The following is a 57671-nucleotide window of genomic DNA, read 5'->3' as shown; positions in this document are numbered from 1 at the left end:
TTCGCCGTGAGCTCTCGACAGCCGAGATGCTGCGCATTCTGGACGAAATGGCCGATGCCGGCACATTGGAACTATGTTTGACCGGCGGCGAACCCCTCAGCAGGCCCGATTTCTTCTTGATTTACGAACAGGCGGTTCAGCGGGGATTCCTGGTCACCATCTTCACGAACGGGACCCTGATCACGGACTCTGAAGCCGATCGATTTGCAGCCCTGCCGCCTCACCGTATTGAGATCAGCCTTCACGGGTCCACCGCCCTGACCTTTGAACGAATTACTCAAAGCCAAGGTTCTTATCAGCGCTGCCTGAGAGCCATCCACTTGCTGCTCGACCGCCACCTCCCGTTGACGCTTAAGACCACCGCGCTCTCGCTGAACCAACATGAAATCCTTTCCATCAAACAGTACGCTGCTTCGCTAGGTTCCGTCCGATTCAAACTCGGCCAGGAACTTCGGTCCGAACTGGACGGAGGGGCCGGCCCTTTCCGGTATGCACTGTCCGAAAGAGAGTTGCAGGAGCTGAACCGGAAGGATCCCCTGCTGTGGGAAGAGGCCTGCCGGCGATCCCAGGCCGACCGTCCCCCCTGCACAAGCGGAATGCAGAAATTTCACATCGATGCGTATGGTGGCCTGCAACTCTGCTCAGGCAATCGTCGCCAAAGCTACGACCTGCGGAACGGATCCTTCAGAGAAGGTTTTTTTGAGGCCTTGCCGGCGTTCGCTTGTGAACACAAGAAGCCGGAACTCTCGTCATTGCTCCAACTGATGACGCACCGTGGGTAAGCCACGAGCCATACCGACCGTCCCGTATGGCGCCTTCAGCCGGAAAGTTCACGACTGGTCCACGCAACACCATCAGGTGGTGAAAGCCCAGCTCGAACTCACCTATCGCTGCAATCTTCGTTGCCGTCACTGCTATACCGATCCCTACAATGACCCTCAGTTTTTTCCGCGCGAACTGACCCTCGACGAACTCTACCGTCTCGTGGAAGAATTGCGAGACCTCGGCGTCATCTGGCTGAACCTCTCCGGTGGCGACATCTTCATGCATCCGCGTTTTTATGAGATCTATGAGCACGCGCACGGCAAAGGATTCCTTCTCCAGCTCTACACCAACGGGACGCTGTTTACTCGTGCAATGATCCAGCGTTTGGAAGCCATGCCCCCCTTCACCATCGATGTCTCTTGTCATACGCTGAATGAGGCGCGCTTCGACTGGTTTACGCAGGTCCCGGGCTCCTATCAAGCCTTCATGCGCGGCGTCGCGTTGCTCCGGGAGAGCAATCTGCCCTTCACGCTCAAGACCAAGCTGATGAACTGGAACAGGGATGAGCTGCACGATCTTCAGACGTTCACGGAGTCACTCGGCCGGCCGTTCGGATACACCACCTCGCTTTCGCCGAGACTTGATGGCGATTGCTCTTCGCTCGCTTACAGAATCTCGCCTGAAGACCTGCGCGTGATCGGTCGAAGCGAACTCGGCGCCGAAGATAGCCGACCCTGTGATGGGGATTCACTCGGCGGGCCAGATCACGACCGGCTTTTTCGTTGCGGCTGCGGCACCAATACCGTCCATATCAATGCCTGGGGCGAGCTCAGTACCTGCACATTCCAGTACGAAACTCGCCTTTCGCTCAGACAGTTTTCCCTGCGAGAAGCCGTTGACCGAGTCTTTTCCGAAGTACGCGGACTGCGCTATCAGCGTGATACGCCGTGCAGCTCCTGTGCGGTACATCAATTCTGCGACAAACAGCCGACACATGCCCGATGGGAAACCGGCAGCTCGGATGCGCCGATCCCTTATGCATGCGATATCGCCCATGCAAGAGCACAGACGGCCGGACACCATGCCTTGCTGCATCCGTTACGCAGTGGGCAGACAGAGCGCGACAGTGGCGAACGCAGGCCGGCGTCGCCGCCCAGTTCAGTCAGTACGTAGGACGCGGGAACGGGAATTCCAATCCGCGAGCTTCCTGCAAGAAAGGGATCGGTATGAGCAACAAAAAGCCTTACGAACCTCCGCAACTGTTCGAAGTCGCGCTTGATCATGAGCAGGCCATTTTGTCGTCGTGCAGCATTCTGACCTCTAACGTCAGCGCGGGTGGAATGAACGGATGCCGACCACCGGCCGGCTGCATGAATTACCCAAGCGCAAGCCCCACAGGATGCAAACGATCGACCATCCCGGTGGTCTATATGGGTCAGACCTGCCACGATTCCGGCGTCCGAGCCTCATAGCCGGCGATGGACATTTCGATCTCCATCGGCGGTTTCATCATCAGGATGAGCGAGGCCGGGGACTATCCGACTTTGGCCTGGCCACTGCGCCCTTTTGAATCATTTGTCGCTCCGTCCGGCGTTCCCGCGGATATCCATGTGGACGTCTCGGTGGTCTCCCCCTTGCCCGACTTCGACTCTCCCCGGCTTCGATTCGATGCCGGAGCAGGACTCTGGAAATTGTTCGACACCGATGCCGGATTGGGAATCGAAAGCCTGCATACCTTCACATATCAGCCACGAGTTCGGGCCGTGATCCTGGACGACTATCAACGGATCCATGCGTGGGTACTCCCGGAATATGTAGGAGGACAGGTCGGTTGGTGCCCAATGTACCTGTTCAATCCGGTCATCGAGGTGTGCTTTCTCGCACGCCTTGCGAGGGAAGGCGGAATCCTCCTCCATGCAGCCGGCCTGGTTTCTCAGCAGGAAGGATTCATTTTCACCGGACCTTCCGGAGCCGGTAAATCCACCATTGCCCGAATGTTTGCAGATCGCCAAGCTCACGTGCTCAGCGACGAACGTGTCGTCCTCCGAATTGAAAAAAGCAGCGTCACCGTCTACGGCTCCCCTTGGGTCGGCTCCGGTGAGTATGCGGCCAACTCGTCGACCCCTCTGACCGCTCTATACACCATCGACCATGCGCAGGACCGTCACCGTATCGCCCGGATGCCTGCCTCAATCGCCGTCTCTCGACTGCTGCAACAGTCCTTTCTGCCTCACTGGGATCGCGACTGTATTGAGCGGTCTCTAGACTTTCTGATTTCAGTCGTCTCATCGGTGCCATGTCGAAGCCTGGCCTTTCTTAAACAAACCGATCTGATTGACCTCGTTCAACGGCAATCCTCTGTAAGCGCGACGGTACCGCTATGAAGCAGCTCAACACAGACACGTTTCTCTCGACCGTCTCGCTTCAAGCACGCCACACGCGGCATCCCGACGGAGTGACGTTCGAGCTCACGTATGGCTGCAATCTCCGCTGTGTCCATTGTTTCAATCCGACCCACCGCGCGTTACCCCGAGAACTCGCCACATCGGAAGTCCTACGCCTCCTCGACGAACTGGCCGCGTTCGGGGTCCTGACCGTGACGTTCACCGGGGGCGAGCCGGTCGTTCGACCGGATATCCATACGATCCTGTTGCATGCTCGCAGCAAGGGGCTGTTGATACGCCTGCTCACGAATGCCACACGAGTCAACGCCGCCCTGGTTTCTGTCCTGCAAGAATGCGGCGCTGAACAAGTGTGTGTCTCCATCTACGGAGCTACGGCAGCGACGTACGAGCGAATGACCGGCATCACGGGTTCCTACACCGCATTTCTTCACGGGCTGACGATGCTGGCCGAGGCGGATCTCCCGGTCGTCGTGCGCATGCCCGTGACCAGCCTCAACGATCATGAAGTGGAAGCCTGCCGCCGCCTAGTGGAGAATCTTGGCCGAAAGTTTCAGTATTCCCTCGACGTGACCTCCACGGTGACCGGCGACCTAAGCCCATTGGAATACCGGTTACCGCCCCACAGAAAGATGACCATCGATCGGCAGATGCTCTCAGATTGGGGATCGGCGCCGATGGAGGAAGCCGCTTGCTCAACATCCCGGTTCATCGAATGCGCCTGCGGCCACACGCGCTTTGCGATCACACCCTACGGGGAGATGAACCTGTGCACGGCGTTCCCCATTCCCCGGTACGATCTCAGAACGGGCACGGTGCAGGAAGGCTGGGAGGCACTCAAACGGGTCGTTGATGAAGCGCGCCCAACCACGCGATATGAATGCCCGACCTGTGAACTTCGTTCCTACTGCCGTCAGGGACGCAGTGATGCGTGGCTCGAAACCGGCGATATGAGTACCTGTCTTCCGCACTTCAAAGAATGGGCTCAATTGGAGCATCGAACCCATGCCCTCCTCAACCCTCGACGACCTGGCTGATGCCTACGCTCGGGTGAGCGGCAGAAACCGGCTGATGCTGAATGCGTTCGCATTGATCGCACAGCAACTTCAACAACAAGGAATCGCGTCCATCGTCCTGAAGGGCGCAGATGTGATCTCCCGGCTCTACGGCGTGCGAGGCTCGCGGCCTATTGCGGATGTAGATCTGTTGGTCCATGAATCGGATTTGCCGGCCATCGACCGTCTGCTCGGCAATCTCGGCTTCAGGCAACAGATCGACGGCAATCCTTCGTATGCGTCTTCTGAACAAGGCCTTTCGCTGGATCTGATCACATCCTTCTGGTACCTCGACGATCGAGAACTGGGTAATCTCTGGACGCGAGCACATACACGACCATTCGACCACACAACCATCTCCTGCCTCGATACAGCCGACCTATTGATTTATTTGACCGCCTACGCCGTCATCCACCGGGGGCACTTGTCTGCAGCCTTTGCTCAGGACCTGAAACTGCTCATCGAGAAAGAACCGCCTGATTGGCCTGCGGTGATTGCACGGACCAAGCGCGCCGGACTGGAGATGCCACTCTTGCACGGCCTCTCCCATGTTCGAAAGCTCTTCGCCTCGATCGTAATTCCTGATAGCGTGCTCGTGGCGCTATCCCCGGAGAATAGGAAGGAACAGAGGCTGGCTTGGCTGCTCCGAAAACTGGTGACCACCGAGCCGCTTCCGGAAGTCGGCCATCTTCTCTTGTTCCTCACGCAGCCCGGCAGAAACAAATTGGGTTGGCTCATGCAACGCCTCTATCCTTCAACTGCGTTTCTTTCCTACCGGTACGGTTCGGATGGACTACGCGCGCCGTGGAAGGCAAGAGTGTCGCGCATGTATCACCTGACTGAAGCCGGACTCCTCCTCAGTGGGCGGGTGCTTCGGCGACTCACGGCAGCATCGGTGGAGTCTCCTCCATGATCGCTCGACTCCTCAGCCCATCTGCTCCCTCAACCCGCTTCTCGGCCGACCAGTTGCCAGAAGCTGTTCACGGATCGCTCTTTCAAGAAATCATAAATCCGATCGTGAATTCCGAGAGCATGACTCCGACGCTTCAGAAAGGTGATGTACTCAGACTGCAAAATGCAGAGGATCTTCAGGTCGGCGACGTCGTCGTATACCGGCATGGCCGGTTGTTCGTCTGCCATCGCGTTCACCGGATCCAAGGCCTTCGCCTGTTTCTGCGGGGAGACGCAAATACCGGTCCCTTTGAAGAAATCGAGCTCCGACAGGTCGTCGGTCGAGTAGAGACACTGCTTCGCCATGGGGCACACATCCCGGTTCGTCATGATCTCCCTGAGCTTTTGCATATACAGAGAGATTCGATGTGGGCTCGAACTGCGACATGGACTCTAGCGCTGGGAAGAGTCCACGCCTTTCGATTCGTGAATTGGGTCACGGATCGGCCGGTTATCCGGAAGATTCTTAGACATATTCTGAAAAGGCTCATGACCATCGATCTTCTGACGCGAGGGTCGTTGCATTCACTCCAAGGATATATCGCTCGACACCATGTCCATCTCGATCAGACCGATGATCTTCAGCGGCATCTGTCGACGTTGAATGGTGAGGACATCATGCTTGTCATTCGTGCAGGCCCTATTTATTTCGGAACCTGTACGCTCAATCCATGGGATTTATACATGCGCCCGCTTCTTCAAGATCTGACCACTGTAGTTCTGTATGAATCGATCAGTCCTTTCCTACCGCCTCATATTTCATCTCTTCCTGTCCTCACTTCTACACCTAGCCGCGGAAAGCAATAACATTTCCCTTTTCGACCGAGCGGAGAAGTACGCATCCTTTCCGCGATTTCTTCGTGGGGTACATGGAGAGTGCTATAGTTGTGATCTGTTGCCTGATCGTCTGCTCGATCGCCACATATTTTCTATGGACATCTCTTCTCCGCACGCGGCATCGGCCATCGACCCCAAACTCGTCACTCGAACCGTGAAAGGCGAACAGCTCGCCTTCCACCAGCTTTACGATCAATCGAGTCCTATCCTATACAGCATGGCGCTACGAATCCTCGGCAACCGTGACGAAGCGGAAGAAATACTCCAAGGGATCTACCTTGATATCTGGAAAAAGGTGGTTCGCTACGATGTCGGCCGCGGGACCCCGATTGCCTGGCTCATTATGTTAACCCGCAGTCGAGCCATCGACCGATTGCGGACACGTGGCCCTCGTGTTCGCCGTCAGAATGCTCCGATCGATGAGACACAGACTGCACAGAGTGTGGAGCGGAGCGCCGGACAGTTCGAGTCACCCGCCGACCAAGCGCTGCAGAATCTGATCCGAGAGGCATTCGCGACCTTGCCGCAGCCGCAACAGCAGGCGATCGAGTTGTCATACTATGAAGGATTATCTCCCCTGGAGATTGCGACAAGGCTCGATCAACAGGTCGATGCGGTCAAGACCCACATCGGGCGCGGCATGTTGAAACTGCGGGAATCGTTGCAACTGTATTGGCAGCAAGATGAATCGGCATGACGCATGAAGCATTAGAAAAAGCCGTTCCTTTGTACGTGGTGGGAGCGCTGGAGCGGGCTGAACGGCAGACTCTCGAAGCCCATCTTCTTGCCGGGTGTGCCCCCTGTCACACGGCATTCAAGGAATATCAGTCGGTTGCAGTCGCGTTACCGTTCGGTCTTGTCATTACGCCTCCTCCACGAGCCTTGAAGGGAAAGATCCTAGCAGCCCGTATGCCGGTCTCCGCCATAGAACCGACGGCCCAATCACCTGCCAAACCGAGCCTCGAACCAGGCGAATGGATGAAGCACCTCTTCCCTCCCTCTTCCCCCTCTGCGATATCGTTCGACTGGGTGTTGGGAATGGTCTTTCTCGCCGTCTTGATCATTTTGGCAGCTCTGAGTTGGAATGCCTCCACGCAAGGGAACGGAGACACCGAGAAGCTGGCTGAGCTGCAGGCTCAAGCGGAGACTGCCGGCACGAAGCTGACAACCCTCCAGAAACAGCTCAGCGAGCGTGAAGAATCACTCACACAGACCCGAGAGGAGCTGCAACGCCGCATGGCGGAGCTGGCAGAGGTAAGAGATCAATTGATTCAGCGAGAAGCCGAAGTAGATGATCTGAAAGCGCAACTTGCTCAACGAGGCGGCCGATCGGTACGAGTGCCCTAGGACAAACCGGCAACTCGCCCATGACGCGCCTGCCATTCAGAGCGCAACACACCTGATCTTCCCCGTCTCCGGTTCCCATGCTAGCATGCGTCGCAACCTTAGACTTGGCGGTATTGTCTTCGATGCAGCAAGACGATCTTGATTCCTCCTACATGGAACTGGCCCTTCAGCAGGCGAGACTTGCCCCGCTGATCGGAGAAGTGCCCATCGGCGCCGTTCTCGTCTACAAAGACGACGTGCTCGCCGTTGCCCACAACTACCGAGAGGTTTCGCAGGACCCCACGGCCCATGCTGAGATGCTCGTAATCCGGAAGGCCGCGGAGAAGTTGCGGAGCTGGCGTCTCATTGACACAACACTTTATGTGACGTTGGAGCCCTGCCCCATGTGTGCCGGAGCCATCGTACAATCTCGCATTGCACGCCTTGTATTCGGCGCCTCGGACCCTAAAGCCGGCGCGTGCGGATCGATCCTTGACATCCCGGGCGACCGCCGGTTTAATCATCAAGTCGACGTCGCGGGCGGCTTGCTTGAGGAGAAGAGCCAGGCACTCTTGCAGGAGTTTTTTCAAAACCTACGGGCCAAGGCACCGGGCAACAATACCGGTCATACACCTCGACAAAAGAATTGTTGACGGCGGTGTATACATTGTCTTGACTTTACTCCTGTAAGACCGTAAAAGGACTCTATCGAAGGGGAAACTAGGGTTCCGGCTGCCTTTACTGGGAGCGTCTGGTCCGAGAGTTTCCGGTCTCGCATAACGAGGCTCCACGGAGGGATAAAAGCCCGGGAGATCATGTACTGAGGTACATGGCCTTCTCGGAACTTAACCCGCTCGGCAAGGAGGCTTCGTTATGCATCTCCACTCCATAGTTCTTTCCATACCGGATCAGGCAGGCCTGCTGACAAGCAGTGAGGTCTGTCATGCTGACTGAAGAAAGTCCAGATACGATTATTCCCGCTCGCGCTACGAGTGCGCCCGAGACACTCAACCGCAGCCTCAGCCTCTGGAACAGCCTCACCATCGGTTTCGCAACCGTGTCGCCGGTTGCCGGGCTGTACGCCATCATCGGCGTACAGACGGTAGTAACGGGCGGTGGTTGGTTTTCAGCGCTGGCGCTCTGTCTGGTGATGCAGCTGCTGGTGGCAACCGTGTATGCGGAGCTGTCCTCTCAGATTCCGATCGCGGGTGGAGCGTACAAATGGGCGAGGCAGCTGGGAGGCCCCACCACAGGGACATATGCCGGAGCCATCTATGTCAGCTCCACGATTGCGATGCTCACCACCACCGCCTACACCGGCGGCGTCTGGCTGGCCATTTTTTTCGGATCAGGAGGTGGAACAGGAGTCAGCCTCGTGATATGGGGCGCGGTGTTCATGCTGGTGTGCACCATCCTCAACCTGGTCCACGTCTCGATATTCAAGTTCCTTATTTCCCTGGGTGTCTATGCGGAAATCGTCGGCTCGTTCGGTGTCGCGCTGCTGCTGTTTTTCTTTTTCCGGCAACATGAATTCTCAGAACTGTTCGCGCATCTCGGGACGGGAACCGCCCCCAGCCAGACCGCCGCGTTTCTGGCGGCACTTGCCATTTCCGGCTGGGCGTTCATCGGCTTCGATGCCTGCTCAACCATTGCCGAAGAAACCCACGATCCCAAACGAATGGTGCCGCGCGCGATCTTTTTGTCTCTCTGCATGGTGGGAAGCGTGGTGCTCTTCAACTCTTCCGCGCTCACCCTCAGCTTCAGTCGTGACACATTGGTCCATACGAGCGCCGCGTCCGATCCCGTCACCCCCGTGATCGTCGACAACTTCGGAGCGTGGGCCGAAACCCCTTTCCTGACGATTGTCATGATTGCCTTTCTGGCTTGCGGGTCATCCATGGTGCAATACACATCCCGTATTGTATTTTCCATGGCGCGTGAGGGGAGTATGCCGGCCCTCCTGAGTCGGGTCACCGCTGCCGGAGCTCCGCATAACGCCGTGATGTTCACGGTTCTGCTCGCGACGCTCGGATTGCTCTTCGGACTCAACGACGAAGCAGTTGCGACGGTGCTGGCGTTCGGCACGGGCGGGTTGTACGCCATGTTTGCGATGACGACGGGCGTTGGACTCTTTACCCGTCTCACAGGCCGTTGGGATCCCTCATTGGGTCAGCTGAAACTAGGCGCCTGGGGGTTGCTCATCAATACGGTCGCCTTCGTCTGGTCAGTATTCGAATTCATCAATATTGCATGGCCGCGCCCCTATGCAACCTCGCCCGATGCTCCCTGGTGGCAACTCTGGGCTGTCCCGCTGGTCCTCGGAAGCATCCTGGGAGTGACGACGCTGTACGTGCTGACCAACCGTCTCCGCAAGAATTAATCAATCGCCTTACGTTATGGAGGAGTCACACATGAATCACGCTCATTCCTTGCTCTGGGAAGAAACCGTCCCCGGAGGTTGTCATTGGTCCGGTATTGTGCGCCGTGGCACGACCCTGCGGCTGGAAGACGTCGAAGGCAGAGCCAACGCCGCCGTGCTGTTGTTTAACCGTGAAGAGAAATTGGAACGGTACAACATGGCGGATACGCTGAAGTGTCAACATACCTTCCGATTGACCAAAGGACACGCCTGCTATTCCGATATGGGGCGCATTTTCTGTTTCATTACCGCAGACACGACCGGTTGGCATGACACCGCATGCGGACTGAGTGATGCCGAGCAGATAGAGAAGCAATACGGTGTCGCCCGATATCAGGAGCATCGGAATCAGATGTATCGGAGCGGGCTGGACGGAATGCTCATCGAGCTGGGCAAATGGGGGTTAGGGAAGCGGGATGTCGTCTCCAACATTAATTTTTTCAGTAAGATCACCGCTGATTCATCCGGAGAACTGTCTTTTAAGGAAGATCACAGAAGACCCGGCGACTCCGTCGATCTGAGCTTCGAAATGGATACGCTGGTTGTGCTGTCCGCCGCCCCGCACCCGCTCGACCCATCCAAAGTCTACCGTCCAGGTGCAGTCCGCTTAGCCCTGTTCCCTACACCGGCTGGATCCACCGCAGAATGTATGGGTTTGGCTGAGAATATGCGAGGTCTCCAACACACTCAACGATTGTATGCCTGTAAGGGAGGTGTCGAATGAGCGTGCACAACCTGATCGAAAGCCGGCTTGATCCAGAGCATGCCGTCGTCGATGAGATCTGCCCCGCAGGCGAACCGTGGGTCAAGCTGGTAAAAAAAGGAGCGACGTTTCGCATTGTCGATCTGGAAGGAAACCAGGCGGTCGATACCCTGTTCTTCAACCCGGCTCATACACCGGAACGCTATAGCGCCACCGACACGATCAGCCGGCAAAGAAGCCTGTATTTGACTACCGGCACCAAGCTCTATTCCAATTTCGGCAACGTCATGCTCACGATCGTCGCCGACACGTGCGGGCGTCATGATACGCTGGGCGGGGCCTGCGCGTCGGAAAGCAACAGAGTTCGTTATGCACTGGACAAGCATGCGATGCATAGCTGCCGAGATAGTTTTCTCCATGCCTTGGCACACGATCCGCTTTGTGAACAACTCGGCCTAACCAAACGCGATCTCCCCAGCAATATCAACTTTTTCATGAACGTTCCGGTGACGGACGCCGGCGGGCTTGAATTTGTCGACGGAGTATCGGCGCCCGGCAAATATGTCGAAATGTGCGCTGAAATGGACGTCGTCGTGATGATCTCGAATTGCCCGCAGCTCAATAACCCCTGTAATGCCTTCAATCCCACGCCGATTCGCTTGTTGGTATGGGAGGCGGCCGGAAAAGGGATTGCGCATGTTTGAGAAGGTACTGATTGCCAACCGCGGCACCATTGCTTGCCGTATCATCCGTACCCTGCGCCGTATCGGGGTGGAAAGCGTCGCTGTGTATACAGACGCCGATCTCTTGTCTCGGCACGTGGTAGAGGCTGATGAAGCTCATTGGATCGGCAGCGGAGTCGCAGCGGACAGCTATCTCCGCGCCGACAAGATTTTGGATGTTGCCAGACGAACCGGCGCACAGGCCATTCATCCCGGCTATGGTTTTCTCAGCGAGCAGGCACATTTCGCCGAGCAGTGCGCAGGCCAAGGCATTTCCTTTATCGGCCCCAGCCCGGAGCAGATGCGCGCCTTCGGTCTCAAACACACGGCGCGCGCCCTGGCTATGCAGAATCAAGTTCCGCTGCTTCCGGGGACCGGTCTGCTGGATAGCATCGACCACGCCGTATCCGAGGCGGCAAAGATCGGTTATCCCGTCATGCTGAAAAGCACAGCCGGCGGCGGCGGGATCGGCATGCGTCTGTGCCGGAACAAAGAGGAACTGAACGAGGCGTACGAGTCGGTGAAATACCTGGCACAGAACAACTTTAAGGATGCCGGCTTGTTTCTCGAAAAATACGTCGAAGACGCCCGCCACATTGAGGTTCAGATTTTCGGCGACGGGAAGGGCAAAGTGATCGCGCTAGGGGAACGTGACTGCTCAGTCCAACGGCGCAACCAGAAGGTCATAGAAGAGACCCCCGCTCCTAATCTGACTCCGCCCTTGCGCCAAGCCCTGCTGGACGCGGCCGCGCGCCTGGGGAAAGCGGTCAATTATCAGTCGGCCGGCACGGTGGAATACATTGTCGATGCCTCCAGCAGCGAGTTCTATTTCCTCGAGGTCAACACGCGTCTGCAGGTCGAGCACGGTGTGACCGAAGAAGTGACCGGCATTGATCTGGTGGAATGGATGGTACGGCAGGCTGCCGGGAATCTCCCACCGCTGGATTCACTCAACATCCAACCGCGAGGGGTCGCCATTCAAGCACGGGTGTACGCCGAGAGTCCGGCGAAAGATTTTCAACCGTCCTGCGGCACACTCACGGCCGCAGACTTTCCATCGGAAGCACGTGTCGAGACCTGGGTGGAGCGTGGTGTCGAAGTCTCTCCGTACTATGACCCGATGCTGGCCAAGATTATCATCCGTGAGCCGGAGCGTGAACAAGCCATTGCAAGCCTGACGACAGCCCTCCATAAGACCGCCCTGCACGGCATTGAAACGAATTTGAATTATCTCAAGCAAGTCTTACACGGTGCAGCGTTCCGTAGCGGTCGGTACACGACGGGCGTGCTCAAAGGATTTGGATACCACGCAGAGACCATCGAGGTGCTCACCCCTGGAATGCAGACGACGGTGCAGGACTATCCAGGACGTCTGGGGTATTGGCAAGTCGGCGTGCCGCCGTCAGGCCCGATGGATGATCTGGCATTCCGTCTGGCCAATCGCCTGGTCAACAACCGACAGGATGAGGCCGGACTCGAGATCACTGTTATCGGCCCGACCCTTCGTTTCAACTGCGACAGCGTCATTGCCGCAACCGGCGCATCGATCGAGATGCATCTGGACGGCAAACCATTGGCGCAATGGCAATCGCATGCGGTCAAAGCAGGGGCATTGCTGCAGTTCGGGCGAATCAGCAATCACGGCTGCCGGGCTTATCTGGCCGTGCAAGGCGGCTTTCAGGTGCCTGCCTATCTTGGCAGCAAGGCCACCTTCACCCTCGGCCAGTTCGGTGGACATGCCGGACGCGTTCTGCGCAGTGGCGACCTACTGCACATTGCGGCCACGCACGACCACACCCCCCACACTCTGCCGCAGGAATTGATTCCGAACTATACCGATAACTGGCAAATCCGCGTGCTGTACGGCCCACACGGAGCGCCGGAGTTTTTCTCTGATGACGATATCCGCATGTTTTTTGAGACCGAGTGGGCAATCCACCACAACTCCAGCCGCACCGGCGTACGTCTGATCGGTCCCAAGCCCGAATGGTCGCGCCACGACGGAGGCGAAGCAGGTCTACACCCATCCAATATCCACGACAATGCCTATGCCCTTGGCGCGGTGATTTTCACCGGCGATATGCCGGTGATATTGGGACCTGATGGTCCCAGTCTCGGCGGTTTCGTCTGCCCCGCCTCGATCGTCCGCGCCGATCTCTGGAAGATAGGTCAGCTCAAGCCGGGTGATCACGTACGCTTCTGCCGGATTTCAGCAGAACACGCATTGGCGCTTGATCACTCACAGGGCGTAATGATCCAAAGTCTTCGGCAGCCAGACATCACCCCGAAGCCATCCGAAGCCGACCTGCTGGACCAGCCTATTTTGGATCATATTCCTGAAGGTCCTCGGCACATGCAGGTCGTGTATCGCCAGTCCGGGGACGAAAATCTGTTGATCGAGTATGGGCCGCCGATACTCGACCTCAATCTTCGCTTTCATGCGCACGCCCTGATGGAATGGCTCCAACAAACAATCGACAGGGAGCATCTGAAAGGAATCGTGGATCTGACGCCCGGCATCCGGTCTCTGCAGATTCATTTTCAGCCGCGAGTATTGCCTCGTGCCAGATTGCTCAACATCCTCGTGGGTGCCGAGAAGAATCTCCCCCCTGTCGATGAAATGGAGGTGCCGACGCGCATCGTGCATCTTCCGCTTTCATGGGACGATGAGGCCACACAGGTCGCCATCGACAAATATATGCAGTCCGTACGCAACGATGCGCCGTGGTGTCCGAGCAATATCGAGTTTATCCGTCGTATCAACGGGCTGGACAGCGTCGAAGACGTGCAACGTATCGTATTTGAGGCAAGCTATCTGGTATTGGGGCTGGGGGACGTATATCTGGGTGCGCCGGTCGCGACTCCGCTGGATCCCCGCCACCGCCTTGTGACCACGAAGTATAACCCGGCGCGCACCTGGACTCCTGAGAACGCGGTGGGAATAGGTGGCGCGTACCTGTGCATCTACGGCATGGAAGGCCCCGGCGGATATCAGTTCGTCGGACGCACCGTGCAAATGTGGAATCGCTATCGCCAAACCGCCGATTTCAAGCAGGGCAACCCGTGGCTGCTGCGCTTTTTCGATCAGATTCGCTTCTATCCTGTGAGCGGGAGCGAACTGCACGAGCTGCGCAAGGACTTCACAGCTGGACGATTTAAGTTGAAGGTAGAAGAAACGACCTTCAGCCTGAAACAGTACAATACGTTCCTGCAACAGAATGCCGCCTCGATCAGCGCGTTCAAAACCAAGCAGCAAGCTGCATTTGAAGCCGAGCGGGAGCGCTGGAGGAACAGTGGTCAGGCGGAGTACATCAGTGACACCGACTCCGGCCCGGCAGAACCATCAGCTGAGATCGATCTTCCCGAAGGGGCTCACGCCATCACTGCGCACGTAACGGGTACTGTGTGGAAATTGCTCGTGGCGAGCGGACAGCGCGTCACTGCGGGAAGCCCGGTAGTTATTCTTGAATCGATGAAAATGGAGCTCACGGTCCAATCTCCGGTGAATGGGACTGTGCAACAGCTATATTGCCAGGAGCGAGAGCATGTTCCCGCCGGAAAGCTGTTGCTCGTGATTCAGGAAGAGTGAGCCACCGATACCGGCTCGCATTCCAGGAATGCGAGCCGGTATGCGCATCACAATCGCATTAGGCAGAAGCGACTGGAGAAGACTGTAGAATAATCCGGTCGATTTCCGACCCATCCAGCGACTCTTTTTCCAAGAGTGCTGCCGCCAGCGCCTTCAAGCTCACCATCTGTTCGGTGAGGACTTGCTTGGCCCTCTCGTAACTTTCTGTAACAAGACGCTTGATCTCCAGATCGATTTCCAGCGCCATTTCACTACTGACATCACGCCTGCCCCCAAAGGAGCGTCCCAGAAACATCGATTCCTCTTTCTGCCCGAACGTCAGCGGCCCCAGCTTTTCGCTCATGCCCCATTCGCAGACCATCTTGCGCGCGAGATCAGTTGCACGCTCCAGATCGTTGCCGGCTCCGGTTGTGACGTGTTTGAATACCAGTTCTTCCGCGACTCGACCGCCCATGAGAATCGCCAGCCTATCGCGCAAAAACTCTTTGGAGTAATTGTGGCGATCGTCGGTCGGCAACTGCATGGTCACACCCAATGCGCGGCCTCTTGGAATGATGGACACTTTGTGAACTGGATCGGTGCCCGGCAGCAGTTTGGCCATCAAGGCATGGCCCGCCTCGTGATAGGCGGTGACTCGTTTTTCCTCGTCTGTAAGCATCATGCTCTTGCGCTCTGCGCCCATCATGATCTTGTCTTTCGCCGTTTCGAAGTCTACGGCCCCGACTTCGTTCTTGTTCTGACGAGCAGCCCAAAGCGCAGCCTCGTTGACCAAGTTTTCCAAGTCGGCGCCTGAGAAACCGGGAGTTCCTCGAGCGATCTTCTCCAGTTCTACATCGGCTGCAACCGGCACTTTCTTCGTGTGCACGTTCAGAATCTGCGCACGGCCTCGGAGGTCAGGCTGATTCACCACCACTTGCCTGTCGAACCGACCTGGCCTCAGCAAGGCCGGGTCGAGCACATCCGGCCGATTGGTGGCTGCGACCAGGATGACACCTTCCGTCGTATCGAATCCGTCCATTTCGACCAGCAACTGATTGAGCGTTTGCTCACGTTCATCGTTTCCGCCGCCAAGCCCCGCCCCCCGTGACCGTCCGACGGCGTCGATCTCGTCGATAAAAATGATACAGGGGGCATGCTTTTTCGCTTGTTCGAACATGTCCCGAACGCGAGAGGCCCCGACCCCCACGAACATTTCCACAAAATCCGAACCGCTGATGCTGAAGAAGGGGACTCCCGCCTCACCGGCAATCGCTTTAGCCAACAATGTTTTCCCGGTTCCCGGCGGGCCTACGACCAACACACCCTTAGGAATGCGTCCGCCGAGTTTCTGGAATCTTCGAGGGTCTTTCAGAAATTCAACCGTTTCCTGTACTTCTTCTTTCGCTTCATCAATTCCCGCCACATCGGAAAACGTCACCTTTTTCCGCTCATCCGTCTGCATGCGGGCTTTGCTTTTCCCGAGGGACAGAGCTTCCTTCCCAACCTGCATCCGGCGCATGAAGAACAACAACAGACCCAGAAAGAGCACGAACGGTCCCCAGGTCATCAGAAATTGGACGTACCACGGGCTTTCGTCGAGCGGTTTGACCTCGATCTGAACATGCTTCTCTCGCAGCACCTGGACGAGATCGGGATAGTCCGCCGCGTAGGTTCGGAGCCGGGAACTATCTTTTAATACGCCGCTGATATGATGTCCCTTGATGATGACCTTCTCGATGTCGCCCTGGTCGAGCTTCGCCATGAAATCGCTAAAAATAATTTCTTCCTCTGACACGCGCGTCGGCATGTTCCATAGGTTGAGAAGAAATACCATGGACAGGCCTACCACCATCCAAAACAGTACGGTTTGTGCTTTGCTTTTCACGAGTAGCCTCTCACAATAGATCTGTCTGAGCAGATAGCCTATCTCCGTGAAGCTCTTATCACCGTTTGAAGGCGTGTTTGGCGTTCATGCTTTCCCTCCGACTTTGGCCTTGTCCTGGTTCGCCAACGTGGCGTACGCGAACACATCGTACACTTTGGTCGTCCGCTGCCGGTCATCCGTCAGGTAGAAGTAGGACGTGCAGAAGAACTTCCCGAACTGCCACCACAGGATGTACATCAACGACGACGCGAAGGCCGCGAAGAACGAGGAGATCATCGTGCTGTGCCCGCCGAACGTCCGCAGCGAGCCCACTTCGATCATCCGAATGTACTCCGGCGTCCCGGTCCGGACATACGCAAAGCCCATGTAGTCCGCCCACGACAGCAAGGTGCCGTCGATGACGAGCGGCGTATGGCTATAGGCGAAGATGGCCCAGTTGGTCGGATAGAACAACGCGGCAAACAGCCACGCCCCGATCACCGCCGTCAACGTCCAGTTCCGGGTCAACAACAAGACGATGTCCAGCACCAGCGCGCTCGGCAGCAGGGTGGACGGCATCACGAAGTTATACGGATAGTTCGACCACCACCACCAGGCGGCCACGATCGTCACCCACTTCCCGGCCAGCAGCGCCAGAATCGTGATCGTCGCCCCAAAGGGCTGCCGATAGTTCACCCAATTGTAATATTGCAGGGCCGCACAAAAGGTAATCGCGGTGACGGGCGTCACGATCGGCCACCACTGCCGATCCTTCCAATCAATCCAGAAATCCCAGTCCCCCGCCAGCAGGTCGAAGTGCATGTGGAACGTGCCCACGATGGTCACAAACAAGATCGGAATGAAATAAATGTAGTCGATGTGCCTGGACATCGCCACGCCTTCCGGCGGCAACTTCGAGGCCTTAATAATCTCATCGGTTCTAAACATAACTGACATCCTCCGTCATTCCAGCCGGCTGGAGCGGCGGATCCGGACTACCCGGTCTGCCGTTCCAGCACAAGCTACGTTTTGGACGTCCCTGATATTGACCGTCACTCCTCAGGACCAGCTCCTGTCAGTACACGGTCTTGTGCCCGGGGCCCACTTGGCTGGGGAACGGATCCAGGATGCTCTTCGGCGCGTTGTTCCAGATCACGTCCGCCAGATTCGACATCCGGCTCACGATCTGCGCCGCCACCCCGCCCGCTGCCCCGAACAACCCGCACCACCCCAACGTCACAAAGCCCCAGTGCAACGGGGCCGAGAACAATTCATCGACGAACCAGAACGCATGCCCCCACTCGTTCAACCCCACGTTCGGCAGGATGAACATCGGCCCCACCACCGCCGCCACGAGCGGGAACGACGTCGCCTGCGCGTACAGCGGCAACCGCGTCTGCGCATACAGGTAGCTCGCCACCCCGCACGTGATGTACAACGGGAACGTCCCGTAGAACGCCACAATGTGGCTCGCCGTGAAGCTCGTGTCCCGGATGATCACTTGGTGCCACGCCGCATCTTGCTCCAGCGTATAGCTGCCCGCGTAGTACACGCCCCAGATGTAGCACACCAGCCACCCCATCCAGTAAAAGTACCGCTTCAGCTCCAGCTTGTGGTCCAGGTTCGCCAGGTTCCGGTCCCGCGTCACCCAAATCCAGCCGATCGTCACGGCAAAGAACACGGCGTTCGCTAAAATGTTAAAGCGCCACAGCCCCATCCACACCGAATCGAACTCCGGGGTCATGGAGTCTAACCCGTGCGAGTACCCGAAGGCCCGTTGATACAGCACCCAAAACACCCCGATCCCCAGGATCGCCAGCCAGCCCAACTTCACCGGCTTCGAGTCATACCACTGCGATATGTCATACCCTTTGTCAGCAGTTGCTTGAGGTGATGCCATGTCTAGACCTCCTTGTTTAGTACGAATGTGCAAGCTTGTATTTTTAGATGGGCATACCGAGAGGAAGAGATCCCGACTCTGGGTATCGACAACAGCCACTGCCCCGGGTCTCTGCCTCCATAAGCCGCCACGAACTCTGCTCCTTTCGTTGAAAGAACGGCGGGTACGTTTAATATTTAGCAGGGCACCGTTTCATGTGCCATTAGGTACTTGCCTAAAGTGCGAGAGGAAATTCCATGGGCAGGAATTCGGGGAAAAATCAAAACGAGCTTCAAGCTATTCGGATGAAGGGGTGAGACCGTGGGCCAGCGCGTACTTTGTCAGTTCAGCCGTCGTATGGAGGCGAAGCTGCTCCATCAGCTTTGCCTTGTGATATTCGACCGTCTTCGGAGAGAGACCGAGCGTTGAAGCGATTTCTTTCAGAGTCAGGCCTTCGGCCACTAGCTGTAAGATTTCCCGCTGGCGCGCCGGCAAGCGATCCTGACTGCCACTATCCGGCTCCGTTTCGGAAATTGCGGATTGAACAAGATCCTTTGCAATCAAAGAAGTGACGTAATAATTGCCCTTCTTCACCGCATCTATCGCCTGTGACAGCTCGGACCCAGCCGACCGTTTCAGCAGGTAGGCTGATGCCCCGGCCTTGAAGGCTTGATTGACATAGTCCGGATCAGCATGGACAGTCACAAAAATCAATCGAGCCTGGGGAACTATTTTTCGCAAGCGGCGCGCCGCATCGAGACCGTTCAGTTGCGGCATCGAAATATCCATCACCACGATATCCGGCCGCAACCGTTTCGCCGCATCCAGCAGAGACCGACCGTCTTCTACGGCGCCCACGACCTGACAATGCTCTTCCAGCAGCTTTTTGAATCCTTCCAATACTAATGCATGATCATCCGCCAAGAGGACACGAGGCTTGCTCATGCACGCTCCTGTTTCAACGGCACCCACGCACAGACACGTGTTCCCTCGCCCGGTGTCGATTGGATATCGAAGGTTCCGGCAACTAAGGATACGCGTTCCCTCATACTCAATAGGCCGAGACTTCCTCGTCGGCCTTCATCACGATTCACGTCAAATCCCACGCCATCATCACTCACCAGAAGCTGAAGGCCGTCTCGCAATCGCCGAAGCTCAACCTGAACATTGTTCGCCCTGGCATGACGGGAAATGTTCGCCAAGGCTTCTTGCGCCAAGCGGTAGAAACAGGTGACAACGTCCTGCGCCAAGTGTTTCGGTATGTCTTTGCAGACGAACCGGGCGTTAAGCCCGGTACGGGCCTGAAAATCATCCACGAGGCGTCGGAGCGCAATGGATAAACCAAGATCGTCAAGAATGGATGGGTGAAACTGATACGCCAGGCGGCGAACATCTTCGGAAAGCTCGACAATGCGGGTCTGAATGGCGTGCACCGTTCTGACGGTCCCGTCGGAAGCGTGCGAGAGCTGCTGTTCCAACATTTCGATGTCGATCGACAAGAGCGCCAACCGTTGATTGATGTCGTCATGCAGATCGCGCGAAATTCGCCGTCGCTCGTCCTCCTGTAGGCGAAGAAGCTGCGAGGCAAGCACGTGAAGGTCCCGCCGGTTGGCTTCGAGCGATTGTTCGGTATCAATTCGCTTCGATACCTCGCTGACAAGGGCGTTGTTGACGGCCATCAGCTCTTCACTGCGCGCGTGCAGGCGCGCCGCCCAGCCTTCATCGCGTCGTTGGAGTTCCTCTTCGCGTTCACGACGTTGTAAAAGGTACCAAATGGGCAGCCCGATCAACGCCATGCTGAAGACTCGAGTCACCAAGGGCTTCCACGACGGTTCATCCAAAGCCTGAGGCGTGAGGGCGGTGGCATTTTCCCGTGCCGCCGACATGAGGTGTTCCATCTCAAACGTTGTCGATATCGGTTGAGGAAATAACGAGAGAAAAGATTTCGCAACTTCGGTGGGAAGATGGAAGATAAGCAATCCAAGGATCAATGCGGCGATACCGGCGGCAAACGCCCCCGTTCTAACGCGCGGGACAGGCATGGACTCATCCTACCTTTCCTGGATTATCCTCCTTCATGGCCGGCCAATCAAGAAGGACGGACATGGAAACACAGAGTTTTTCTCCCCCTCTGCGGGATCATGAACTTTGCTTTGTGCGGATCAATCTCGCTATACTCGTTGCTGATCATACCGCTAGTTTGTCTTCCAGCATCAATACCTTGGAGCCTCGGCTTCATGGACTACCGGGATCACCGTCCACTTCAGCCTCGAAGGTGCAGGTCGTTCATCACGTAGGAGCGCACTCAAATCGGAGGCCGCGATATGAGCGTGCGTATTCGCCGTCGGATTTTGTGGGATCACCTTCGCAGCGCACTCTGGGTCATGCCGACCGTGTCCGTCGTGATTTTTCTGGTTGCGGGAGCGGTGTTGTCTCATGTGTCCATCGGCGACGATTCCCCTTTACGATGGCTGGTCTTCCAGGGTAGGCCTGAAGACGCCCGGCAAATGCTGATCGTCGTGTCGTCCACGATGATCACGGTGACCGGGCTGGTGTTTGCGCTGACGATCATCGCGTTGCAGATCGCCTCGGGGCAGTATTCCCCCCGGTTGCTTCGAAATTTCATGCGCGACCGCGGGACGCAATTCGTCCTGAGCGTCTTCGTGGGGGCCTTCGCCTACAGCACGGCAGGGCTGCATACCGTCGGGGTCCAGAATCCCGACGAGGCGGCGTTCATGCCCCGGCTGGCCGTCTCCGGATCGCTTGGACTTGCATTGGCAAGCTTGGGCGTACTGATCTACTTCATCCATCATCTTTCCTCGTCAATTCAAATCGACACAATCATGAAGATGATCGTGCGCGAGACCTTGGAGGTCATCGACGACCTCTGCCCTGACCAGATCGGCAATCCGGAATCCGAGGAGCGCTGCCCGGATCCACCCGCCTGGGCCATTCCCCTGCCGTCCCACTGCTCCGGATACATTCAAGAGGTCAGCCCTCAAGCGCTCGTCCACACTGCAACGGAGAAGGACCTGATTATTCGGCTTGTCAAATCGGTGGGGCATCACGTGATCGCCGGGACGCCGATTGCTTGGGCTTGGCACCCATCGGCCGATCATCCGTCGCCCGATCCCGAACTTGAAAGGGCCATCCGCGACTCGGTCCAGATCGGGTTCGAGCGGACGATGCTGCAAGATATTCCCTTCGGCATCCGCCGCTTGGTCGATATCGGCAACAGAGCATTGTCCTCGGCAATCAACGACCCCTACACAGCGACCCAGGCCGTGCACCACTTGTCGGAGGTCCTCTGCGTTCTGGCTCGACGACGGTTGGGCGACGGGCTGTACCGTGACGAACAGGGCACGGTGCGCGTGGCGATTCCGTTCCCGGGCTTTGCGGATTACCTGCAGCTCAGCACCGGACAAATCCGTCGGTTCGGGGCGAAGGAGCCGACCGTCGTGCGAAGCCTGATCCAGCTTCTCAAGAACGTGTGTACCAGCACCGCGAGCCAGGATCGGCGCGCAGCCGCCGCCAGACACATCCGGTTGGTGTTGGAAGAAGCCAAGCGTGAGATCAAACAGTCGGCCGACGTGGAGAGCTTGCTGGCGTATGGGGATGAGGTTCTTCGCGCGCTCGCCGCAGGCCATCCAGAGTCAGCCCGCAGCTCCATACACGATTCGATTCTGTAGGGTTCGTGGACCAGAGCTTCCTGGATACTTCATCTCTCTTCCAAAAGTGAGCAATTTTGACCAGCCTGCCAAATTCTCCCCAGGCATACTTCGATTGAATTCTCTTTCGTTTCTCTGAAAAGAGGCTGGAACCGAGGTGCGGGTGACGTGACCCGGCGTTGTCCCGACGACACAGTACACTTCGCAGTGTAGCCCGTAGGAACCATTCCACGTTGGGAGGCCGGTATGCTCGTTTACCTGATCCACGTTCGCGATCCACAGTTCTACGCGCTACCCGCTAAAACACGCGCCACGAACGGCAATATTCGCGTCATGGGGTTTCCTCCCATCGGCATCATGTCGTTGTCGTCCGTCATCAAGCAGGCAGGACACGAATGTGTGATGTTCGATCAGGCCAACCCCGACACCCCGAACCAAGTCATCATCGATCAGATCAATCGAGAGCAACCGGCGCTCGTCGGCCTCAGTTTTCTCAGTACCACGAGCTATCCCTACGCCAAGATGCTTGCACGGGAGATTCGCGCGACCAATAGGGCTGTGAAGCTCGCGTTCGGCGGTGTGTTCGCCAGCCTGAATGCTCCCTTGGTGAAATTGCAATGCCCCGAAGTTGATTATGTATGTCGGGGCGACGGGGAACAGTTGCTGCTCGACCTGCTGGCAAACTTCGAGAACCCGCAAGATGTCGCGGGTCTGACGTGGATGAAGAACGGGCAAGTCGTTCACAATCCCAACCGGTCCATGGAGCGGCAACTGGATCAGTGGCCCTTCCCGGATCGCGAGAGTTTGAAACTCGACTATGTCGAGTCCATGCCGTTGGACGTGCCGGTGGTTCTCTCGATGAGACGGTTCACGACCATGCAAACCTCTCGAGGGTGCCCCTGGCCCTGTATTTTTTGCGACATTCCGATCTTCAACGAAGGGAAATGGCGAGCCCGTAGCCCACAGCATGTGGTCGCGGAACTCAAGTATCTGGAAGAACTGGGCTATGAGTCCGTCGGTTTTGTGGACGACCATTTCCTGCTCCAGCCCAAGCGAATCGAGGCGATTTGCAACGGGATCATGGAAGCAAAGCTGTCGATCCGATGGGGCATTGAGGGGCGTGTGGATTCTGTCGCCCAGCATCTGTTTCCGGCCATGGCAAAGGCCAATTGCGGCGCCATGATGTTCGGCATCGAGAGCGGCAGCCAGAAGATTCTCGATCGCTTGAAAAAGGAACAAACGCTGGACCAAGTCACCACCGCCGTCAAGAATGCGAAAAAGGCCGGCGTGGAGATCGTGCACGGATTTTTCACGGTGGGCAATCCGGACGAGACGATCGAGGATATGGAGGCCACCTTCGATTTCGCATCCGCCCTTCCCCTCGATACCTTCGGGTTTAACCGGCTCTGTGTCTATCGGGGCACGCCCTTGTGGCAGGAATACGTCAAACGCGGGCTGGTCAACGAATCCACGGATTGGTACAAATATTTTAAATGTTCTGAAATCGATCCGACCTGTCTCTCAGGTGAAACCATCAACCGGGTGCGACAAGCGGGAATCAAGAAACTTTTTGTCTATAAACTCATCCATTACCCCGTCCAAACCTTTCAGCTCCTCCGCCGCTTCTTTCGGTACATGCCGGTGCGAGACGTGGTCTATCTTCTCCTCAAGCCCTTCATGGGCCAGAAGAAAGGTGCTACCAAGGCCGAAGTGGTCTCGCGTTTGGTCGAGCACGCCGACATGAAAGATGCCGCGGCGCAGCTGACACAGGTGGCGGATGACATGCTCCACAACGTGTTCGAAGCCTCGCGTCTCGAGCGTCTGCGGATTCAGCAAGCAGCCGAAAGTTCACGTGAGCTTCCGATGGTCCAAACCAGGTAGGACTGACACGGTACTTCGCAACCGCGTTGGAAAACAGAACGCCTTCGGTACAGTTTTTCTATCACAAGCATGTGCGCAGCAACACCGCGAGCGAAGATCGTCGCGTGGCCGCCCGTCGAACACATTCGGCCAAAGGAGCCCTTGACATCAGCCTCTGTGATGTATAATCAGGCCCTCTACTCATAACGCCATATAGGACGCGCGGAGATGAGTGCCAGGCATTCTGGAACAATTGGGAGTTTTCTCAGATCATCTGTCATGGCCTCGGTCTGCCTTCTCCTCCCAGGCTGCTCGCTCGTCGAGCCACCGAAAGAAGCGGGGAACTCCCGATCGCCTGGTGCAACTCAAACAGCGATCTTGGGCGTCACGGTCGAAGGCGATTACATGGAATCCTGCCGTGCGAGAGGTGTGCCGGTCCCACCCGATTGGAAGCAGTCTTCCTCCGAATGGGAAAGCCACGGTAATCTTAAGACCATTCTGCTGACGCCCAATAGTCCGGAGCAGGCACCGGCCGATCAGACAGCATCCGCAAGCGTCTGGTCGTACGCCTCGCCAAACGTGAGAGGCGCCTGCATCGCGATAGGACGAAACGGCGGCTCATTCCAGGTTATCTGTCAAAGCGCCACGACAGGGCATGCCTGTTTTTGGGGAAACGACACGAGTTCATCGCGTACACAGTGGACACCCGAGGCGACCGAGGTACAGCTATCCTCGCTCCGAGACCCCGTCCAAGGATTCGCTCTCGGGACTGTGGCGTGCACCGAATGTCATCGCGGGAACAACGCGTTCTTGGTCGCCCCTGATGATCCCATCTGGGCAACGGTGTTGAGACCTGAGCGCGTACGCCCGACATTTACCACCCGTGTCGAGCAGTCGCCACAACAGGGACGGTTAACGTTCGGCGCAACGACAATATCCTATCCGCGATTTATCCCGGTCGGCGGGAAATCCGTGGCCTTGAACAACCCATTGCCGACCACGACCGGATGTTCAGGATCGTGTCACGAGTCTCATTTTGAGATCTTAGAAAAAAACCATACGGTAGAAGGCTATGTCCGGGCGCCACGGCCCATGGGCCCGAACTGCGCCCACGATTCACCCCCGGATGATCCAACGAGGAATTGCTATCAAAGATGACCAACTCCCTGAGCAGCCGCCGATGAACCGTTTCACTGCGCCCTTCATGTTCTTCGCCTAAGTCGCTACAATGATTTGAGCCTGATTCTGGAGGAATATGCCTTCGGCCCCTGTCCCCTTCTACATCCTCTGCGGTTCCCTTGGCGCGGGTAAGACCACGCTGCTGATGCGTTTGCTCGAATATTGGAAAGCGCAAGGACGGCGGGCCGGTGTCCTGATGAACGAGGCAGGGGCGGTCAGCATCGATGGCCCTCGCGCCGGCACACTTGCCGAGCAGGTCATGAACCTGGCCGGAGGCTGCGTCTGTTGCGACACGAAAGAGGACCTGTCTTGGGGAATCGCGCAACTGGTACGCGATCATGGATCGGATGTTCTGATTCTGGAATGTTCAGGGCTCGCCGATCCCGCCGAAGTCATCGACGCGGTAACTGATGCCTATACGGCACGGCTGGCTGCGCTTGAACGGGTAATTGCTCTCCTCCATCCTGTTTCGACGGAAGAAAGCCACTCCAGCGCCTATGTGACGACCCAAGCGATCCGCTGTGCCGACGACCTGATCTTGAACAAGCGGGACCTCTACGTTCCTGGCCATTGGGAAAGGTTCCGCGACGCCATTCTCGAGCAAAATCCCTATGCCCGCCTGTGGGAAACGTCCCATGCGCGGCTCGATGCCGCAGCCCTTCTGACACCCCATCCATCGGCGAAACAGGCGGTGCCCACCAATGTGCTTTTCAGCAAGTCACGAGCGGGTTCCCCTCAACGGGCGGCCTACCATCCGATCGCCACCACGGTCCCATTGCCAGGTCCACTCATTCGTCGGCGCTTCTTGGCGTGGATTAAAACTATTCCGAAGGAACTGGAACGGGCGAAAGGCTACTTCCGGTTTGCAAATGAACCGGAGCTGCAGGAATTCCAGTATGCGCCGCCTGGGCAGGCGACAATTGCGCCGCTCACCTTGTTGGATGAACCGGATCCGGCCTTGGTATTGATCGGCCGAGGATATGACATCGATCGTCTGCGAGCGGATCTTTTGGCGACGGTGGAGCAGCCGACATCGTCCGCATAATCTCAGGACCTTACGTGCGCTTCCTCAACCGGCGCGGCCACCGATCCTAACTTCTTTCTGAATCGTGGCCAGCGAAGTAGGACAAATGCTGCTCCTGCGCCAAGAAGGCCTCCGAGCGCCCATCCGCCGAGCACATCAGTCACATAATGCGCGCCGATATATACGCGCGCGAATCCGACGAGGCCCACGATCGGCCAGGTGACCCAACCGGATCTCGGATAGAGGGTTTGCAGAAACGCCGCGGCGGCTGCCGTATTGATCGCATGGTTCGACGGAAAACTGAATAACCCTCCGCAGCCACTCGGCTCGATTTTCACCGCCTCGGCGAGCGCTCGGCATGGCCTGACACGCTCAAAGACCCATTTGAGCTGTCCACCGATAAAATCAGCGAATCCGACCGCGCCGGCCAGAACGGGTCCGCCTAACAATGCCTCTCGCCGGTTGCTCCAAATCCAATAGGCGATAGCGCAGGCTCCGGGCACATAAAGCAGGCTCCGGTTTCCCAGTTGGAGGAAGAAGTGATCGGCAGCCGGTGACCGGCCCGCCAAGCCGTTGATCGCAAAGAAAAGAGTCTCGTCTATGCTCATGCACGCGACGATAAAGCGTTACCCATTGGGCGTCAAGCGGCAACCATTCTCCTGCCCATAAGGTAAATGACGATTGTCAGAGAGCCACCCTTCACCGCGTCCGAAAATGGATTCGGACGGTCAGCTCACCGTCAACCGGATCATCCCCACGCATCTGGGGATCGAAGGTCCATCTGCCGAGCGCATTGACTCCGGCAGTCGTGAGTTCCCGATGTTTGCACGGCTCCAACACCACGACCGTCACCTTCGCCTGCTTGGAAACCAACAAGCGTGCCTTCATCCAATCATCGAGTTCTTGGCCGGCGAGTGATGCAGGAATGCCGGGCCATGGCGTTGACTTGGCGACAGGACCCACTTGCTGATCTTTATTGAGCGGCAGCCCATGAACATGGACCTCCGGCAGCTCCAGGACGTCTTCCTCGTGATCGCTTTCATGGGTCGCGTCGTCACCCGCCGCTGCATGTGCAGCGGCGGGCCCCAGGAACACGCACAGCACCCCGGAGAACACAAGCCGTGTACCAGCGCGGCACAGCATCGTCATGATTTCATCCATACGATCCTCTTATATCAGAAGAACCATTGCCCTCGGAAGAAGAAGGACCGCGGCATCCCGGCATGAGAGACCCCGAGGCCGATACTACCTTCCCCTTGATTGATCAAATACTTTTGATCCAGGGCATTCACGATATCGAACCCGAGCAGTAGCTTCTGCCCATCCCAGGGCAACGGAATGACATGAGCGATCGAAAAGTTATAAACGGTGTAGGACGGGCTATGAGTCGAATTGGTCTTTCCACCTTCCTCCGCCGTTCGAAGTCCCGATGCGAACAACACCTGCCCGGTGATCGTCGTTCGCTCGAGCAATCGATAACTCAGCACGCCCGAAGCGGTCAACGTCTGTTGGTGATCACAATGGATTCCACTGGAGGTATTGATATCCGCAATCTCGGCCGCCTCCAATAAGAAATGGCCGGATTGCAGCCCGTACCCTTTACACTGTCCCCAGGCGATGTTCCCGCGGCCCGACAGATTCTCCATGAACCACACCTTGAGCGCCGCATCGGCGCCCCTGGTCCAGCCTCGCTCAAAGGCAAAATAATTCAACAAGGGCGTCGTGCCAAACTGGCCGGCATCCGAAAGGAAGTTGGCCAACTTGTAGTAGCCGGTGAGTTGCAGAGTCGCCCAATCCGTCAAGGCATGGGAGCTGCCGATCTGAAAATAATGGGCGCGCTCGGCGCGAGGCTGATTGTTGGTCGTATCCTCCGGAGCCGCTTTCGTTCCCGCCGTATTCAGCTTGGCGAAGGAAATCGCCTCAAGATTCGGAGGAGTAAAGAGCCGGCCATAGAAGGCATGAAACGCGTGGGCAGGGTTGTATCGATACGTGACGCCGATCCGCGGGCTGATCTGTCCTTCGTCTCGCTGGTACTGCACGGCATCCCCGCGGACGCCCACGTTGAAGGTCCAGTGCTCGTTCGGAGTCCATTGATCCTGAATCCAGAACTCCTGGCGCCAACCGATCAGCCGGTTGTCGGCATTGACATTGATGACACCTCCGATTGGACCGCCCAACCCGTCATCGAGAAACGTAAACAGCCTCGTCTTATTGATCGCCTGCGTGCGATCGATCTGGAATCCAACCTTGATCAAATGCTCCTTGCTATGGACAAAGCTGTAATCGAAGCGCGCACCGCCGGAATAACCGGTGCGATCCTGGCTGCCCGCCGAGAAGGGTTCAGTTTCGTCCGGCACATACGACAAGACATTGAACGGATCGGTCCTGAACGTGGCCCTCGTGCGGCGGAAATACCCGGCCATGCTGAAAAAGTTACGGGTGTTGATGTCGTGTCTCCAGACCACGTGGCCGTACTGATTGTTCTCTTTCTGATTCTCATCCACCATTTCCGACGGCACGGGGGTCAACCCTCCGGGTAGCAGACCGACGATGGTGGGATTCAGCGCCTGGCCCGGCTGCGTGGGAATCTGATACTTGGCGACGGAGTTCAAGAATAGGAACGTGAAGTTATTGTTGTTATCGTGCTGATAATCACCGCGAAACATCGTTTGGTTCCGCTCGCTCTGCCCGTGAAAGATAGAATGACCGAGGGTCGGTGGCTCGATTCCCCGATTCGTCGCCGTATGGCTGTTCAGGAAGTAGTAACGGAACTTCTGACCGATACTTCCTCCATACTCGATGGACGGATTGATGGTGTTGTTCGACCCTCCGAACATTTGAACCGACCCGAATCCCGGCTTCGTCCCGCTCTTGGTTGTGATATCGAGCAGCGCCGTCGCCTTGTTTCCCACATTTGCCTCCATGCCACCCAGCACGATATCCGCCCGCTCCCAGGCTCTGGGCGTAATCACATCCGAAAACGTCGAAGAGACCGTGTCCGGAATCGGTACCCCGTCGATGCGGAATTGAAGATTGGCATGGTCCTGTCGGATATGGACTTGTTTCAAGGATCCATAGGTTGCACTTGGAATCGTCACCAACAGATCCTCCAGATTGATGTTGTTCCCGCGCGGGAGGACATCGATTTCTCTTCGGCTGAGCGAATAGGTCTCACTCGATGCTTTGGCCTGAATGGGGGGCAGCGGCGATACCACTTCAAGCGACACTTCCGTAGTTTGTGAGAGGGTGAGCGTCACAGCTTTTGGTGGCTCGTCACCTAGCGTCAGCACGACATATTCACTTCGATAGGTTTCTTGAACGGCGCTGACGGAATAGGTGCCGCCCGCTATGACAGAGACTTTGAACTCGCCGGCATCGTTCGAGACCCCGGAGGATACCGTGTCCCCCTCTTGATTCTTCACCTCGACCACTGCCTGGGGCACTCGGCGGAGATCCTGATTTTGGACCACTCCCTTAATGACCAAGGACTCATCATGATCCGCCGCATAAATGTCTGAACAGTTACACCAGGCCATTCCTATGGCAAACCCTGCGCACAGTACACATCTCACCACCGGGTACATCATGCCCCTCCTCAGTCACAACGCGACGATCGTGGGAATATGGGACGGAATCAGGCATGCCCCATAGCGAGCAGCCTATTATCCTATCCGGAGACTGACGCGACGGTTACAAACGGGGAGGAGCGCGGGAAGGACCGACTAGCAAAGGGGCTGCCGACAGCAGAATAGTTTCGGACGGAAGCTCCCGCTGTTGGACCGATTCGCAAAGAGCTAACCGAGGAACATCACAATCGACTGAGCCGGCCGTATGGTGCTGAACCCACTGACAAATGTCGGTGTCCGAATGTTCGTGACCATCCGAATCAGCTGCGGCCAGCTCATGATGAACGTCCTGGGCCATGGCAAAAGGCGCCATGCCCAGCATGATGCAGATCATCCCCAGCGCGACTCCCAGACGGAGGAACGGAGAGAAACGTGTAGTTCCAGCTATCATCGCCCGCATGGCCATAGAATAAGAACCCATGCTTGAAATTGCAAGAACTCCTCGCTCCAGGCCCCAATTCTCTCTGATCGGCCGCTTAGTTAGGCAGTATGGACTTTTCTGCTATTATTCGTTAGATTCGTCCCCTTTCAGGGTAGAGTCGACCAAGGGCCAAAACAAGGTGCGTGGAATTCATGAATAGACCGATCGACAACCAGCACGTTATCGAAATCAAGGCACTCCCCTCCCCCCGTGCCGTCAAGACAAAACTGCCCATTACCGATCAAGCAGGAGCCCTGGTCGTCGAAACCCGAGAAGCGATTCGCCGAATTCTCCATGGGCAAGATCGTGATCGGCTGCTGGTCATCGTGGGTCCCTGTTCCATTCATGACCCTGATGCCGCCTATGAATATGCCGCCAAACTAAAGCCCGTTGCCGATGCGCTGCGCGATCGCTTCCTCATCGTCATGCGAACCTATTTTGAAAAGCCCCGGACCACCGTCGGGTGGAAAGGCCTTATCAATGACCCTCACCTCGATGGGACCTGTGACATTGCGACGGGGGTGGAATTGGCGAGAGCGATTCTCCTCAGGATCAATCAGTTGGGCCTCCCCTGCGGGACGGAATTGCTGGATCCCATCAGCCCGCAATACGTCGCCGACTTGATCAGTTGGGCGGCGATCGGCGCCCGCACCACAGAGAGCCAAACCCATCGGGAAATGGCCAGCGGCGTGTCCATGCCGGTCGGGTTTAAGAATGGGACCGAGGGCAGCATGCAAGTCGCCATCAACGCAATGAGTTCCGCCCGTATTCCACATCATTTCGTCGGTATCAACGCCGACGGCCAAACCGCGATCATCAAGACGATGGGTAACCCTGACCGCCACATCGTGTTGCGCGGTGGAGGCGGAAGAACCAATTACGAAGCCGAGCATGTCGCCAAGGCAGAGGCTGCCGTCGCAGAAGAAGGCATCGCCCGCCCGATCATGATCGATTGCTCACACGACAATTCCAAGAAGGACCATACCCGTCAAGGCTTTGTCGCCCATGAGGTGTTGCGGCAATTCCGGGAAGGCCGCCAAAGCATCATGGGGCTGATGCTCGAAAGCAACTTGAACCCCGGTAGACAGGCGTGGAAAGAAGGCGTCGCCCTTCTTCACGGTGTTTCCATTACCGATGCCTGCCTTGGCTGGGGCGAAACAGAACATCTGTTGCATGAGCTCGCGACCGCAATCATTCCTAAGCCGGTCTCCTGATTCCTATCCTCCCGACCATCGAACCCGTACACTTCGACAACGATGACCGTGTGAGTCGGTAACCGGTGAATCATAGGGATGTTGAACCATCGCACCGACCATATCTCTTCGACACGCTCTGGACAAACCGATTGTAGAACACTTGGGTATCCTGGATTTCACTACCATGGTAGGATGCGCCGATGTTGATCGACACACATACACATCTCGACGACGCCCGCTACAACGACGACCGTGAAGCCATGATTGGCCGCGCGCGCGAGGCCGGAGTCGCGATGTTCATCACCATCGGCTGTGATCTCACAACCAGCCAATCTGCCGCCGTACTGGCCGATCGCTTTCCCTTCGTGTATGCCTCAGTCGGGGTTCATCCCCATGAGGTCAAACATATCGAGGACAATTGGTACGATGAATTCCGCCGTTTGGCGCAGAGCGGCAAGGTCGTGGCCTATGGAGAGATCGGGCTCGACTATCACTACAATCATTCTTCTCCCAAGGAACAGCGTGAACGGTTCCGCGAACAGATTCAGCTTGCGCGCGAACTCAAGCTGCCCGTGATCATTCACACGAGAGAGGCGCAGGAGGATACGATCGCGATTTTGAAGGAGGAGCGAGCGTCAGAGGTCGGCGGGGTGTTTCACTGTTTTTCCGGGGATAGCTGGCTGGCTAAAGAGGCGCTGGATCTGGGTTTCCACCTTTCGTTTTCTGGAATCCTGACGTTTCAAAACGCAACGGCACTCCGCGAGATCGCCCGGCAAACGCCGCTGGATCGCGTACTCATCGAAACCGACTGCCCGTATCTCACCCCCGTCCCCCATCGCGGAAAGCGCAACGAACCGGCCTACGTGACCCTGGTCGCACAACAGTTGGCGTCCCTGCATGCCCCATCTCTGTCGTTGGAACAAATCTCCAAGCAGACCAGCGACAATGCGAAACAGCTGTTCAAAATCGCCTGAGCTGACGGTCGCGCTGCCTTTGGGACTTTGGAAGCTTCCGGGGATTCCCCTTCTTTTCCGGTCCGCGCCTTGAGTGTTCGCCGTCTCCGGCATCAAGTTCCTTGTACGGCACGATGCCGATCGAAGCCGTCAATCCTCGAAGTTTCCCCGCAAACTCCCGAGCTTCCATGACGAAGGCCCCATGCGCTCTGGCCGCATTCACGATCTCATGGTCGGAACTGACGACCGCGCAGCCGACTCCATATTCCCGCGCCAACCGTTGGATCACCTGATCCGCCCGCTCTCCTCGTTTCGAATAGATCACCTGTACACCGGCGCGATGTTCCCGCTCCTCCGTCGATCGGCTCTGCTGCCAGCCATCGAACACAACGGTAATATGATGATTCTTGCGGTGACGATAGGCCGCGAGATCCCGCAATAACGATTCGCGGGCCGATTCCAGATGTCCGGAACGCGTTCCGCCAACTCCCAGAAGATTATATCCGTCGACGATCAAATGGGTGGGCATCTTTCACGCTACCGCGGAGATGATGGAACAGTCAATGCGGGTTCCGCATTACTAACTGGCGTATTTCTTGACAAGGCGACGGACATCTGAGAATAGTCTCACATCCTCATTGCCTGAAAAGGGCGTATGCAAGCACGAGAACCACGGCTGCTTTCAGTCAAGCCCGTTATCCACCTTTTATTCTGCGGGATCTTCCTTATTTCCGCACATGCCGTTCTGATCCAACCGGCCTGGGGTGAATCCCCTGACCATCATCGTCCTCAGGCGGCGACGAAGTCGAAAAAGCCCCGTGTGGGGGCAACGCCTGCATCCCTCGCTCCTGTCACTGTCCGAAACCTCCGGGTGATGACCAGCCCAGGCAAAACCAGACTTGTGATGGATTTAGATCGCCACACCAAGGTCGTCGAGCAACGAGAGGACAATCCGAGTCGTGTGGTTATTGCGCTGTCCAATGCCTCGTTAAGTCAACCGGCGCTGACCAAGGCCGCTGATGGTACAGTCCCTTCTCTCTTTATGGTGAGCCAACTGACTCCACATATCGTCGCCGTGTCCCTCCCGACCACATCATTTCGGACGTATAAGCAGTTCGCGCTTTCCGATCCTCCCCGCTTGGTTGTCGATGTCACCCCCGCCATAGACCAGGGTGCCGCCTCTCCAAACGGAATACGTGAGATACCTTCACGTTCAATCCCTCCGGCCCCTCAGCCCATTGCGCCTCCTGCCAAAGACTACACCACAATTGTGATAGACCCCGGACATGGGGGAAAGGACCCCGGAGCACGCGGTCTTCGGCGAACGGAAGAAAAAGACATCACACTGAAAGTGGGACTTCAACTCCGGGAGCTTTTGAGCAAGCAACCGGGCATGCGCGTGATGATGACACGTGACCGTGATGTCTTCGTCGAGCTGGGAGACCGGGCCAAGTTTGCCAATAGCCACGAGGCCGATTTATTCGTGTCCATCCATGTGAATTCGCATCCCTCGCGTTCCGTCAAAGGCATTGAAATCTATCATTTCGGAGAGGCCAAGGATCAGCGGGCCTTGGAAGTGGCGGCACGAGAGAACGGCACGCCCATCAGCAACACCGGAGTCGGATGGGAATATCTCGTCGCGGATCTGCTGACCACCAAGAAGATCGAAGAATCGTTGGAGCTCGCCTGGAACGCGAAAGAGGCGATGGTCGCTCAAATGAACGGGCACTACGCCGTCAACGACCATGGCGTCAAGACAGCCCCTTTTTACGTATTGAGATTTACGAGTATGCCCAGTATCTTGGCCGAGATTGCCTATATCTCGAACCCTACTGAAGAAGACCTCCTCCAGAAGCCGGTATTCGTCAGAGATGTCGCCCAATCGCTCTATCAGGGCATTGTCTCGTTCCTCGCCAGCAATAGATCGGATATCCGATGATCATTTCCTTGGTCGCGAGCTCCGGGTTTCATGCCCACCATAAAACTCATCCTCGAGTATGACGGCACGGCCTACGCAGGGTGGCAACGCCAGCCCGGCCAGCCGACGATTCAAGAAGCCGTCGAAACGGCCATCTTCGGTGTCACTCAATCCAAAGTACCGGTGATCGGCGCCGGACGTACCGACGCCGGAGTTCATGCGCTGGGGCAGGCAGCAAGCTTCCGTATCGACCGAGACATGACGCCTCGTGGATGGAGCAGGGCCTTAAATGCCCACCTGCCGGAGAGCATTGCAGTGCGGTCAGTCATGCTCATGCCGGACTCATTCCATGCGAGACATTCGGCAAAGGGCAAACTCTATGAGTACCGCATTGTGAATCGCTCGGAGCGTCCGGCGGTTGAACGAGACTATCGTTGGCACGTCCATCGCCCTCTCGATGACGCGGCGATGAATAAGGCCGGCCTCTACCTGATCGGCTCACACGATTTTTCTTCGTTCCAGACACAGCCGACAGAAAACGACGACCCCATGTGTCATCTTCAACGATTCACCGTCTTTCGAGAGGGTGAAGGATTGCGGATCGAAGCCTACGCCGACCGGTTCTTGAAGCAAATGGTCCGATCGCTCGTCGGAACCCTTGTGGAAGTCGGCACACACAAACGTCCGGCGGACAGCCTCAAAACCATTCTTGCGGCTCGTGACCGCTCGGCTGCCGGCAAAACGGCTCCCCCACAGGGGCTATTTTTGGTGCGAGTCGATTATGATTGATGCTTCAAAGATGCAGAGGAATCGTTGAAAGCGGGTCGCTACGTGCTGAATCGCGTTGAATTCAGCCTCAATGCAAGACCATACCCTCCACGAGGACCACATGTAGCACTTAACCTACGTCCAGCTTCGCGTATTCGCTAACCGTTGCGCTCGATAAACTCCATGAAGGCGTTCTTGTTCTGAACCGGCGTGGTGGCCGGTCTGCCCAAATCCTTCCTCGCTCCGCGGCGTACGCAGACTTCCAGTAGGCTCGGACCAATTGCGCGTTTCAGCTCTTCCAGACACGACTGGAGTTCCTGCTTCGTTTGAGCCCTCAGGACCTGTTCGTAGGCAGAGGCACGAGCAATGCCCAGAATATCAATATCCCGTGCCACTGTCGGCTGACCACCGACCGAATCATGGGCGCCATTGTTCAGAATAATATGCTTAAAATTTCTGGGCTTGAGCGTTCCATTGAGCGCCAGAGCCCCCATGTGCATCAGAAGCGCGCCGTCTCCATCGAGACAATAGACGGAGCGCTCAGGTCTTTGAAGCGCAATGCCAAGCGCGATTTGAGAAGCATGTCCCATGCCGCCAACCGTTAAGAAATCGCGCTGATGGCCGTCACCCCTTTTGCTTCTGTATTCGTACACTTCCCGAGAAGGCATGCCAGTGGTAGAGATAACCACATCTCGCTGCTCCAGGGCATCGATCACCTGCTGGATCGCCTCTTCCCGAGTGAGTGGGAACTCCGTTTTCTCAGTCCGCGGCGCAACAAAGGTGCCAAAGGTACCTTGCTTGATGATGAGGGCATAGGGGCCGCTGGTCTTTCGGACATAGGTAAGTGCGTCTTTCACGATCGTGGCCGCATGATCCAATTCCGGCCCCAACACGGAAACGGGAATCTCCATGGCCTCAAGCATGGGACGCATCACTCGACCCTGCTTTTTGTGTTGAGGCTCATCGTGAAACCCCGGTTCGCCACGCCAGCCAATGACGAACAGCATAGGAATCGAATACACCTCTTCATCAACCAGTGATAAAAGGGGATTGATGACGTTGCCCAACCCGGAGTTCTGTAGATAGACGAGGGGAATGTTCCGTGTTGCCAAGTGGTACCCCAGTGCCAAAGCCACGGCTCCGCCTTCATTCGCGGCGATGATGTGCCGATCGGTTCGACTCGTATGAGCGATGCAGGCACACAAATCTTTAAGCAGGGAATCCGGCACTCCCGTAAAAAACTCAACGCCATTCTCTTTCAGACATTCAATAAATTCCTGTGGGTTCAGCATGGACTCTTCTCCATAGAGAACGATTGAGTACGAATACGTTGCAAGTGGGGCGATCCCGAATTACCCGGCGGCGACCCCATCATGACGAGATGAGTGCGCGCGCGTAAAACGCGCGCAGAAGTCAAAAATTACCTGCTTGAACCACGTCATCGAGACTGTTGATATCAAGCCAGTGGCCGACCGTATACAGCACGCGAATCGGATGCTGACGCCTTAGCAGTTCTTGCAACAGATGGGGGATGCCGGCTTTGCGATTGACGGGATCGGCCAGCATTGCGGTCAGAATCGTTTGTAACTGGACGGCTCCAGCAGGAGAAGTTTTCAGAAAACCCATCCAGACTCCATGAGTGTGTTCTCTCGGAACCGTATCTCCCAATTGCTTGAGATAGATCTTCGCGTTAAAGGCCTTCTTTGAATTGGGCAAAGAGCATTCGGCAAAACCGCCCAAGCGAGCATAGCTGCTTTGGTTCTGCCAATCGCTATCCACGAAGATCACAAAGTCTTCTTTTTCCTGACAGAGCGCCTGAGGGATGTATTTATTGAACAGCACGTCACCGTACGAAACGATCAGGTCCTTGGCCAGGCCTTTCCGCGCCCGGAGAGCTTTGTCCAGGGAATCCAGTTCACCGGTTTCAGCAAAGTCATCGTTGTCGAGATAGGTCAAGTTCGGCAGGGTCACCGCTTCCTTTTTATACCCGCGCACGACCGTGATGTCTTTGATCCCCACGGCGTTGTACGCCTCCACGATGTGAGACAGAATCGGCGCGCCCTGAATGTTCACCATCGTCTTGGGCTGATGTTCCGTCAACTCCCGGAGTTCCTCCCCGCGGGAGGCGGCCAGCACGACGGCGGACGTGTTTTCGGCGCCGCGGGGAAGGTATCGGTCTTCAGCATCCTGTAATTCCGCAGCATTTTGCAGGCGAAAGATTTCTGAAACCGGCACGACCTTGTCTTCAATGGAGAGGAGATGTTCTTGTTCTTTTAAAATCCTCGCCGTTTTCTGCATGGCGGCCACCGCGGCCCGCAGCATGTGATTGGCCCAAATCACCATGGAAAATCCATGCTGCCGAAACACATCGGTGGGCGTGGCGTAGTATTTGGTGGGCACGATCACGACCGGGCATCGGTTTCCCCATTCTTGTTTGAACGACAGGATCTCATCCGGTACCGATAACGCACTATGAATGAGGATGCCGTCGGCACCTGCCTGCCGATAGGCCTCGGCTCGCCGCAAAGCTTCCGCCAGCCCCCAGCCGCAGATAAATGCTTCCACCCGGGCAATGATGGAAAAGTCCGGATCGGTCTGGGCATCTTTGCCTGCCTTGATCTTGCCGCAAAACTCTTGCATGTCCGCCATCGGTTGGGCGTCCCCCTTGATAAAGCTATTCGTCTTGGGGAAAAGCTTGTCCTCGATACAGACCGCGGCAATACGGCGCTGCTCCAGTTTACGGACGAGACGCTGCATGTTATTGAAGTTGCCGTATCCGGTATCGCCGTCGAGAAGAATCGGAATCGTCGTCGCATCGGACATGAATTCCAGATTGTCCAGGACTTGGGTCCAACTGGCTTCGTTGTTGTCGCGGACACCGAATTGCGCCGAGATGGAAAGGCCGCTGGCCCAAATACCTCGGAAGCCGGCTTCTTGAACTATTTTTGCGCTCAGACCATTGTGGGCTTCACAGATGAATTCCAACTGCTCGGACATCAGGAGCTTCTTAAATTGGCGCGCCGGTGTGCTGCCTGGTGTTGAACTCATGAGTTCCCTTCCTTATTCCTGCCGATACTGTTCGATACGGCTGCCGCTATACTTAATGGCTCGCCGGAGAGAATACCCTATTTCCCCGGGAGAAATCTTCCTACCTTCAGTCCGGAGAACGGTGATGAATTAGAACGGTGAAGTGTACAGACGAGAAGCTGGGGCTAATGGAAGGTAATTGGAAGATCGGCCGGCGGGATTGGGACTGCCGGCCTAAAGAATCGGAGAAAATGAGTGCACTCAAGCGGCGGGCGAGGAGAAAACGAAGAGGTCGAGTGAAGAAACCTAGGGACGCGGCTTGTCCGGGTTTTCGAGCTTCTTGCGGAGCTCGATCAATTCGCGTTCAAGGGCGATCAGCCGGTCAAAAATCGGATCGGACAGATTGACCTGATCCATGGTCGCATCTGGTAAACGCGTCCCCTGGGTCTTAATGACACGGGCGGGCACGCCGATCACGGTTGAATTGGCCGCGACATGCTTCAGCACGACGGAATTTGCGCCGATTTTCACGTTATCGCCGATCGTAATGCCGCCAAGGATCTTGGCACCGGCCCCGACCACGACGTGATTGCCCAGAGTGGGATGGCGTTTCCCCCGCTCCTTGCCCGTGCCGCCCAACGTCACTCCTTGAAAGAGCGTCACATAATCGCCGATTTCGGCCGTTTCCCCGATCACGACTCCCATCCCGTGGTCGATGAAAAAACCGGTCCCGATCTTGGCGGAAGGATGTATCTCAACACCGGTCACCCAACGGGCGAACTGCGAAACAACACGCGGCAGAATCGGAACATCATGTGATTTCAGCCAGTGGGAGAAGCGGTAGGCCAGGAGGGCATGAAACCCGGCATAGGTCAGGACCACCTCCAGCTTGCTGGTTGCCGCGGGATCCCGATCAAAAATCGCCTGGAGGTCTTGTTTGATCTTCGTCAACACGACTGAGTAGCGTACGACGTCAGACCGGCTCGATCAAACATGCAGCGTGAGCGATCATTCCCTCTTCGTGCCCGACCGCATCTAATCCTTCCCCGCTCTTGACCTTCACATTGATCAGGGCAGGATCGATGTCCGCAGTCTCCGCCATTGTCTTCTGCATCGCCGCCAGATGCGGGCCGAGCCGCGGAGCCTGGGCCACAATCACGGTGTCGATGTTTCCCACCTGATACCCCTTGGCCTTCAGCTTCGCCATGACATCTTCCAACAGTTTCAAGCTCGAGATCCCCTTGTACTTGGGGTCTGAACTCGGGTAGTGCCGCCCGAGATCTCCTTCTCCCATCGCGCCCAACAACGCATCGCAGACCGCATGCACCAGCACATCGGAATCGGAATGGCCGAGCAATCCTTTCGTGTGCGGAATTTCAATTCCCCCAAGAATCAATTTACGGCCCGGTCCGAGTGGGTGGACGTCGTAGCCATAGCCGATACGAAAGCCTCTTTTCATGTCGATCCTTTCATGCTGTCCGATCGGCGTGACGACAAGATTGCTTCGCCGATCGCCATATCTTCCGGCCTCGTCACTTTGATATTTTCTCCGCTCCCCTCCACCACAGACACAGGATAGCCGCACCACTCCATCAAATAAGCGTCATCCGTCGCGCGAACTCCCTCACCATGAGCCTTCCGATGGGCTGCCAACAACCAATCTCGCCGGAAGGCTTGCGGGGTCTGAGCCAGCCATAGGGTCTCCCGATCGAGTGTCCGTTTGATCACATGGTCCATGCCCACCTGCTTGACCGTATCTTTCATCGGCAGAGCAATGATCGCTGCTCCCTTAGCCCGCGCCTTCCGCACCACTTCTTCCACCATCCGCTCGGTAAGAAACGGGCGTACGGCATCATGGACCAGCACCACCGCGACATCGTCGTGCACTTCCTCGAGCGCATGCCGCACTGAATCCTGCCGCTCCTTTCCTCCAGGCACTACTTTTGTCACTTTGGTGAAGTGATGCTGTGCCACAATCTGCGTGAGGCAATAGTCCATCTCGGTTGCGGGAACAGCTAGGATGATTTCATCGATGGCTGAAGAGGCTTGAAGGACACGGAGAGAATGGAGGATAAGAGGTTCCCCGCCGAGCGACAGGAATTGTTTCGGCACAGGGCCGCCCATGCGAAGCCCGCGTCCGGCGGCAGGGACGAGAGCCGCGGTGCGATTACTCACGGATCAAGTCCGGGCTAGCGTGCTCATTGTGGGAGGAACTATCGGTCGTCGGCGAAACCCCGGCGTCGGTCCCTTCCATCTTGCTGACTTCAGGGCGCCTCATGGACGAAGTGTGAGATAGATCGTCCTACCCTGCCGTTTCAACAACAGCAACACGGCTTGATCCTTCGGCAGTTTACCGGCGATCCGTTCAAAGACCTTCACCGACGTCACGGCTTGACGATTCACTTCGAGTACGATATCGCCTTCTCGAACCCCTAATTCTTCAGCCGTACTCCCGGGCTTGACCCGAACAATCACGACACCTCGATCATTCGGCTTCAGCCCATATCGGCCTGCCAATTCTTCAGTCAGGTCGCGAACGTCAAGACTGGACAACACCCCCGTCGGCGTGGCCGATTCTCCCCCGTCGTCATCGCCATTTTGCGACATTGACTTGGGCTGTTCAACGATGGTGAGGTCGACGGTTCTCGGCTTCTTGTCACGAATAAACTTGATGGTTACCTTTTTCCCCACGGGAGTCTGAGCCACGGCATTACGCAGGTGTGTCGGCGAATCCATCGGTTTGCCGTCATACTCGATGATGACATCGGCGCGTTCGAATCCTGACTTTTTAGCCGGGCTGTCGTCCATGACGTCACTGACCAACACGCCTTTGGTGTCACCAACCCCGAACTGGGAGGCCAATTCAGGCGTCAGCTCTTGAATGGAGACCCCAAGCCAACCACGGACGACTTTTCCGGTCTGCACGAGCTGCCCCATGATGGCTTGGGCCATATTGCTCGGTACGGCAAACCCGATCCCCATGTTGCCGCCGCTCTGACTGAAAATCGCCGTGTTGATGCCCACCAGCTCTCCCCGCACATTGACCAACGCCCCGCCGGAGTTTCCCGGATTGATGGCCGCATCCGTCTGGATGAAATCTTCGTACTCGGCAATTCCCGCGGCTCGCCCTAAGGCACTAACAATCCCTAACGTCACGGTCTGTGTCAGGCCAAACGGATTTCCCACGGCAAGAACGAACTCCCCGACCTCCAGTTTATCTGAATCCGCCCAGAGTACGGTGGGAAGCCCCGTCGCGTCGATCTTCACAACGGCCACATCGGTTTTCGGATCGGTGCCGATCAGCTTCGCCTTGAACTCACGCTTGTCCGACAGCGTGACTCGAATGTCATCCGCTTTGCCGACGACATGATTGTTGGTGATGATCAGCCCGTTTGACTCTACGATGACGCCGGATCCAAGCCCCCGCTCTTTGCGTTCTTTCGGATGCTCGAATCGCCGAAAAAACTCATCGCCGAAAAACTTTCGAAACAACGGGTCGTCGAACGGCGTTGTGCCTGATCCCTCAGAACGCCCGCTTTTGGTGGCATAGATATTCACGACCGCGGGCTTCACAGACTTGGCAATGTCGACAAATGTTTGTCCGCTCCCACCTAGTGCAGGCTGAGGAGCGGTCGATACCGGTCTGGCGACCGGCGGAGGAGCAGCCGGAGACGGGGTATCCGGTATGGCGTGACCCGTCGGCAGCCAACCGAGGTCCGAGGCCACGACAAAACCGATGATCATCCCGGCAGTCAACAAAGTGGCTGCAACGACCCAACTTCTGGTCTTCTGAGGCGGCTTCTGTCCGAGATCCAACTGGTCCATAATAGCTGATCTGCTCTTTTTTTGGCCGGATCAGTGCTTATTGAATCTCGCCGGCATAGATTCCCATGATGGTCTGGAGAAACTTAATCGCTTCCGCTTTCGGGCGTTGGAATGAATTCCGACCGATGATGCTGCCGAATCCGCCTCCATCGCGAATCGCCCGCGCTTCGTCAAAGACGTTTTTATCCTCGCTTTTCGCCCCGCCGGAAAAGATCACAATCCGCCGGCTATTAAAGGAACTCTGCACCACGTGCCTGACTCGTTCCGCCAGCGTCTTGATCGGTATCTGTTCGGCCTCGTACACTTTTTTTGCCGCAGACTGTTCGAGATGCGCGGTCGGAAGCTTGACCTTGATCACATGCGCTCCGAGTTGCGCCGCAATTTGCGCCGCGTAGGCCACGACATCCATCGCCGTTTCACCCTCTTTGCTCAACGCGGACCCGCGCGGATACGACCAGACCACAACGGCCAGACCGCTTTCCTTGGCTTCCTCGGCGATCGCCCGCAGTTGCTCATACATGGCGTTGCAGTGAGCCGACCCGGGATAGATCGTAAACCCCACCGCAGAACACCCCAAACGAAGCGCATCCTTCACACTGCCGGTGACCGACGGCAGCGGATCCTTCTCGTCATGCAGCACATCGTGATTGTTCAGCTTGAGGATGAGGGGAATCTGCCCCGCAAATTGATTGGCTGCGGCCTCGAGAAAACCTAACGGCGCGGCATAAGCGTTACACCCCGCATCGATCGCCAGCTGAAAATGATAGTGCGGATCATAGCCGGGCGGGTTCGGCGCGAAGCTCCGCGCCGGACCATGCTCGAATCCTTGATCAACCGGCAGGATCACCAGTTTGCCGCTTCCGGCTAGTTTGCCGGATCGAAGCAAGCGGGCGATATTGGTTTTTGTTCCGACGTTATCGCTGCCATACCAACTCAGAATTTCTTGAACTCGATCTCCCATGATTTCCTCCCGCCAACATCACAGTAACACATACATGAGTAATTAGGCTCTCCCTTGAATATACGCTTCCGCCTGCTCGACATCGTAACGGCTGCCGATGATCAGCGGCACGCGTTGGTGGAGCTTCTTGGGTTCCACTTCCAGTATTCTCGATGTTCCCGTCGAGGCTTTTCCACCCGCCTGCTCGACGACAAACGCCAACGGATTCGCCTCATACAGAAGCCGGAGTTTCCCTTCGGGTTTATCGAGTTCGCCCGGATAGAGATAGATTCCTCCTCCGAGCAACAAGCGGTGCACGTCGGCCACCAAACAGCCCGAATACCGGGCACTGTACGGACGACTGGTCGCCTTATCGCTGGCCTTGAGGAAATCCAGATACTTTTTCGTTCCTTCCGACCACTTGTTATAGTTTCCCTCGTTGGCCGCGTAGACCTTGCCTTTGTCTGGAATGCTGATCCGCGCATGTGACAGCAGATATTCGCCAATCCCCGGTTCAAGCGTAAAGCCGTACACGCCTTGTCCGACCGTATAGACCAGCATGGTACTCGACCCGTACAGCAGATACCCGGCCGCGACTTGTTCGGTCCCTCGGCGCAGTAATTCCTCTTCAGCGGGCAAATGATCGGACCGGCCGTACTTGAGCACGGAAAAAATGGCGCCGAGCGGCATATTGTTGTCCGTATTGGAGGAGCCATCGAGCGGATCGAAGAGCAGCATGTACTTGCCCTGCGGCCAATTGCCCGGCAGCGAAATCGGCTTTTCCATTTCTTCCGAGGCCAGGGCACAAACATATCCGCTATGCTGGAAGACTTTGACGAAGTCGTCATTGGCGATGGCGTCCAGCTTCTTGACCACTTCCCCCTGCACGTTCGTGTCGCCCGTCGTGCCAAGAATGTTGATCAGGCCGGCTCGCCTGAGATCTTGCGCAATGAGCTTGCCGACGAGACCGATCCGGGTCAACAGGCTTGAGAATTCTTCCGTCGCGCCTTGGTGCGACTCCTGATTTTGAATGATAAACCGGCTTAAAGTAAGGGGAAATTCTCTCATGATGCCGCTCAGTATAGCGAGTTTGACCCGCGCGAACAACAACCGATATCAGCTTTGCGGAGCCGGTTTCCCATCCACCAGATCCGCCACGATTGACCCCAGCGTGACCTTCGCTTTCATGCGGAGCGGAGTCCTGTGCTCATCAGTCGTGACCCAAACACGGATGTTCCCCTGATTCATGAAGAGGCCATGGAACGGCATGATGACCAGCACCCGCACGGTCTCCGCCTTCCCCCACGACCCTTCAATAGTCTCAAGACCCTCTACGCGCACCTCCACAGGTCGATTCTTCTTGTCATGATACACGTTCATTTTCAGTGAGGCACCCGGTGTCGGCGGCAACACCGTACGCGTATAGTACAAGCATGAAATGATATCTTGAGTGCCGGCCGGAATGGGCAGCGACTCGGTGGTGCCTCCCCTGACCGCCGTGACCATCCCTTCCTTTTGATGGAATCTGTACTCGATATCCTCTTTCTTTTTTCCTTCGCGTCGGCGGAACGTCATGTGTTCCGGTACGAGCGCCTGCAGGTCCAGTTCCGACTCGACACGATTATCGACGGGGAAAAACTTCGTGATGAGCGGTGTCGATTGCGCCGTGCCCACCAACTTGGCGACCGTTTGCTCCTTCGTTCCTTCCATCCGCGCCACTTCCATCACGGCGATCGCCGCGGTAATATTGAGCCAGGACACCTCATAGGTCAGCCGTTCTCCAACCTGAAACGGGCGATTGGCTTTACCCTGAGGGTCTGCTCCGATGGAATCGGCTGAGAATGACAAGGCCAACACAGCGGTTGCCATCGCGGCATAACGGCACATGCGGAGAGTACCGCCATTCTGCATTGACGAGGTCTGGGCACCTGCTAGCACCCGAGGGCTCGTCTCGCCTCTGCGAGTTCATCTTCAATGAGCGCTCGAATGACATCGAGCTGGGCAGAAGATATCGCTTCAAATCTCAGCACTAAGGCCGGTTGGGTGTTGGACGCCCTGATGAGCCCCCATCCATCGTCGAATTTCGCACGGACACCGTCGATCGTGATGAGGCCCTGAAGGACAAGCTTGTGGGGCCCAAGGCTTTGCTTGGTCCTCAGGTATTCCTCAAATTTCATGCGAATCTGTTCAACGACATCGAACTTGACGGCATCGGGAAGGTCCACTCGTATTTCAGGAGTGACCACCGAGTGGGGAAGATCAGAGACGAGGGACGAAAGCGGCCGTTGCGCTTTGGCCAAGATTTCGATCAGCCGGCAAGACGCATAGACTGCGTCGTCATATCCGAAATACCGATCCGCAAAAAACATATGCCCGGACATTTCACCGGCCAATACCGCCGATTCCTCTTTCATCTTGGCTTTGATCAATGAATGCCCCGTCTTCCACATGATCGGACGTCCGCCCTGTTTGGCAATATCATCATACAGACTTTGAGAAGCCTTCACTTCCGAGATGACCGTGCTGCCGGGTTTCACGGCCAAGATATCGCGGGAGTAGAGAACTAAGAGGCGGTCGCCCCACAAAACATTGCCCTGCTCGTCGATGGCCCCGATGCGATCCGCATCCCCGTCATAACCGATTCCCACATCAGCCTGGTAATTCTTCACAGCCTGCATCAAGTCCGAGAGGTTTTCCAGCACCGTAGGGTCCGGATGGTGATTGGGGAAAGATCCATCCAGATCACAATACAATCCTGTCACCTTACACCCCAACAACTCGAGGGCTTGCTTGGCCACGAGCGAAGCCGCGCCGTTCCCGCTATCGATCACGACATGCAGCCGATGTGCGCTGACATGCGAAAAACTCTTCTTGAGGTGCGCCAGATAGTCAGGAATAATCGGGTGCTCTGAAAGACGACCTTCTCCCGGCACGAAGGTGCCTTGTTCCATCACTCGCCGAAGTTCCTGAATTTCCTCTCCATGGATGGCTGTTTTGCCGATACAGACCTTAAACCCGTTATATTCTGCCGCGTTGTGGCTTCCTGTGATCATGATGCCGCCGCCCACCGGCAGCGTGAACAAGGAAAAGTAGACCAGCGGGGACGTACAAATTCCGATATCGATCACGTCGAGCCCTCCGGCAAGCAGACCCTTGAGCAATGCCTTGTGGAGGACTGGAGAGCTTAATCGACCGTCACGCCCAAGACTGATCGTCTTCACTCCACGCACGCTGACATATGTGGAATAGGCTCGACCAAACCGTTCGGCCACCTCCTCGGTCAGTTCCCTGCCGACAATTCCGCGAAGATCATATTCCCGAAACAAACCCACGATCCCTCCTTCGTAAACTCCTCGGCGGACCCATACTTGGCGCGTTGGTGAGACCCGCCGACTCTTCCTTTCGTCAACTCATCGCTACCCGGCCGTAATCATCCTTGAACCGCACAATATCATCCTCACCGAGGTAGGGTCCGTTCTGCACTTCGATGATGTGAACGGTCTCCTGTCCCGGATTCTCTAAACGATGTTTGGTGTTGACCGGAATGGCCGTGCTTTCTCCAACCCTTAAATCGAACACTTCTTGGTCTCTTGTCACGCGCGCGGTGCCCGCGATCACGACCCAATGTTCGCTACGCTTGTGATGCAACTGAAGCGAGAGCCGTCCACCGGGGTTGACCGTCACACGTTTCACTTTGAACCCCGGACCTTCTTCCAGTATCGTGTACGAACCCCATGGCCGCTGAACCGTCAGGTGTTCTAGGTGTTCGGGTGCCTGCTGTTGCTTGAGTACATCGACGATCTTCTTCACGTCCTGCGCTCTTGACTTCGGACACACTAATGTCGCATCAGGGGTATCCACCACAACCATGTCTTGTAATCCGATCGTCGCGACAACACGCCGGTCCGCGTAGACAATCGAATGGGTGCTCTCAAGGTCGATCACTCGTCCGGTCAGGACGTTGCCGGCCTTATTCCTTTCCGCCACTTCGTCCAAACTGCCCCAACTCCCGACATCCGACCACTTGAAGGTCACCGGCACCACGGCCGCCTTCGACGACCGTTCCATCACACCGGTGTCGATAGAGACCGGCGTGATTTGTCGATACACGTCGTCTATCGACTGTTTAGACGCGCCGTCCTTCTTGAGTTTCCGAATGCGTTCCATTGAGGCCGCAATCGTGGGCTGATGAAGGGCAATCTCCTCCAAGATCGTCGCAGCACGCCAGACAAACATACCGCTGTTCCAAAAATAGTGACCTGCCTTGAGGTATTGGGTTGCCTTAGTCGCATTGGGCTTTTCCACGAATTTTTGAACAGGATGTCCCTTCAGCTTTCCCTGTTTGCCGAGCAGTACTTTGCCGTTCGGTTTGATATAGCCGTACCCCGTTTCCGGTCGAATCGGCTTGATCCCAAACGTGACCAAATAACCCTCCGCTGCCAATGTGGAAGCCAATTGAACCGCCGCCTCAAAATCCCGCTGCCCTGTTACCACATGATCGGCAGGAACGACCAGCATGAGACCATCAGGATCACGTGCCAACACTTCGATGGCGGCAAATGCAATGGCGGGCGCTGTGTTCCGTCCTTCCGGTTCCAAAAGGAATCCATCGGTCAGGTCGTCCTTCCAATCGGCCAATTGGCCACGGATGAGGTCGGCCTGCGCCGCATTCGTCGAGATCAGTACGTGAGCTGCGGGCGCACAGCCTGAGACGCGTCGCATGGTTTGCTGAATCAACGTATGCTCTCCCCCGATCCGCAAGAGCTGCTTCGGAAACAGATGGCGACTTAACGGCCAAAACCTGGTGCCGCTGCCCCCTGCCATGATCACTGGATAGAGATTGGATGTGCGCGCCATACCTTCCCTCAACGATTCTGTCTTGTGATGTTCGTCTCGCTACGAGAGTGGAGAATCATGTCCGCAAGCTCTCGGACCGCCCCCTCTCCACCCTTTTGGCGGCAGACATAGCCGACGATCTCCAACACTTGAGGGAGACCATCCGCGGGAGCCGCTGACAACCCCACGGCTTTCAACGCTTCGATGTCGTTCACGTCATCGCCGATATACGCAACTTGCCGGAGTGAGATGCCATGCCGTGTCGCCATGTCTCGAATCACCGACAATTTGTCCATCACCCCCTGATGAAGCTCGGGGATGGCGAGTTTTTCAGCCCGCCTGGCCACCAATCTGGTCCGTTCCTGCGTGACGATCGCCGTGATGAGTCCGGCCTTCTGCAGCAGTTTGATCCCCATTCCGTCGCGGGTATTGAACTTTTTCCATTCATCACCCGACTCAGAATAATACATGCCGGCATCGGTCAGCACTCCATCCACATCGGTTGCCAGCAATCGGATATTCCGCAGGAGACTCCTCGCGGGCTTTTGCCGAGTCTTGAGTTTCACCAGTGTTTCACAAGCAGAGGTTGCCTCCCCGGCAGCAATCGATCGCTATCTTAGCGAGTCTCTCGGCCATTGCAAAGGATTTTGGCCGGGATGAACGCTTGCTTATTGAGGGTCTGGGAGAGGGACCTGAACGTCCTTGGCAAATCGGGTCAATGCCTGGCGCCATTCAGGTAACGCGAAACCCAATGACACCAGCCGGTCCGCACTCAGCACAGAATAGGGTGGCCGCTTTGCGAGGCGGCCTGCCTGCTGGGTCGTGATCGGCAGGACAGAACAGGGGAGATCCATCTCGCGGACGATGGCCTGCGCAAACTCATACCACGTGCACTGTCCACGATTCGTGACATGGACGATTCCCTGCACATCCCGACCGGTAAGCGAAGCGACGACGGAGGCCAGGTCTTCGGCATACGTGGGGCATCCATACTGATCATTCACGACCTTCACGACCGACTCGCTTTGCGCGGCGCGCATGATCGACTTCACGAAATTCTTACCGACGGCGCCGTAGAGCCATGCCGTCCGGATGATAAGCGCATTGGCTCCCGATGTCAGAACAACTTGTTCTCCCTTCCATTTTGACAGTCCATAGTGATTGATCGGGCGAGGGTTATCGTGCTCACCATATGGTCTTTGCTGCTCGCCGTCGAACACATAGTCGGTGGAAATGTAGATCAGGCGGGCTCCAAGCCGAACGGCGGCCTTCGCAACCTGCTCCGTTCCCCTCGCGTTCACCGCCATCGCGAGGTCGGGGTCCCGCTCGGCCCCATCCACATCTGTGTACGCCCCCGCATGAATAATCAAATCCGGCGAGGCTTCAACGATTTCGTCATGAACCGTCAGCTGCGTGAGATCGAAGTCCGGCAAATCTTTGGTGATGACTGTTTCGGATCCGAGCGCCCTGCGGAGCACGGTACCCAGTTGCCCATTGGCCCCGGTGAGGAGAATTCGCATGGTGGCAATCGACTGGCTTGAAACTGCGATATAGGTGGAGTCTCGGACTGGTGTGACCGTCGGTTATTCACCAGGACTCGTCGTTCTAACTCACTTGCTGCAACCGTTTGCCGTACATCTGCTCATAGTACTTCCGGAACTCTCCGGATTTGATGGGACGCCACCAGGATGCATGCTCTTGATACCAACGGACCGTCGCGCGCAACCCTTCTTCGAACGGTACGGCAGGGCACCATCCCAGCTGCCGCAGTTTTCCACAATCAACGGCATAACGGCGGTCGTGACCGGGCCGGTCCGTCACAAAGCGAAGTAAGCTCTTCGGCTTGCCCAGATACGAGAGAATCTCCTCGGCAACCACGATATTTTCGCGCTCGTTTCCCCCACCGATATTGTAGACGGCTCCTGGTTCCCCATCAAAAAATGCCCGTTCGATCGCGGCACAATGATCTTCGACAGCAAGCCAATCTCGGCAATATCTTCCGTCACCGTACACCGGCAACAGCTGATCATCGATGGCGTTCGTCACGAAGAGAGGAATAAATTTTTCCGGATACTGATTGGAACCGTAGGTATTGCTGCCTCTTGTCACGACCACCGGAAATCCATAGGTCGTCCAATAGCTCAGCACAAGAAGATCCCCCCCGGCTTTGCTGGCTGAATAGGGGCTGCGCGGCGCCAACCGATCGGCTTCGGTCGACAGACCGGATTCGACGTTACCGTAGACCTCGTCGGTACTGACTTGTAGAAACCGCGCAACCCCGGCATGGCGCCCCTCTTCAAGCAACACGCCCGTGCCCACCACATCAGTGCGCGCAAAGCTACCCGGGTCAAGAATCGAACGGTCGACATGCGTCTCCGCAGCGCAATTGATGATACCTTCGATTTGATATTTGCGAATCACGGATGAAACCAGTTGCGCATCGCAAATATCGCCATGGACAAAGACATACCCCGGATGCCGGCTGACCGCGTCCAGATTCGTCAAGTTCCCCGAATAACGGAGGGCATCGAGATTGACGATCTGATGCTGGGACGACACCAGCAGACGTCGAACCAGATGAGAGCCGATGAACCCGGCGCCGCCGGTAACAAGAATGCGCATCTACGATTCCACTTGAAGGTTGTTTGCGCCGGTTTGGCCGACGAGCTGATTGGCCAGGTATAATGACTCGATGGTGCCGGCATCCGTCCACCATCCCTGAAGCAGATCCCATGTCAGCGTCCCGGCCTTGATATACGCGTTGTTGACGTCGGTAATCTCCAGCTCCCCTCTTGCAGAGGGCTTCAGTTCCCGGATGAACTCGAAGACGTGCGGATCATAAAAGTAAATGCCGGTCACGGCATAGGGCGACCGTGGCTCGAGCGGCTTTTCCTCGATTCTTACGACACGTTCTCTCTCCAAAACCGGCACGCCGAACCGTTGCGGATCTTTCACTTCTTTGAGAAGAATCTTCGCTCCCTTTCGCTGACTTCGAAAGCGGTCCGCCGCCATGGCGATGTTTCCCTGAATAATGTTGTCCCCCAACACGACGCAGATCGGTTCACCATCGGCAAAGTGCTCCGCCAACCGGAGGGCGTCGGCAATGCCTCCCTCACCCTCCTGATAGGTATAATTGAGATGTTGAAGGCCGAATTCTTTGCCATTCCCGAGCAGTTTCAGGAAATCGCCGGCGCTATTCCCCCCGGTGACCAACATGATTTCCGTCACACCCGCATTGACCAGCGTCTGAATCGGATAATAGATCATCGGCCGGTTATACACCGGCAATAGATGCTTGTTCGTGACCTTCGTGAGAGGCAATAATCTGCTTCCCAAGCCTCCCGCCAGCACGACACCTTTCACTGCCTCACCCTCCTATTCCCGTCGGGCACTTTCTGTTCTTATCGGTTGGCATCGGTTAAAACTGTAGAGGGTTCGATGGGCGCCAGGGGGCGTCGTGTCGACATGCAAATACTGCCGGCCCCCTGACTAGAGATTCGGACGAAAACTCGGGACAAGCCGCTTCAGGTCTCGGAGCAGCTCCTCTTCCTCGTATTTCGGCAGATTGGCCTGCAATGACTCCAACCATGCGCTCAGTTCGCCGACTGGGACAAGGGCTCCTGCGGCTCGATGGATCTTGGGATGAGCGGTCGCCTCAACCAGTTCACGTTCCTCAAAGAGTTCTTCATACAACTTTTCTCCGGGCCGTAGACCGGTAAAGATGATGTCGATATCCTTGCCGGGAACCAGGCCGGCCAACACAATCATGTTTCTGGCGAGATCGGCGATTCGGATTTGCTCACCCATGTCCAGGACAAACACTTCTCCTCCCCGTCCCATCACACTTGCCTGCAGCACCAGTTGCACCGCTTCTGGGATCGTCATGAAAAACCGCTTGATCTCCGGATGGGTCACCGTCACCGGTCCACCTTTACGAATCTGCTCGGTGAAGAGAGGGACCACGCTTCCATTGCTGCCCAGCACGTTGCCGAACCGCACGACGGTGAACTTCGTCAGTCCCGTATGGTTCAAATCCTGAAGCAAATGCTCGGCAATTCTCTTCGTGACTCCCATGATGCTCGATGGGTTGACCGCCTTGTCTGTGGAAATGAGAACGAAACGGTCGACGCCTGACTTCATGGCGGCTTCGGCAACCACACGGGTTCCTAAGATATTGTTGCGAATCGCTTCCTTTGGATTCAGTTCCATGAGCGGAACATGTTTATGTGCCGCTGCATGAAACACAATATCGGGACCGGTTTGGCGGAACACTTCCGATACACGGTCGGGCACCGTCACGTCCCCGATGCAGGGGAGAATCTGCGCTTCCGGAAAGGCCGCTCTCAATTCCAGCAAGAGCGCATGAAGGGCATTTTCATACCGCTCAAACAGCACCAAGGTCTTGGGCTTGTACTGTGAAATCTGCCGGCATAGCTCGGAACCAATCGAACCTCCCGCCCCTGTGACCAGCAATGTCTTACCCGTGATGAGCGGGTGCAGGTCCTGGCAATCAGTCTGGATCGGCTCGCGCTGAAGCAAATCGTCCAGACTCATCGGCCGTACTTGTTGCAACGAGACGGGGTCACCCAATAGCTGTTTGAGATTGGGTAAGGTCTTGATCGGGACAGTACACCCCTCCGAAGCCGCCAGAATTTTTTGCTTCACCGTGGTTGATGCGGATGGAATGGCGACGATGATCTCCTGGACTTCCAGCCGATCCGCCGCATGTCTAATATCGGCGATCGTACCCACGACGGGTATTCCATGGATCGACATCTTGCGTTTGATGGGATCATCATCCACAAACCCGACCGGCCGGCTGTTATAGTTGGCATCGGAAAGCATGTCTCTCACCAGCAACTCGCCGGCATTTCCCGCGCCGACGATCAGCACTCGCCGGGCGGTCGGATCGGCGATCCGGATCCATTCCCTGAATCCCCGCACCGCCAATCGTATGCCCGACAAATATAATCCGTTCAACAGGCCGGTCAGGACGATGACGGAGCGAGGATACTGGGTAATCCCGCCGATGAGATGGATGACTCCGTAAAAGGCCGCCGCACCGGTCAGGGAAGCCAGAAGAATTTTCCCTAGGTCGTAACTGCCGACATATCTCCAAAGCCCTCGCTGAATTCCAAATATCCATAAGCTGGAACCGAATATCAGCAGCACGGCGGGAACGTGATCCCACATGATCTGCCGATACTCGGGAGAAAGGTCGGCATCGAATCGCAGTGCAAACGCGGTCAGGTTTGCCAAGAGAATCAGAACCAACTGTGCGCCGATGACGAGAAATGACCGATACAGCAGCACCACGTTCCCGTATCGTCCGGCAATGGAGTGATACAGCTTGGCAGCCGACTGTTTCATGCGTACCTCGGGGTCGGGAGGAGGAGCGTTCGCTCGCCAAGGATGGTTTCAACGGCCTGAATGGCACGCTGCACGGACAGCTGCTGGAGGCAATCACTCAAACTGTTGATGTGGTGGTCGCACCCTTCAGCCAAGCAGGGCACACATTCCCCCTCTCCTTGGAGCAGAAACACATTTCCCTGTCGCTGCGAGCCTTGCCTGACCCACGGACTTTGCGTCGTGGGAAGGAAGTCCTTCGGCCACGGCCCCCACTTCACCGGATTTGACGGCCCAAAGAGCACGACGGTGGGAACCCCCACAGCAGCCGCCATATGACTCACGGCCGTATCCGTTCCGATATACAGAGCCGCGCGGTTTAAGAGACAACCAAGGGCCGGCAGTGCCACTCGGCCGACCAGATTCACGGCACCCGGCAACCCCTGGATGACTTGTTCGCAGTATGCCTCTTGACCTGACTCCACGCCTGTGACAACTACCCCCATCCCACGATCAATCAGCCACCGCCCAAGCGCCACCCACCCGGACACCGTCCAAGTCTTGTAGGCAAACTTTGGCGAAATATGCAACACGGCATATCGAGCATCCCGCATCTGAGGGAATATGCTCTGAACTGAATTTTCATCGTCTTGCGTCCAAGCCACAATAGGAGTTCCAAGAGGTTTGACTTTCAAGGACTCAAGCAACCGCAGATTCATGACGATCGTATGCGTCTGCAGGTTGTCAAAGGGAATCCATTCGTGGAGCAGGCGTTGTTTCCACCGTGATTTGTTGTCCGGCAAGAGAGTCCCAATACGGTATCGACCGGCCGCCCAAGCGTGAAAGGTGGGCCGATCACCTGCCAACACGGAAAGCGCGACATCATAGCGGCGCCACATCGAACGGAGTAATTTCAAATGCTTCCCAATCGTCGGACGTTCGGGAATAGTCCAAACTCGCCGGATATCCCTATTAGCCGACACGATATCTTGGGTCCCTTCGAACACCAGCATATCGACCATCAGGTTCGGCAACGCGGTCTTGAGGGAGCGCACGACGGGTGTCGCCAAGAGTACGTCGCCGATTCGACGCGTACAGACAATCAATGCGCTTCGCATCTCCCGATTCATGGAGCAATTAGGTATCGTGTCGCATCAGAGGCTAGCGTGCCGATCAAGTCCTATGGCGGCGCGCACCGCCGTCGATTGCAACAGCTCATCCAAACGTTTCTGATTGGTCGCAAGTTTCATGCGATCCTGTTCAGGGTGCCATAAATGAAATACTGTCGCGGCGAACCGTGCGTTCTTGTGCTTCACGCCGGCATGGAGAAGTCGAATGACCAGATCGGAATCTTCCAGCCCCCATCCCTCGTAGGACTCGTCGAGTCCATTCACACGGATCAAATCTGCGCGCCACGCGGAGAGATTGCAGGTCTTGATGCCTTTCCAACGACCGGGCGTCCATTTTCGAAACCCACCATCAGGTAATGTCATCAATGGAAGGACGCGATTGACTTCCCTTCGTGACCAGGAAAGGACCCACTCGATTCCGCCCCACGCATGAATCGGCAGCCGCTCGTGCACGACACGGTTCGTCAACTCGGAGGCAAGTAACACACGATTCGACCCGAGAAAGTAACCCGGTTCGGCGAGTCGCTTGTGGACACGCACGAAATGCCGGGAGGGAACACAATCTCCATCCGTAAAGATAATGTAGTCGGCGTTCGTCGATGCAACGGCCCGATTGCGAATCGCGGCGGCTCGAAATCCCAGGTCCTCCTGCCAGATATGCGCCAGCGAGAACGGTGCGCGCCGCGCAAACTGCCGAACGACCTCCGCCGTCTCTTCATTCGAACCGTCATCCGCAACGACCAGCTCAAAATCGTGATCGCTTTGGCCGCAATACCCTTCCAATACAGCCGCCAGCGCATCAGGACGATTGTACGTGGTAACGATCACCGCGGTTTTCATTTCGGAGGGGCGTGACCGGGTCGCCGAAGCGGCATCTGTTTGGGAGGCGGCCACATCTCCTGCTGTTCGAATCGCTTCGCATAGCGATAAAATGTTCCCTCAAAATTTCCGAAAGCGATGACGAATCCGGGCCAGCCGTCCAAAAATCCTCGCTTGACCACATAATGTTTGAGAAATGACCAGAGGCCGTGAAACAGGGCCGCTCCCATCGACACGCGTCGATCGGCAAGCTTCAGCGCTCCAAGCGACGAATAGCGGTTGGCCTTCTTGACGACCTCTTCAAAGTCCTTGAAGGGGATCTGCCAAATCGCATGCGTCAGTCGTCCGACCGGCTTGGCAGTCAAGAGTTCGTAGCCTTCGTGGACCGGAGATTCCGCATATTTCATGGCCCCTTTCCGAAACAACTGCGGTTGGCGGAAATTCGGATACCAGCCGGAATGTGTGATCCAACGTCCCATGAAGTAATTCCGCCTCGGTACCAGATAGGCGTCGTGTATGGGAGTATCAGCAAGAACCGTGAGGATCTCATCCCGGACTTCAGGTGTGCACCGTTCATCCGTATCGAGGCTGAAAATCCACTCATGCGTACAGACCTCGATGGCTTGATTTCGTAGATGGCCGAAACCCTGAAACGGAATTTGGACGACACGGGCTCCCAAGTCCTGCGCGATCCGAGCCGTCTCATCCGTACTGGCAGAATCGACCACGATGATTTCATCCGCCCATAACACGCTATTGATGGCATCGGCAATCTTCATTGCCTCGTTGTAGGCGATGATATACGTCGAAAGAGTCATGTCTTCGTATCGAGTTGTGGGGCAATCCCGGAATACATCAGCCCGGAGAACCAGCAGTAAAACAGTTTCTCCGTATGATCGACGAGGAAAGGGTTGAAAAAGCATCCGACCGCGATGGTGACCACCAGTCCTCTGGCAAGCAGCCCATACGCTGCATCACCAACCAAAGGTGTCGAGCGCCACTGTTGTACAAACAACCAGAGCAATAAGCCGAGTCCGACTATTCCTACTTGCGCCATGATAAAGAGGTATTGATTGTGGGGGTGGGGAGGTACTGCCATGCCGGGTTGTACCGCACGCGAGCGGTACGCTTGGACAAACCCTCCGGTGCCGACGCCCATCAGAGGGTGGTCCCGAATAATCTCGGCCGTATGATAGAAGAATTCCAATCGCCAGCCTACCGGATCGGCAGCCGCCACCTGGGGATTCCATTGCGTGGTCCCGGAGACGACGAGTTCCACCCGTTGATGGAAAGAAGACGAAACCTGATATGCCGCCGAAAATGCCAGGCATAAGCCCACGATCGCCGCGAGCATGCCTCGCCATCCGAAGTACATATGAAAAGCCATCACGGCAAGTCCGGCCAACACCACATACCCGGTTCGGCCCTGCACCATCAATAACACATTACCCGCGGCCAAGACTGCGGCGCCTCCCAACCCCCATCGCACCCACCTCTGTGAAGATTTCCAAGCCAACACGGCAAACAACAACGCACCGAAGGCCATCAGCACGTTATGCGTCGTATGCTTTTTGAATACGCATGGGTTGAACCGATCACAATTGAGCGCCTGGCTCCCTGGAAGAAACCCCACACTTAAGGCAAGGGACAGCAGCAGCGTCACCATCAACGATGCCGTAAGCGCAAGGAGCGCGCGATTTCGCTCGTGAATGTCAACCGCCAGCGAAATCAACAGAGGAATCAGCAGCAGATCGGCATACTTCTTTACGGCCAGCACTCGCTCTTCCAGAGAACCCATTCCCCATAGAGACCCGGCCAACAACCACACGAACAAGAGCAAGGCGCTCACTGCCACCGGATTCGCCGTGATTCGACGGATTCGTTCCCGCCACTCTCCACTTGCGAGCCAACACACAACCAGCAGGGCGACAAGAATACCGTCCGCCGACACCCAGATCGGTACGGTGAAGCCGAGGGCGGTTGTTGTCCAACCTGCCACCCGCCTTGCTTCCATCTGCAGGCGGCCGATCCCCCAAGGGGACAACTCCATGCCCTCCCCCATACCCGAAACCCTCTTTGAAACGGACATAATTACTCTGGTCGAGGCAACACGAGGCGAAGCACGATCACGCTACACTTCGACGGTTACTTTGGCAGAATCCTGTGCCGGCACAGGGACGGGATTGCAGTCATTTGTGATCTGCGGATCTCGGGCGGGATGAGAGTCGTTTCGCTTCTGCTCCAACCTATTCACCAGTTTCCCCAGTACGAAAAACATGATCAGCCATGTACCAAGAATGAGCAACCGCCAGTTTCCGCTTGAATGATGGTAGAGAATTGCCAATCCCCCACAGGTAATCATGACTCCATACTCTGCGAGCACAGTCCGGCGATGGCTCCATCCGCATAGCACCACCCGTTGATAGTAATGCTCGCGGTGAGCCTCCCAGATCTTTTGGCGACGGACTGCCCGCCGGATCAAAGTCACGGTCGCATCGATAATGAAGGGGGAGAAGACAATGATCGGCACCCAAAAATCGAACATCTTGACTTGCATTCCAAGTAACATCAATGTTCCCGCCAAGAAACCGACCGTGATACTCCCGGCATCACCCATGAAAATACGCGCCGGCGGGAAGTTATG

The 57671-nt window shown here is 56.5% G+C and carries 52 protein-coding genes (2 of these 52 cut by a window edge); 22 read left to right on the top strand and 30 right to left on the bottom strand.

Translation table 11 applies throughout. The annotated features are described in order from the left end of the window. The 14 genes from H8K04_04965 to uca form a co-directional block, all read left to right on the top strand. A protein-coding gene (locus tag H8K04_04965) for a radical SAM protein (GenBank protein ID UVT16909.1) crosses the window boundary here: on the top strand, positions 1-782 show its 3' portion. Its footprint begins 130 nt before the window's first position; 782 of the gene's 912 nt are visible here — the last part of the coding sequence; its start codon lies beyond the left edge, outside the window; its stop codon occupies positions 780-782. Next, complete coding sequence (locus H8K04_04960) at positions 775-1938, top strand: radical SAM protein (GenBank protein ID UVT16908.1); 1164 nt, start codon at positions 775-777, stop codon at positions 1936-1938. The genes H8K04_04965 and H8K04_04960 overlap by 8 nt, the downstream gene beginning before the upstream one ends. Positions 1939-1991: 53 nt before the next feature. After that, a complete protein-coding gene (locus H8K04_04955) occupies positions 1992-2237 on the top strand; it encodes a hypothetical protein (protein ID UVT16907.1) in 246 nt (81 codons plus the stop codon). Positions 2238-2243: 6 nt separating this feature from the next. Further along, complete coding sequence (locus H8K04_04950) at positions 2244-3149, top strand: hypothetical protein (GenBank protein ID UVT16906.1); 906 nt, start codon at positions 2244-2246, stop codon at positions 3147-3149. After that, positions 3146-4204, top strand: a complete 1059-nt coding sequence (locus H8K04_04945) for a radical SAM protein (GenBank protein UVT16905.1) — start codon at positions 3146-3148, stop codon at positions 4202-4204. The genes H8K04_04950 and H8K04_04945 overlap by 4 nt, the downstream gene beginning before the upstream one ends. After that, entirely contained in the window at positions 4173-5135 is a 963-nt protein-coding gene (locus tag H8K04_04940) for a nucleotidyltransferase family protein (GenBank protein UVT16904.1), read from the top strand. Before H8K04_04945 ends, H8K04_04940 begins: the two co-directional genes overlap by 32 nt. Then, positions 5132-5980 carry a S24/S26 family peptidase gene (locus H8K04_04935; GenBank protein UVT16903.1) on the top strand — a complete coding sequence of 283 codons (849 nt, stop codon included), beginning with the start codon at positions 5132-5134 and terminating at the stop codon, positions 5978-5980. Before H8K04_04940 ends, H8K04_04935 begins: the two co-directional genes overlap by 4 nt. Before the next feature lie 124 nt (positions 5981-6104). Next, on the top strand, positions 6105-6707 hold the full coding sequence (locus H8K04_04930) for a sigma-70 family RNA polymerase sigma factor (protein UVT16902.1): 603 nt from the start codon (positions 6105-6107) through the stop codon (positions 6705-6707). After that, complete coding sequence (locus H8K04_04925) at positions 6704-7357, top strand: hypothetical protein (GenBank protein ID UVT16901.1); 654 nt, start codon at positions 6704-6706, stop codon at positions 7355-7357. Before H8K04_04930 ends, H8K04_04925 begins: the two co-directional genes overlap by 4 nt. Before the next feature lie 122 nt (positions 7358-7479). After that, positions 7480-7989, top strand: a complete 510-nt coding sequence (locus tag H8K04_04920; protein ID UVT16900.1) for a nucleoside deaminase — start codon at positions 7480-7482, stop codon at positions 7987-7989. Positions 7990-8279: 290 nt separating this feature from the next. After that, positions 8280-9716 carry an amino acid permease gene (locus H8K04_04915; GenBank protein UVT16899.1) on the top strand — a complete coding sequence of 479 codons (1437 nt, stop codon included), beginning with the start codon at positions 8280-8282 and terminating at the stop codon, positions 9714-9716. 31 nt (positions 9717-9747) lie between these two features. Beyond that, positions 9748-10479, top strand: a complete 732-nt coding sequence (locus tag H8K04_04910) for an urea carboxylase-associated family protein (GenBank protein ID UVT16898.1) — start codon at positions 9748-9750, stop codon at positions 10477-10479. Beyond that, complete coding sequence (locus H8K04_04905; GenBank protein UVT16897.1) at positions 10476-11162, top strand: urea carboxylase-associated family protein; 687 nt, start codon at positions 10476-10478, stop codon at positions 11160-11162. The genes H8K04_04910 and H8K04_04905 overlap by 4 nt, the downstream gene beginning before the upstream one ends. Beyond that, complete coding sequence (gene uca, locus H8K04_04900) at positions 11155-14769, top strand: urea carboxylase (protein UVT16896.1); 3615 nt, start codon at positions 11155-11157, stop codon at positions 14767-14769. Before H8K04_04905 ends, uca begins: the two co-directional genes overlap by 8 nt. A 58-nt stretch (positions 14770-14827) precedes the next feature. Here the strand turns inward: uca and H8K04_04895 are convergent, their stop codons facing one another. The 5 genes from H8K04_04895 to H8K04_04875 form a co-directional block, all read right to left on the bottom strand. Further along, positions 14828-16600, bottom strand: coding sequence for an ATP-dependent metallopeptidase FtsH/Yme1/Tma family protein (locus H8K04_04895; GenBank protein UVT17868.1), 1773 nt, complete (start codon positions 16598-16600; stop codon positions 14828-14830). 117 nt (positions 16601-16717) lie between these two features. Continuing rightward, a complete protein-coding gene (locus H8K04_04890) occupies positions 16718-17560 on the bottom strand; it encodes a methane monooxygenase/ammonia monooxygenase subunit A (GenBank protein ID UVT16895.1) in 843 nt (280 codons plus the stop codon). 127 nt (positions 17561-17687) lie between these two features. Further along, on the bottom strand, positions 17688-18512 hold the full coding sequence (locus H8K04_04885; GenBank protein UVT16894.1) for a methane monooxygenase/ammonia monooxygenase subunit C: 825 nt from the start codon (positions 18510-18512) through the stop codon (positions 17688-17690). 276 nt (positions 18513-18788) lie between these two features. Next, positions 18789-19436 (bottom strand): response regulator transcription factor, encoded by a 648-nt coding sequence (locus H8K04_04880; protein ID UVT16893.1) that lies wholly within the window; start codon positions 19434-19436, stop codon positions 18789-18791. Next, positions 19433-20533 carry a sensor histidine kinase gene (locus tag H8K04_04875; protein ID UVT16892.1) on the bottom strand — a complete coding sequence of 367 codons (1101 nt, stop codon included), beginning with the start codon at positions 20531-20533 and terminating at the stop codon, positions 19433-19435. The genes H8K04_04880 and H8K04_04875 overlap by 4 nt, the downstream gene beginning before the upstream one ends. A 282-nt stretch (positions 20534-20815) precedes the next feature. On the opposite strand from H8K04_04875, the gene H8K04_04870 reads away from it, so the two are divergent. From H8K04_04870 to H8K04_04855, 4 genes are all read left to right on the top strand, one after another. Further along, complete coding sequence (locus H8K04_04870) at positions 20816-22180, top strand: DUF2254 domain-containing protein (protein ID UVT16891.1); 1365 nt, start codon at positions 20816-20818, stop codon at positions 22178-22180. Positions 22181-22405: 225 nt separating this feature from the next. Continuing rightward, on the top strand, positions 22406-24040 hold the full coding sequence (locus H8K04_04865; GenBank protein UVT16890.1) for a B12-binding domain-containing radical SAM protein: 1635 nt from the start codon (positions 22406-22408) through the stop codon (positions 24038-24040). Positions 24041-24298: 258 nt separating this feature from the next. Then, a complete protein-coding gene (locus H8K04_04860) occupies positions 24299-25177 on the top strand; it encodes a hypothetical protein (protein UVT16889.1) in 879 nt (292 codons plus the stop codon). 97 nt (positions 25178-25274) lie between these two features. After that, positions 25275-26243 (top strand): GTP-binding protein, encoded by a 969-nt coding sequence (locus tag H8K04_04855; GenBank protein ID UVT16888.1) that lies wholly within the window; start codon positions 25275-25277, stop codon positions 26241-26243. A 2-nt stretch (positions 26244-26245) separates the two neighbouring features. Here H8K04_04855 and H8K04_04850 read toward each other — a convergent pair whose 3' ends face one another. The 3 genes from H8K04_04850 to H8K04_04840 form a co-directional block, all read right to left on the bottom strand. Continuing rightward, the gene (locus tag H8K04_04850) at positions 26246-26830 is read right to left on the bottom strand and encodes a phosphatase PAP2 family protein (protein UVT16887.1); all 585 of its coding nucleotides are present in this window, start codon (positions 26828-26830) and stop codon (positions 26246-26248) included. Between the two features lie 91 nt (positions 26831-26921). Then, the gene (locus H8K04_04845; GenBank protein ID UVT16886.1) at positions 26922-27383 is read right to left on the bottom strand and encodes an energy transducer TonB; all 462 of its coding nucleotides are present in this window, start codon (positions 27381-27383) and stop codon (positions 26922-26924) included. Between the two features lie 14 nt (positions 27384-27397). Further along, complete coding sequence (locus tag H8K04_04840) at positions 27398-29809, bottom strand: TonB-dependent receptor (protein ID UVT16885.1); 2412 nt, start codon at positions 29807-29809, stop codon at positions 27398-27400. A 612-nt stretch (positions 29810-30421) separates the two neighbouring features. Here H8K04_04840 and H8K04_04835 point away from each other — a divergent pair. Together H8K04_04835 and H8K04_04830 are read left to right on the top strand one after the other, a co-directional pair. Next, positions 30422-31483, top strand: a complete 1062-nt coding sequence (locus H8K04_04835) for a 3-deoxy-7-phosphoheptulonate synthase (GenBank protein UVT16884.1) — start codon at positions 30422-30424, stop codon at positions 31481-31483. 182 nt (positions 31484-31665) lie between these two features. Further along, entirely contained in the window at positions 31666-32439 is a 774-nt protein-coding gene (locus tag H8K04_04830; GenBank protein ID UVT16883.1) for a TatD family hydrolase, read from the top strand. Here the strand turns inward: H8K04_04830 and H8K04_04825 are convergent. Further along, the gene (locus H8K04_04825; protein ID UVT16882.1) at positions 32426-32947 is read right to left on the bottom strand and encodes an NYN domain-containing protein; all 522 of its coding nucleotides are present in this window, start codon (positions 32945-32947) and stop codon (positions 32426-32428) included. The two genes, H8K04_04830 and H8K04_04825, sit on opposite strands and share 14 nt — an antisense overlap. 126 nt (positions 32948-33073) lie before the next feature. Between H8K04_04825 and H8K04_04820 the strand changes: the two genes are divergently transcribed. Then, a complete protein-coding gene (locus H8K04_04820; protein UVT16881.1) occupies positions 33074-34357 on the top strand; it encodes an N-acetylmuramoyl-L-alanine amidase in 1284 nt (427 codons plus the stop codon). 30 nt (positions 34358-34387) lie between these two features. Continuing rightward, positions 34388-35125 carry a tRNA pseudouridine(38-40) synthase TruA gene (truA, locus tag H8K04_04815; protein UVT16880.1) on the top strand — a complete coding sequence of 246 codons (738 nt, stop codon included), beginning with the start codon at positions 34388-34390 and terminating at the stop codon, positions 35123-35125. A 137-nt stretch (positions 35126-35262) separates the two neighbouring features. Here truA and aepY read toward each other — a convergent pair whose 3' ends face one another. From aepY to H8K04_04710, 21 genes are all read right to left on the bottom strand, one after another. Continuing rightward, the gene (aepY, locus tag H8K04_04810; protein UVT16879.1) at positions 35263-36396 is read right to left on the bottom strand and encodes a phosphonopyruvate decarboxylase; all 1134 of its coding nucleotides are present in this window, start codon (positions 36394-36396) and stop codon (positions 35263-35265) included. Between the two features lie 121 nt (positions 36397-36517). Further along, on the bottom strand, positions 36518-38152 hold the full coding sequence (aepX, locus tag H8K04_04805) for a phosphoenolpyruvate mutase (GenBank protein ID UVT16878.1): 1635 nt from the start codon (positions 38150-38152) through the stop codon (positions 36518-36520). Positions 38153-38437: 285 nt separating this feature from the next. Next, complete coding sequence (gene cysE, locus H8K04_04800; protein ID UVT16877.1) at positions 38438-39085, bottom strand: serine O-acetyltransferase; 648 nt, start codon at positions 39083-39085, stop codon at positions 38438-38440. A 19-nt stretch (positions 39086-39104) separates the two neighbouring features. Continuing rightward, positions 39105-39590, bottom strand: a complete 486-nt coding sequence (locus H8K04_04795; protein UVT16876.1) for a 2-C-methyl-D-erythritol 2,4-cyclodiphosphate synthase — start codon at positions 39588-39590, stop codon at positions 39105-39107. Continuing rightward, positions 39587-40306 carry a 2-C-methyl-D-erythritol 4-phosphate cytidylyltransferase gene (ispD, locus tag H8K04_04790; GenBank protein ID UVT16875.1) on the bottom strand — a complete coding sequence of 240 codons (720 nt, stop codon included), beginning with the start codon at positions 40304-40306 and terminating at the stop codon, positions 39587-39589. The genes H8K04_04795 and ispD overlap by 4 nt, the downstream gene beginning before the upstream one ends. Before the next feature lie 99 nt (positions 40307-40405). Then, the gene (locus tag H8K04_04785; protein ID UVT16874.1) at positions 40406-41956 is read right to left on the bottom strand and encodes a DegQ family serine endoprotease; all 1551 of its coding nucleotides are present in this window, start codon (positions 41954-41956) and stop codon (positions 40406-40408) included. A 37-nt stretch (positions 41957-41993) separates the two neighbouring features. Continuing rightward, positions 41994-42917, bottom strand: a complete 924-nt coding sequence (locus H8K04_04780; protein UVT16873.1) for a class I fructose-bisphosphate aldolase — start codon at positions 42915-42917, stop codon at positions 41994-41996. Positions 42918-42959: 42 nt separating this feature from the next. Next, positions 42960-43964 carry a class 1 fructose-bisphosphatase gene (gene fbp / locus H8K04_04775; protein UVT16872.1) on the bottom strand — a complete coding sequence of 335 codons (1005 nt, stop codon included), beginning with the start codon at positions 43962-43964 and terminating at the stop codon, positions 42960-42962. Positions 43965-44012: 48 nt separating this feature from the next. Next, the gene (locus tag H8K04_04770; GenBank protein UVT16871.1) at positions 44013-44807 is read right to left on the bottom strand and encodes a DUF3108 domain-containing protein; all 795 of its coding nucleotides are present in this window, start codon (positions 44805-44807) and stop codon (positions 44013-44015) included. Between the two features lie 20 nt (positions 44808-44827). After that, positions 44828-46228 (bottom strand): phosphomannomutase/phosphoglucomutase, encoded by a 1401-nt coding sequence (locus H8K04_04765; protein ID UVT16870.1) that lies wholly within the window; start codon positions 46226-46228, stop codon positions 44828-44830. A 73-nt stretch (positions 46229-46301) separates the two neighbouring features. Continuing rightward, a complete protein-coding gene (locus H8K04_04760) occupies positions 46302-47753 on the bottom strand; it encodes a mannose-1-phosphate guanylyltransferase/mannose-6-phosphate isomerase (GenBank protein UVT16869.1) in 1452 nt (483 codons plus the stop codon). An 8-nt stretch (positions 47754-47761) separates the two neighbouring features. Further along, a complete protein-coding gene (locus tag H8K04_04755) occupies positions 47762-48244 on the bottom strand; it encodes an HAD-IIIA family hydrolase (protein ID UVT17867.1) in 483 nt (160 codons plus the stop codon). Between the two features lie 156 nt (positions 48245-48400). Beyond that, positions 48401-49252, bottom strand: a complete 852-nt coding sequence (rfbD, locus tag H8K04_04750; protein ID UVT16868.1) for a dTDP-4-dehydrorhamnose reductase — start codon at positions 49250-49252, stop codon at positions 48401-48403. A gap of 85 nt (positions 49253-49337) precedes the next feature. Beyond that, complete coding sequence (gene rfbB / locus H8K04_04745; protein UVT16867.1) at positions 49338-50354, bottom strand: dTDP-glucose 4,6-dehydratase; 1017 nt, start codon at positions 50352-50354, stop codon at positions 49338-49340. After that, positions 50355-51095, bottom strand: coding sequence for an NTP transferase domain-containing protein (locus H8K04_04740; protein ID UVT16866.1), 741 nt, complete (start codon positions 51093-51095; stop codon positions 50355-50357). A 126-nt stretch (positions 51096-51221) separates the two neighbouring features. Further along, a complete protein-coding gene (locus H8K04_04735; GenBank protein UVT16865.1) occupies positions 51222-53102 on the bottom strand; it encodes a polysaccharide biosynthesis protein in 1881 nt (626 codons plus the stop codon). After that, positions 53099-54196, bottom strand: a complete 1098-nt coding sequence (locus H8K04_04730; GenBank protein ID UVT16864.1) for a glycosyltransferase family 9 protein — start codon at positions 54194-54196, stop codon at positions 53099-53101. Before H8K04_04730 ends, H8K04_04735 begins: the two co-directional genes overlap by 4 nt. 36 nt (positions 54197-54232) lie before the next feature. Then, complete coding sequence (locus H8K04_04725; GenBank protein UVT17866.1) at positions 54233-55048, bottom strand: glycosyltransferase family 2 protein; 816 nt, start codon at positions 55046-55048, stop codon at positions 54233-54235. Then, positions 55045-55845 carry a glycosyltransferase family 2 protein gene (locus tag H8K04_04720; protein UVT16863.1) on the bottom strand — a complete coding sequence of 267 codons (801 nt, stop codon included), beginning with the start codon at positions 55843-55845 and terminating at the stop codon, positions 55045-55047. Before H8K04_04720 ends, H8K04_04725 begins: the two co-directional genes overlap by 4 nt. Further along, positions 55842-57077, bottom strand: a complete 1236-nt coding sequence (locus H8K04_04715; protein ID UVT16862.1) for an O-antigen ligase family protein — start codon at positions 57075-57077, stop codon at positions 55842-55844. Before H8K04_04715 ends, H8K04_04720 begins: the two co-directional genes overlap by 4 nt. Before the next feature lie 81 nt (positions 57078-57158). Then, positions 57159-57671, bottom strand: the end of a protein-coding gene (locus H8K04_04710) for a glycosyltransferase family 4 protein (protein UVT16861.1). Its footprint extends 513 nt past the window's final position; 513 of the gene's 1026 nt are visible here — the last part of the coding sequence; the start codon falls outside the window, past its right edge; its stop codon occupies positions 57159-57161.

The sequence above is a fragment of the Nitrospira sp. genome (assembly GCA_024760525.1).
In the GTDB taxonomy this organism is placed as follows: domain Bacteria; phylum Nitrospirota; class Nitrospiria; order Nitrospirales; family Nitrospiraceae; genus Nitrospira_D.
The sequence above is the reverse complement of the archived record's forward strand: the minus strand, read 5'-3'. Positions and strand labels throughout refer to the sequence as shown.

Excerpts from the sequence above, each read along its gene's own strand:
- H8K04_04940 (UVT16904.1), top strand. The coding sequence starts at position 4,173 with ATGCCCTCCTCAACCCTCGACGACCTGGCTGATGCCTACGCTCGGGTG.
- H8K04_04925 (UVT16901.1), top strand. The coding sequence starts at position 6,704 with ATGACGCATGAAGCATTAGAAAAAGCCGTTCCTTTGTACGTGGTGGGA.
- H8K04_04835 (UVT16884.1), top strand. The coding sequence starts at position 30,422 with ATGAATAGACCGATCGACAACCAGCACGTTATCGAAATCAAGGCACTC.
- H8K04_04865 (UVT16890.1), top strand. The coding sequence starts at position 22,406 with ATGCTCGTTTACCTGATCCACGTTCGCGATCCACAGTTCTACGCGCTA.
- H8K04_04935 (UVT16903.1), top strand. The coding sequence starts at position 5,132 with ATGATCGCTCGACTCCTCAGCCCATCTGCTCCCTCAACCCGCTTCTCG.
- H8K04_04820 (UVT16881.1), top strand. The coding sequence starts at position 33,074 with ATGCAAGCACGAGAACCACGGCTGCTTTCAGTCAAGCCCGTTATCCAC.
- H8K04_04915 (UVT16899.1), top strand. The coding sequence starts at position 8,280 with ATGCTGACTGAAGAAAGTCCAGATACGATTATTCCCGCTCGCGCTACG.
- rfbB (UVT16867.1), bottom strand. The coding sequence starts at position 50,354 with ATGCGCATTCTTGTTACCGGCGGCGCCGGGTTCATCGGCTCTCATCTG.
- H8K04_04785 (UVT16874.1), bottom strand. The coding sequence starts at position 41,956 with ATGGACCAGTTGGATCTCGGACAGAAGCCGCCTCAGAAGACCAGAAGT.
- H8K04_04840 (UVT16885.1), bottom strand. The coding sequence starts at position 29,809 with ATGATGTACCCGGTGGTGAGATGTGTACTGTGCGCAGGGTTTGCCATA.
- aepY (UVT16879.1), bottom strand. The coding sequence starts at position 36,396 with ATGCTGAACCCACAGGAATTTATTGAATGTCTGAAAGAGAATGGCGTT.
- H8K04_04715 (UVT16862.1), bottom strand. The coding sequence starts at position 57,077 with ATGGAGTTGTCCCCTTGGGGGATCGGCCGCCTGCAGATGGAAGCAAGG.
- H8K04_04910 (UVT16898.1), top strand. The coding sequence starts at position 9,748 with ATGAATCACGCTCATTCCTTGCTCTGGGAAGAAACCGTCCCCGGAGGT.
- uca (UVT16896.1), top strand. The coding sequence starts at position 11,155 with ATGTTTGAGAAGGTACTGATTGCCAACCGCGGCACCATTGCTTGCCGT.
- H8K04_04860 (UVT16889.1), top strand. The coding sequence starts at position 24,299 with ATGGCCTCGGTCTGCCTTCTCCTCCCAGGCTGCTCGCTCGTCGAGCCA.
- H8K04_04945 (UVT16905.1), top strand. The coding sequence starts at position 3,146 with ATGAAGCAGCTCAACACAGACACGTTTCTCTCGACCGTCTCGCTTCAA.
- H8K04_04890 (UVT16895.1), bottom strand. The coding sequence starts at position 17,560 with ATGTTTAGAACCGATGAGATTATTAAGGCCTCGAAGTTGCCGCCGGAA.
- H8K04_04730 (UVT16864.1), bottom strand. The coding sequence starts at position 54,196 with ATGCGAAGCGCATTGATTGTCTGTACGCGTCGAATCGGCGACGTACTC.
- H8K04_04880 (UVT16893.1), bottom strand. The coding sequence starts at position 19,436 with ATGAGCAAGCCTCGTGTCCTCTTGGCGGATGATCATGCATTAGTATTG.
- H8K04_04905 (UVT16897.1), top strand. The coding sequence starts at position 10,476 with ATGAGCGTGCACAACCTGATCGAAAGCCGGCTTGATCCAGAGCATGCC.
- H8K04_04720 (UVT16863.1), bottom strand. The coding sequence starts at position 55,845 with ATGACTCTTTCGACGTATATCATCGCCTACAACGAGGCAATGAAGATT.
- H8K04_04950 (UVT16906.1), top strand. The coding sequence starts at position 2,244 with ATGGACATTTCGATCTCCATCGGCGGTTTCATCATCAGGATGAGCGAG.
- H8K04_04830 (UVT16883.1), top strand. The coding sequence starts at position 31,666 with ATGTTGATCGACACACATACACATCTCGACGACGCCCGCTACAACGAC.
- H8K04_04825 (UVT16882.1), bottom strand. The coding sequence starts at position 32,947 with ATGCCCACCCATTTGATCGTCGACGGATATAATCTTCTGGGAGTTGGC.
- H8K04_04930 (UVT16902.1), top strand. The coding sequence starts at position 6,105 with ATGGACATCTCTTCTCCGCACGCGGCATCGGCCATCGACCCCAAACTC.
- H8K04_04845 (UVT16886.1), bottom strand. The coding sequence starts at position 27,383 with ATGGATGAAATCATGACGATGCTGTGCCGCGCTGGTACACGGCTTGTG.
- H8K04_04885 (UVT16894.1), bottom strand. The coding sequence starts at position 18,512 with ATGGCATCACCTCAAGCAACTGCTGACAAAGGGTATGACATATCGCAG.
- H8K04_04850 (UVT16887.1), bottom strand. The coding sequence starts at position 26,830 with ATGAGCATAGACGAGACTCTTTTCTTTGCGATCAACGGCTTGGCGGGC.
- aepX (UVT16878.1), bottom strand. The coding sequence starts at position 38,152 with ATGAGTTCAACACCAGGCAGCACACCGGCGCGCCAATTTAAGAAGCTC.
- fbp (UVT16872.1), bottom strand. The coding sequence starts at position 43,964 with ATGAGAGAATTTCCCCTTACTTTAAGCCGGTTTATCATTCAAAATCAG.
- H8K04_04895 (UVT17868.1), bottom strand. The coding sequence starts at position 16,600 with ATGGTGGTAGGCCTGTCCATGGTATTTCTTCTCAACCTATGGAACATG.
- H8K04_04855 (UVT16888.1), top strand. The coding sequence starts at position 25,275 with ATGCCTTCGGCCCCTGTCCCCTTCTACATCCTCTGCGGTTCCCTTGGC.
- H8K04_04920 (UVT16900.1), top strand. The coding sequence starts at position 7,480 with ATGCAGCAAGACGATCTTGATTCCTCCTACATGGAACTGGCCCTTCAG.
- H8K04_04725 (UVT17866.1), bottom strand. The coding sequence starts at position 55,048 with ATGAAAACCGCGGTGATCGTTACCACGTACAATCGTCCTGATGCGCTG.
- rfbD (UVT16868.1), bottom strand. The coding sequence starts at position 49,252 with ATGCGAATTCTCCTCACCGGGGCCAATGGGCAACTGGGTACCGTGCTC.
- H8K04_04875 (UVT16892.1), bottom strand. The coding sequence starts at position 20,533 with ATGCCTGTCCCGCGCGTTAGAACGGGGGCGTTTGCCGCCGGTATCGCC.
- H8K04_04770 (UVT16871.1), bottom strand. The coding sequence starts at position 44,807 with ATGCAGAATGGCGGTACTCTCCGCATGTGCCGTTATGCCGCGATGGCA.
- H8K04_04735 (UVT16865.1), bottom strand. The coding sequence starts at position 53,102 with ATGAAACAGTCGGCTGCCAAGCTGTATCACTCCATTGCCGGACGATAC.
- H8K04_04955 (UVT16907.1), top strand. The coding sequence starts at position 1,992 with ATGAGCAACAAAAAGCCTTACGAACCTCCGCAACTGTTCGAAGTCGCG.
- H8K04_04780 (UVT16873.1), bottom strand. The coding sequence starts at position 42,917 with ATGGGAGATCGAGTTCAAGAAATTCTGAGTTGGTATGGCAGCGATAAC.
- truA (UVT16880.1), top strand. The coding sequence starts at position 34,388 with ATGCCCACCATAAAACTCATCCTCGAGTATGACGGCACGGCCTACGCA.
- H8K04_04760 (UVT16869.1), bottom strand. The coding sequence starts at position 47,753 with ATGGCGCGCACATCCAATCTCTATCCAGTGATCATGGCAGGGGGCAGC.
- H8K04_04870 (UVT16891.1), top strand. The coding sequence starts at position 20,816 with ATGAGCGTGCGTATTCGCCGTCGGATTTTGTGGGATCACCTTCGCAGC.
- H8K04_04795 (UVT16876.1), bottom strand. The coding sequence starts at position 39,590 with ATGAAAAGAGGCTTTCGTATCGGCTATGGCTACGACGTCCACCCACTC.